Raw genomic sequence first — 57,671 nt, forward strand, 5'->3', positions numbered from 1 at the left:
ATGGCTAAGGCTAAGTTTGAACGTAATAAGCCACACGTAAACGTGGGTACAATTGGTCACGTCGACCATGGTAAAACAACTTTAACTGCTGCAATTGCAACAATTTGTGCAAAAACTTACGGCGGTGAAGCTAAAGACTACGCAGCAATCGATTCTGCACCAGAAGAAAAAGCACGTGGTATTACAATTAATACTTCACACGTAGAATACGATTCTCCTATTCGTCACTACGCTCACGTAGACTGCCCAGGTCACGCCGATTATGTTAAAAACATGATCACTGGTGCTGCTCAGATGGACGGTGCGATCCTTGTATGTGCTGCGACTGATGGTCCAATGCCACAAACTCGTGAACACATCCTTCTTTCTCGCCAAGTAGGTGTACCTTATATTCTTGTATTCCTTAACAAGTGTGACCTTGTTGATGATGAAGAATTACTTGAATTAGTAGAAATGGAAGTTCGTGAACTTCTTTCTACTTATGACTTCCCAGGTGATGACACACCTATCATCCGTGGTTCAGCGCTTGCTGCACTTAATGGTGATGCTGGTCAATATGGCGAATCAGCTGTACTTTCACTTGTTGAAGCGCTTGATTCTTATATTCCAGAACCAGAACGTGCTATCGATAAAGCATTCTTGATGCCAATCGAAGATGTATTCTCTATTTCTGGTCGTGGTACAGTGGTAACAGGTCGTGTAGAATCTGGTATCGTTAAAGTCGGCGAAGAAGTTGAAATCGTTGGTATCAAAGATACAGTTAAAACAACTGTAACTGGCGTAGAAATGTTCCGTAAACTTCTTGACGAAGGTCGTGCGGGCGAGAACTGTGGTGTTCTTTTACGTGGTACTAAGCGTGAAGACGTACAACGTGGTCAAGTACTTGCTAAACCAGGTACAATCAAGCCGCACACTAAATTCGACGCAGAAGTATATGTACTTTCTAAAGAAGAAGGTGGTCGTCATACTCCGTTCCTTAATTTACGTGGTACTAAGCGTGAAGACGTACAACGTGGTCAAGTACTTGCTAAACCAGGTACAATCAAGCCGCACACTAAATTCGACGCAGAAGTATATGTACTTTCTAAAGAAGAAGGTGGTCGTCATACTCCGTTCCTTAATGGTTACCGTCCACAGTTCTACTTCCGTACAACTGACGTAACTGGCGCAATCCAATTACAAGACGGCGTTGAAATGGTTATGCCAGGTGACAACGTTGAAATGTCAGTAGAACTAATTCACCCAATCGCAATGGATCCAGGTCTACGTTTTGCGATCCGTGAAGGTGGTCGTACAGTTGGTGCTGGTGTAGTTGCTAAAGTAACTGCATAACCGCTAATATGTTTGTTCTAACCGAGAGTTTAGGCTCTCGGTTTGTTTATAGGTCAGTAGTTCAATTGGTAGAGCGTCGGTCTCCAAAACCGAATGTTGGGGGTTCGAGTCCCTCCTGACCTGCCATTTTTTAAATAAAAAACTTGATGTCGGCTAAACTGGTCATATAATAAGTCGCGAAACCTACGACGAGTACAAAAATGTCGAATGATAAATCACGTGACGCAATGGGCGGCGCGGCAATTCCTCAAAGCAACAATTCTGCTGAAATGGTGAAGACAAGTTCTCCATTTGATTTTATTTTGTGGATCATAGCATTGGCTTTATTTGGCGGTGCGTTGATGACAAATCAATATCTTCCAGCGTATTGGGCACCTGCAAATAGTGTCTGGGTGCGTATTGGGGTAATTTTAGCTTGTATCATCGTAGCTTTAGGTTTATTATACGCCACCCATCAAGGCAAAGGCTTTGTTCGTTTGCTTAAAGACTCTCGTATCGAATTGCGTCGAGTTACATGGCCTACGAAACATGAAACAGTAACCACTTCATGGCAAGTTCTCCTCGTTGTTGTAGTTGCCGCAATTATTTTGTGGTGTTTTGACTATATCATCGGTTGGTTTATGAAGTTTATTATCGGGTAAGAGAGCTATGAAACGTTGGTACATTATTCATGCCTATTCAGGTTATGAAAAACAAGTGATGCGTTCACTTAATGATCGAATCCAGCGTAGCGCTGTTGCTGATAGTTTTGGTGAAGTCCTTGTTCCTACCGAAGAAGTGGTAGAGATGAAGGATGGTAAGAAACGTAAATCAGAGCGTAAATTCTTTCCTGGCTATGTGTTAGTCGAAATGGAAATGAATGATGAAACTTGGCACATTGTTAAAGAATGTCCAAAAGTATTAGGTTTCATCGGTGGTACAGCTGAAAAGCCAGCACCAATTACGCAAAAAGAAGCTGATGCGATTCTTGCACGTGTACACAATAAAGGTGAAGCACCTCGTCCTAAGACGATGTTTGAGCCGGGTGAAGAATTACTTGTTACTGACGGTCCATTCACAGACTTTAAAGGTGTGGTGGAAGAAGTTCAGTACGAAAAATCACGTTTAACGTTGACGATTAATGTATTTAATCGACCAACTCAAGTTGAATTGGAATTTCGCCAAGTCGAAAAAACAATTTAATTTGCACTGTTTGAAAGCGCCCGATTTGTTATGGATCGGGCATTGTTGTTGTAACGGTATCGTTACTTGAAATGTTGGGGAGCTCTAAAAGGCGTTTGTACCCAGAGGTAATTTGAAATGGCTAAGAAGATTGACGGCTATATCAAGCTGCAAGTTCCAGCTGGTAAAGCGAATCCATCTCCACCGATTGGTCCTGCACTAGGTCAACGTGGTGTTAACATCATGGCATTCTGTAAAGAATTCAATGCTGCTACACAAAAAGTTGAACAAGGTCTTCCAATTCCTGTAGTGATCACTGTGTACAACGATAAGTCGTTCACATTCATCATGAAAACTCCACCTGCTGCGATTCTTCTTAAGAAAGCTGCTGGTATCCAAAAGGGTTCTGCTGTACCAAACAAAACTAAAGTTGGTAAGTTGACTCGCGCTCAGTTAGAAGAAATTGCGACTACTAAAGAACCAGATTTAACTGGTGCTGATTTAGACGCACGTGTACGTACCATTGCTGGTTCTGCGCGTTCTATGGGCTTGGAAGTGGAGCTATAAGACATGGCAAAGTTAACTAAACGTCAAAAAGCCATTGCTGCAGCTATTGAAGCAAACAAAGTTTACACTTTGGAAGAAGCAGTACAAGTTCTTAGCAGCCTACCTGCTGCAAAATTCAAAGAATCTTTGGATGTTGCGGTAAACCTAGGTGTTGATCCTCGTAAATCTGACCAAGTTGTTCGTGGCGCGACTACACTTCCTGCAGGTACTGGTAAAACTGTACGTGTTGCTGTGTTTGCTCAAGGCGCTGCTGCTGAAGCTGCTAAAGCTGAAGGCGCGGACATCGTTGGTTTTGATGATCTTGCTGAAAGCATTCAAGCGGGTAACTTAGACTTCGACGTTGTGATTGCTGCTCCAGATGCAATGCGTGTTGTTGGTAAGTTAGGTACGATCCTTGGTCCACGTGGCTTAATGCCAAACCCTAAAGTGGGTACTGTAACTCCTGACGTAGCAACTGCAGTTAAAAATGCAAAAGCTGGTCAAGCACGTTACCGTGTAGACAAAGCGGGTATCATCCACGCTGCGATCGGTCAAGTAGGTTTCACTGCTGAAGCTGTTCGTTCAAACGTTGAAGCGCTTATCGCTGACCTTAAGAAAGCAAAACCTGCGACTTCTAAAGGTATCTACATCCAAAAGATCACTTTGAGCTCAACTATGGGTCCTGGTCTTGTTGTTGATGTACAAAACGTTTCTAAATAATTATTTTTCAATAATTATATTGCGATAAAAGAATTTTAAAGTCCTGAGTAAAATTTGAAGTGTTACTTCAAATTTTACGCAAGAAAGAGTGATGACTTCTATTGAGGTTGAGCTTTTCTTCTTGTGGATTGATAAAGCATTGCTTTGTTGATCATCAGGCGGACTTTGAATTGATAGATGTAAATTTATCAGCGTCAAAGACCTCAGGCGAGGGGAGTCTTCGGATTCGCTTCTTAAAATACCAGTCTGAGTAGACGCGGTGGTGTGATTGATTCCTCCTCCGCGTGTAAGTCAAGAGATTGATTTACGAATTGGGAGTGCAGTCCGTGGATTGCATAAATCACCGTTAGGAGGTTTTACAATGGCTCTTCTTATCGAAGACAAAAAACAGATCGTTGCGGAAGTAAATGAAGTTGCTTCTACCGCGTTTGCTGCTGTTGTTGCTGACTACCAAGGTTTAACAGTTGAACAATTGACTACACTTCGTGTTGAAGCTCGTAAGTTAGGTGTTAAGACACGTATCGTGCGTAACACTTTGGCTAAACGTGCTTTCGAAGGTACTCAATTTGATATCTTAGACGAAAACCTTGTTGGTCCAACTATTCTAGCTTTTTCAACTTCTGAAGATGACATGGGCGCAGCTGCTCGCTTGTTTGAAGAATTTGCTAAAACTAACAAAGCATTTGAACTTAAAGCTGCTGCATTTGACGGCAAACTTTATCAAGGTGCTGACGTTAGCGTTATCGCGAATCTTCCGAACCAAGAAAAAGCACTTACTATGCTTGCCAATGTTCTTCAAGCTCCTATTTCGAAATTGGGTCGCCTTATTACAGCGCTCAAAGAGAAAAACGAGTCAGAAGCTGCATAAGCTTAATAAATTTCACACACCATTCAATATCCATTTGGAGTTATTCTCATGGCTTTAACTAACGAAGAAATCTTAAACGCAGTTGCTGAAAAAACTGTTCTTGAACTTGTTGAACTTATCTCTGCTTTCGAAGAGAAATTCAACGTATCAGCTGCTGCTGTAGCTGTAGCTGCAGGTCCTGCTGTTGCTGCTGCTGAAGAGCAATCAGAATTCAATGTTGAATTGACTTCTTTCGGTGCTAACAAAGTTGCTGTAATTAAAGCAGTACGTGAAGTTACTGGTCTTGGCTTGAAAGAAGCTAAAGACTTAGTAGAAGGCGCTCCTTCAAATCTTAAAGAAGGCGTTTCTAAAGAAGAAGCTGAAGAACTTAAGAAAAAACTTGAAGAAACTGGTGCTACAGTTACTGTTAAGTAATTTCGCTAGGGGTCGAATTTTAATTTGACCCCAAAAATTGGCTGATGGCTCTTGGGTCATCAGCCTTTTTGCGTTACAATAATCGGCTCGATTTTAGATTGATTGGTAGAAAAACCATCAATTTTAAAAATAAATAAACACAATCAAACGCTTAGCAATATTTTTCCATTTTAAAAATATTGCTAAGCGTTTTGTACCACTGAAATTTGCAGCATTTGTATAAAAGTGGTGGTCATATCGACCTGCGTAATTCCTTCTAAGTTCGTTCTGCAGGCGGACTTAGTTTACTTTCCGAGGACTCCAGATGGCATACTCATATACCGAAAAGAAACGGATCCGTAAGAATTTTGGTAAATTGCCCCAAGTCATGCATGCTCCGTACCTGCTCTCGATTCAAGTCGACTCGTACAGAACATTCTTGCAAGATGGCAAAACACCAAAAAATCGCGAAGATATCGGTCTCCAAGCTGCATTTCGTTCAGTTTTTCCTATTGAAAGTTATTCGGGCAATGCTGCTTTAGAATTCGTTGAGTATAGTCTTGGTAAACCAGAGTTTGATGTTCGCGAATGTATTCTTCGTGGCTCAACCTTTGCGGCACCAATGCGCGTTAAAATTCGTTTGATCATCAAAGATCGTGAAACGAAATCTATTAAAGACGTACGTGAACAAGAAGTGTACATGGGTGAAATGCCACTCATGACTGAGAATGGTACCTTTGTCATCAATGGTACTGAGCGTGTAATCGTATCTCAATTACACCGTTCACCAGGCGTATTCTTTGACCATGATAAAGGTAAAACGCATTCAAGCGGTAAAGTGCTTTATTCAGCACGTATTATTCCTTATCGTGGTTCATGGTTAGATTTTGAGTTTGATGCTAAAGATTTAGTCTTTGTACGTATTGACCGTCGTCGTAAATTACTTGCGACTGTTGTGTTACGTGCATTGAGCTATAGCAATGAACAAATTCTGAATATGTTCTACGAAAAAGTACCTGTATATCTTGATATGGGTAGCTATCAGATTGACCTTGTGCCTGAACGTCTTCGTGGTGAAATGGCTCAATTTGATATCGTGGACAATGATGGTAAAGCCATTGTTGAACAAGGTAAACGTATTAATGCTCGCCATGTACGTCAAATGGAAGCTGCTGGTTTAACTAAACTTCCAGTTCCAGATGAATATTTGTATGAGCGTATTACTGCTGAAGATATCGTACTTAAAGACGGTGAAGTAATTACTGCTAACACTGTATTAAGTCATGAGATTTTGGTCAGAATTGCTGAAGGTGGTATTAAACAATTTAATATCCTGTTCACCAATGACATCGATCGTGGTTCTTTTGTTGCTGACACCTTACGTGCAGATACAACATCTGGTCGTGAAGAAGCACTTGTAGAAATCTACAAAGTGATGCGTCCAGGTGAGCCACCAACGAAAGAAGCGGCTGAAAACTTATTCAATAACTTATTCTTCTCTACAGAGCGTTATGATTTATCGCCTGTGGGTCGTATGAAGTTTAACCGTCGTTTGGGTCGTCCTTACGAAGTAGGTACAGATCAGAAGTCTCGTGAAGTAGAAGGTATTCTTTCTAACGATGACATCATTGATGTACTGAAAACACTGGTAGAAATTCGTAACGGTAAAGGTGAAGTCGACGATATCGATCACTTGGGTAACCGTCGCGTACGTTCTGTTGGTGAAATGACAGAAAACCAATTCCGTGTTGGTTTAGTTCGTGTTGAACGTGCTGTTAAAGAGCGTTTAAACCAAGCTGAAACAGATAACTTGTCTCCACAAGATTTGATCAATGCGAAACCAGTTGCTGCTGCAATCAAAGAATTCTTTGGTTCAAGCCAATTGTCACAGTTTATGGATCAAAACAACCCATTGTCAGAAATTACACACAAACGTCGTGTATCTGCGCTTGGGCCTGGTGGTTTGACACGTGAACGTGCGGGCTTTGAAGTACGTGACGTACATCAAACTCACTATGGTCGTGTATGTCCAATTGAAACACCTGAAGGACCAAACATTGGTTTGATCAACTCGCTTTCTGTTTATGCAAAAGCGAACAACTTCGGTTTCTTGGAAACACCATACCGTCGCGTTGTTGATGGTCGTGTAACAGATGATGTTGAATATTTATCTGCAATTGAAGAAGTAGGTACTGTTATTGCACAGGCCGATTCTGCATTGGATAAAGATGGACATTTAACAGAAGACTTCGTTTCAGTACGTCACCAAGGTGACTTCGTTCGTATGCCACCTGAAAAAGTGACGCATATGGATGTATCTGCTCAACAGGTTGTATCTGTCGCTGCATCACTTATTCCATTCCTTGAACACGATGATGCCAACCGTGCATTGATGGGTTCAAACATGCAACGTCAGGCTGTTCCTACATTGCTTGCTGATAAACCACTTGTGGGTACCGGCATGGAAGCAAACGTAGCGCACGACTCTGGTGTATGTGTGATCGCGAAACGTGGCGGACGCATTGAGTTTGTAGATGCATCACGTGTGGTTATTCGTGTCAACGAAGATGAAATGATCGCGGGTGAAGCAGGTGTAGATATCTACAACTTGATCAAATACACGCGTTCAAACCAAAACACATGTATTAACCAAAAAGTGCTTGTGAGCATGGGCGATAAAGTCGGCCGTGGTGACGTTCTTGCTGATGGTCCATCAACTGATGGTGGTGAATTAGCATTGGGTCAGAACATGCGTGTCGCGTTCATGACTTGGAACGGTTATAACTACGAAGACTCGATTTTATTATCTGAACGCGTGCTTCAAGAAGATCGTTTAACGTCAATTCATATTCAAGAATTATCATGTGTTGCACGTGATACGAAGTTAGGTGCGGAAGAAATCACTGCCGATATTCCTAACGTAGGTGAAGCAGCGTTATCTAAACTTGATGAATCAGGTATTGTTTATATCGGTGCTGAAGTTGCAGCGGGTGATATTCTTGTTGGTAAAGTGACACCTAAAGGTGAAACACAATTAACCCCTGAAGAAAAATTACTTCGTGCAATCTTTGGTGAGAAAGCGGCAGACGTTAAAGATTCATCTTTACGTGTTTCTTCAAGCGTTAAAGGTACAGTCATCGACGTTCAAGTGTTTACACGTGACGGTATCGAGAAAGATGAACGTGCTCAAGCGATTGAGAAAGCGCAACTTGATGCTTACCGTAAAGACTTGAAAGAAGAATTCAAAATCTTCGAAGAAGCTGCTCGTGAACGTATTATCCGTTTGTTAAAAGGCCAAGAGTCGAATGGCGGCGGTACGACCAAGCGCGGTGATAAGCTATCTGAAGATGTATTGTCTGGTTTAGAGCTTGTTGATCTTTTAGAAGTTCAACCAACAGATGAAGGTATCGCTGAACGCTTAACTCAAATTCAAGTGTTCTTGAAAGAGAAGAGCTACGAGATTGATGAGAAATTTGCTGAGAAAAAACGCAAACTTTCTACAGGTGATGAGCTTACAACAGGTGTATTGAAAGTTGTTAAAGTTTACTTAGCTGTAAAACGTCGTATTCAGCCTGGTGATAAAATGGCGGGTCGTCACGGTAACAAAGGTGTTGTATCAAACATCTTGCCTGTTGAAGACATGCCGCATGACATCCATGGTGTTCCAGTTGATGTCGTACTTAACCCATTGGGTGTACCATCACGTATGAACGTGGGTCAGATTCTTGAAACTCACTTAGGTATGGCTGCAAAAGGTCTTGGCGATAAGATCGACAAGATGATGAAAGAGCAACGTACCGTTCTTGAGCTTCGTGATTTCTTAGACAAGATTTATAACAAAGTTGGTGGCGAGCAAGAAGATCTTGATAGCTTAACTGATGAAGAAATCTTGGTGTTATCAGGTAACTTGCGTAAAGGTGTTCCTTTAGCTACGCCAGTATTTGATGGTGCAGAAGAAAGTCAGATCAAAGAGTTACTTGAGCTTGGTGGTATCTCACGTACAGGTCAAACAGTATTGTATGACGGACGTACAGGTGAGCGTTTTGACCGCCCAGTAACTGTTGGTTATATGTACATGCTCAAGTTGAACCATTTGGTTGATGACAAGATGCATGCACGTTCTACTGGTTCTTATTCACTTGTAACTCAACAACCGCTTGGTGGTAAAGCACAATTCGGTGGTCAGCGTTTCGGTGAGATGGAAGTCTGGGCACTAGAAGCTTATGGTGCTGCTTATACACTTCAAGAAATGCTTACTGTGAAGTCGGATGACGTTGAAGGTCGTACTCGCATCTATAAAAACATCGTAGATGGTAACCATTATATGGATCCGGGTATGCCTGAATCGTTTAACGTATTGACCAAAGAGATCCGTTCTTTAGGTATCAACATTGAACTGAAAAATGGTGACTAAACTTCACCATTGAATCTCCCTAAATCCCTCTTTATGAAAGAGGGACTTTCCCCCTTAGAAAAAGGGGGATCAAGGGGGATTAAAATTCAGTGAAAAAACAATATTTGTGACCCAGTCGTAGCCTGAAAAGCGCTTCGACACACGGAGAAAAAAATTGAAAGACTTGCTCGATATCATGCGCAAAAAGACGGATTCAGATGGTCACGCTCCAGTAGAGTTTGACCGTATCCGTATTGGTCTTGCGTCACCAGAAATGATTAAGTCATGGTCTCACGGTGAAGTTAAAAAGCCAGAAACCATTAACTATCGTACGTTTAAACCAGAACGTGATGGTTTATTCTGTGCCAAAATCTTTGGTCCAGTAAAAGATTACGAATGCTTGTGTGGTAAATACAAGCGTATGAAATATAAAGGCGTCATTTGTGAAAAATGTGGCGTTGAAGTAACAACTGCAAAAGTTCGTCGTGAGCGTATGGGTCACATCGAGCTTGCTTCTCCAGTTGCGCATATTTGGTTCTTGAAATCATTACCAAGCCGTATCGGTTTATTACTTGATATGACTTTACGTGATATCGAACGTGTATTGTACTTCGAATCTTATGTGGTTACTGATCCTGGCATGACGCCAATGGAAAAGTACCAACTTCTTAACGATGAAGAATACTTCACTGCGTTAGAAGAACATGGTGACGAATTCAGCGCGAAAATGGGTGCAGAAGCAGTTCAAGATTTGTTGAAAGACATCGATCTTGAAGCTGAAATTTCTCGTTTACGTGAAGAAATTCCGAACACAACTTCAGAAACGAAGCTTAAAAAAGCCTCTAAACGTTTGAAGTTGATGGAAGCGTTCAAAGAGTCGAACAACAAGCCAGAATGGATGGTGATGAATGTACTTCCAGTACTTCCACCTGATCTTCGTCCGTTGGTACCGCTTGAAGGTGGTCGTTTTGCGACTTCTGACTTGAACGATCTTTATCGTCGTGTGATCAACCGTAACAACCGTTTAAAACGTCTTCTTGACCTTGCTGCACCAGACATTATCGTACGTAACGAAAAACGTATGTTACAAGAGTCTGTAGATGCGTTATTGGACAATGGTCGTCGTGGTCGTGCAATTACCGGTTCGAACAAACGTCCGCTTAAATCTTTGGCAGATATGATCAAAGGTAAGCAAGGCCGTTTCCGTCAAAACTTACTTGGTAAGCGTGTTGACTACTCTGGTCGTTCGGTAATTACTGTAGGTCCAACTTTACGTTTACACCAGTGTGGTCTTCCGAAGAAAATGGCACTTGAATTATTCAAGCCGTTTATCTTTGCTAAGCTACAAGCTTCTGGCCAAGCAACAACCATTAAAGCTGCGAAGAAAATGGTTGAGCGTGAAACTCCTGAAGTTTGGGACGTTCTTGCATCTGTAATTCGTCAACATCCAGTGATGTTGAACCGTGCGCCAACACTTCACCGTTTAGGTCTTCAAGCATTTGAACCTATTCTAATTGAAGGTAAAGCGATCCGTTTACACCCACTCGTTTGTGCTGCGTTTAACGCCGACTTCGATGGTGACCAAATGGCGGTTCACGTTCCATTAACACTTGAAGCTCAATTAGAAGCTCGTGCGTTAATGATGTCGACCAACAACATCTTGTCACCTGCCAACGGTGAGCCGATCATCGTACCTTCTCAGGACGTTGTCTTGGGCTTGTATTACATCACACGTGATGCAATCAATGCCAAAGGTGAAGGCATGGTGTTTGCGGATACTCACGAAGTAAACCGTGCACTTGCAACAGGTCAAGTTGACTTACATGCGCGTGTAAAAGCACGTGTACACCAAACAGTGATTGATGAAAACGGTAACCGTGAGCATCAAACTATTGTTGTAGATACGACACCTGGTCGTTGCTTACTTTGGGAAGTTGTTCCTGAAGGTATGGATTTCCAACAAATCAACGTTGAGATGACTAAAAAGAACATCTCTAAGTTGATTAACTCTTGCTACCGTAAATTAGGTTTGAAAGATACTGTTATCTTTGCTGACCAATTGATGTACTTGGGCTTCCGCCAAGCAACACGTTCTGGTGTTTCTGTGGGTATGGAAGACATGTTGATTCCGCCACAAAAACAAGCAATTATCGAAAAAGCAGAAGTTGAAGTTCGTGAAATTGAACAACAATTCGAGCAAGGCTTCGTAACTGCGGGTGAGCGTTACAACAAAGTTGTCGATATTTGGGCGCGTACTAACGACCAAGTTGCCAAAGCGATGATGGACAACTTGTCATTCACGACTGTTAAAAACAAACAGGGTGAAGACGAGAAGCAAAAATCATTCAACAGTATCTACATGATGTCTGACTCTGGTGCCCGTGGTTCGGCAGCTCAGATTCGTCAGCTTGCAGGTATGCGTGGTTTGATGGCGAAACCAGATGGTTCGATCATTGAAACACCGATTAAAGCAAACTTCCGTGAAGGTTTGACAGTACTTCAGTACTTCATTTCAACACATGGTGCGCGTAAAGGTTTGGCCGATACAGCACTTAAAACAGCAAACTCTGGTTACTTGACACGTCGTCTAGTCGACGTTGCGCAAGACTTGGTTATTACTGAGCCAGATTGTGGTACGCTTGAAGGTCTTGTAATGACTCCGTTCATTCAAGGTGGCGATGTCATTGAGCCATTAAGTGTACGTGTATTAGGACGTGTAACTGCTGAAGACGTGAAAAAAGCGGGTTCAGATGAAGTTGTGCTTCCACGTAACACATTGATTGACGAGAAAATCGCGGCGTATCTTGAAGATGCGGGTGTCGATGAAGTTAAAGTACGTTCAGTTGTAAACTGTGCTTCGACTTTCGGTGTATGTGCTAAATGTTATGGTCGTGACTTGGCGCGTGGTCACTTGGTGAATCCAGGTGAATCTGTCGGTGTTATGGCTGCGCAATCAATTGGTGAACCTGGTACACAGTTAACCATGCGTACATTCCACGTAGGTGGTGCTGCAAGCCGAACGTCTGCTGCAAATAGCGTACAAGTACGTAACAAAGGTACAGTTCGTTTCCATAACGTTAAAACTGTTCAACATGCCAAAGGTCACTTGGTGTCTGTTTCACGTTCAGGTGAAATCGGTATCGCTGATGATTTAGGTCGCGAACGTGAGCGTTATAAACTTCCATACGGTGCGTCTATCTTGATTAAAGATGGTCAACCTGTAGAAGGCGGTGGTATTGTTGCAACTTGGGATCCGCATACACATCCATTGGTTACAGAAGTTGCTGGTAAAGCTCGCTTCAGCCAAATTTCGGATGGCGTAACTGCAACATCGAAAACTGATGATGCAACAGGTATGACCACTGTTGAAATTTTACCTGTAACAGCACGTCCTGCTTCTGGTAAAGATTTGCGTCCTGCAATCGTGTTGGATACAACCGATGGCGGCGAACAGTTCTACTTCTTGCCACAAAACACGATCGTGACTGTTCGTGATGGCGAGACGATCGGTGTTGGTGACGTTATTGGTCGTGTACCACAAGAAACTTCACGTACTCGTGATATTACCGGTGGTCTACCGCGTGTAGCTGACTTGTTCGAAGCACGTAAGCCGAAAGAACATGCAATTCTTGCTGAAATCTCAGGTGTTGTAAGCTTTGGTAAAGAAACCAAAGGTAAGAACCGTTTAGTGATTACACCAGATGATGGCTCTGAAATTTATGAAGAGTTGATTCCAAAATGGCGTACCATTAACGTGTTTGAAGGTGAGCATGTGAACCGTGGTGAAACCATTTCTGATGGTCCACAAAACCCACATGACATCTTGCGTTTGAAAGGTGAAGTTGCATTAACCAACTACATCGTGAACGAAGTTCAAGACGTTTACCGCTTACAAGGTGTAAAAATCAACGATAAGCATATCGAAGTAATCGTTCGTCAAATGTTGCGTAAAGTTGACATTACCGACGGTGGCGATACAAGCTTTATCAAAGGCGAACAAGTGGATTACATCCGCGTTGTGGGTGAAAACCAAGCGGTATTGGCTCAGAACAAGTTCCCTGCGAAGTATGAACGTCAATTGATGGGTATTACCAAAGCATCGCTTTCTACTGACTCGTTCATCTCTGCTGCATCGTTCCAGGAAACAACCCGTGTGTTAACTGAAGCGGCTGTAACAGGTAAAGAAGATGATTTACGTGGTTTGAAAGAAAACGTTGTTGTAGGTCGTTTGATTCCAGCAGGTACTGGTCTTGCATACCACTTAGAACGTCGTCGTCAAGAAGCAGAAGCTGCAGAGCATGAGCTTGTAAATGACTTCTCTGAGGTTGATCAAGCATTCTCTCAAGCTTTAAACGAAGATTCTTTCTAAGTTAAACAGCTTTTGAAATGAAGAAGACGCCTTAGGGCGTCTTTTTTTATATACTGAGTAGATCTCAGTCACAAACATTAAAAATGGCAGTTAAAATTAGAAATATATGGATAGTTTTACTGGCAGTCATGTTCGTTCCCGTCTGCTTGTTGATGTTTTTACCAGCTCAGCCAGAAATGAATTGGCAGCACGATGTATTTCAATTCATCACAGAAAAATTAAAGATTCAAACGGGAAGGTTTGGTCCCTTGGCTTTTTATACCGTATCGGTGACTGCATATTTTTCGCTATTGAGCAGCATTTGGGCCGTTTTTTTATTTTGCATGATTTGGCAAGAAGGGCGTCAAACTATACCTCAAACAACGCTCCAGGCAGCGCAGTTTAAGTTGTGGGATGCGGTGCTTGTAGTTGTATGTATTCTTGGGTTTATCTGGTTTAGTTTTTCGATGATGCAATGGCATTTCGCGAAACAAGATATGACCATAGGTTTAGGTCGAAATGGCTATTTATTCCAATCCTTGTATCACTATCAACTTGGCGTTGTCTTTGCTGAACTCTTTTTTATGCTTTTCTTGGTATTCAGCCAGCTGGCAATCTTGATGCTTGTTTATGCAAGTTATCGTTTTCTCAAAGAGAAATTTAAATAAGAAAAATTAAGATTCAATATGAGTTATTTAATGATTACCCCGTTGTTTTTAAATATTTAACTAGGAAATGGTTGCTCAAAAATAGGCTTTTTTCATAACGCCTTTTTAAAACGATAAATCAACATGAAATTTCCCTCATCCTAGCCTTCTCCCAAAGCGAGAAGGGACTTCAATACCAATATAATTCACTCAACATGATCATCTTTTACTTTATGAAAGCGACCTAATAATTTCTTATTAACATGAATGTTATTTAAATTCGATTGTGCATCTTTGATAATCAAAGACTACAAATGGCAACATGAAAATTTAATTTAATCCATAAATTAGTGTTTTCATAAAATCAGTCGTAATCAATTGCATTTGTAAGTTCAGATAGAAAGGATGAATAACATGAAAAAAATAGTAATGACTATGATGTGTGTGAGTTTACCTATTGTGATGCTTACAGGTTGTGAAAACATGTCAGCAAACGATAAGCGTATTGCTTCAGCGGCCCTTGGTGGTGCTGTTGGTGGCGGTGTAGGTAATCATGCAGGTAATGGCGTTGGTGCTGCTGTTGGTGCAGGCGGTGGTGCTGCTGTAGGAAGCAAAGCCAACAATGGTTCAAATCGCAATGCAACCTATAGTGGTATCGGTGCGGGTATTGGCTCAGTCCTTGGTAAAGGTGTTCTTGGCGGTGATGCCGGTGCTGCAATTGGTGGCGCGATCGGTGGTGGTGCTGGTGCTGCTATTGAGCAAAATAAGTAAGCGTCTAAACCCAAGACTCAATAAAAATAAGCGCAACGTATTAGCATTGCTGATTACGTGATGCGCTTATTTTTTATCCCTATTCATATCTAAGCTTAAAAGATCTGACCACTTCAGTACTCTTGTTGCATCTATTGATATTTCGTTTTAGTAAGACTGATTTTAATCTTATTTAGCGTTTTAAGGGGTGTGGGTTTTTACGACGGATATATACGGTTTTTTGTACCTCAGCAATTCTTAAGCCAGAATCATCAAAAATATTCACGGTATAGTTACGATAGACTGGACTATAGTTTTCAGCTAAATCTTTGACATGTTCGATTTCAATCGCATCTAAACGAATATCTGCATAAACCGTACTACGTCCAGGGGAAAGGAAATTGATGCTTGCGGTTTTATCCCAAACCATATATTTCGGACCCAGATGATGCATTAAAAGAAGCATATAAAATGGATCAACCATTGAATACAAACTACCGCCAAAGTGCACACCAACAATATTTTGATTGCTGTGTGTCAGTGGCATTTTGACCCGAACATGATAGTTTTTTAGATCAATTTTTTCGATTTCAATCCCTGCACCTTTATATGGAGAAAAATGATTCAACATAAATTTGGAAACAAATGGGATTGTCTGTAGTTTTTTGATTAGCGCATTCATGGTCAATTCTAGTTATCGATTTTTAAACCATAATAAAGAACTGAATGGAATGTGGCATTGATCCAAATGCCCTCTACTACGAAATCACAGCCAATGGTAAAACAATAAAAGGTGACTCAATGCAAGTGCAAACTTATTGGATATCCACACAAGATAAGCAAAAACTTTATGCAAAAACATGGGGTAATGCTGAAAACCCTGCATTGGTTTTGGTCCATGGCTATCCTGATAATCAGGAAGTTTGGGAACCTATTATTGAACAATTGATCTCAAAATTTTACATCATTACTTATGATGTACGTGGGGCAGGGCAGTCTTCTGTACCGAAACGAATTCGTGATTATGCTTTAGCACGCTTATCTTTGGATTTAGAGTGCGTGGTAAATGAGCTACTGCCCAATCGTAATTTTCATCTTGCAGCGCATGATTGGGGCTCGATTCAGTCGTGGGAATCTGTGACTGAACCTAAATTTAAAAACCGTATTTTGTCTTATACCACCATGTCTGGACCTTGTTTAGATCATGCTGCTTTTTGGATGCGTGAACAGTTTTTACATGAAAAGCCTAAATTTTTTAAGCAGTTATTTAAATCTTGGTATATCGTCGCATTCCAGTTACCATTTCTTGCACCGACCGTTTGGCATTTCTTTAGCCCACAACGCTGGGGCGCAATTTTAACGCAACTTGAGAAAAAGAAAGGCTTACCGTTAAACCAAAATATTGCAAAAGATGGTGAACATGGTATCGGGCTATACCGTGCTAACTTTCTTCCACGTTTAACTCGACCACGTGATCGTTATGCAGTATGTCCTGTACAGGCGGTTGTACTGTTAAGAGATAAATTTGTAAGCCCAGAATTGATTGATGAAGTGCCTAAATGGGCAACAGATTTTGAACGTGTAGAAGTTGATGCAAACCATTGGGCAGTACTTAGCCAACCACAAGAGATTGCACAATATATTCAAACATTTGCACTCAAAAATAGTGAGAGTTGATTCGCTTAAAGTGATGTGAGCTCTTATAAAAATAGGCTATGTTTTCACATGGCCTATTCATTTTATGACCAGTCCGACTAAATTACAGCTTCATTGTAGTGAATCTGATAAAATATCGGCTTTCAAATTTTCGTAAATTTCTCCATGAATGCTGTCGTTATTGCGATTGCCGTGATGTTTATCTTGTCACTGGCACGAGTTTCTGTTGTTTTAACATTGGTTATTTCAGCAATTATAGGTGGGTTGGTTGCAGGTTTAAGTCTGTCAGATACAGTTACAGCATTTAATGCGGGCTTAGGTGATGGTGCAGAAGTTGCCTTGGCATATGCGGTATTAGGCGCTTTCGCTTTGGCACTTTCAAAGTCAGGCTTGCCTGATTTATTGGCCTATAAACTGATAGGCTTACTCGGTATGGAAGCCACGCAGAAACAAGCAACCAAAGTAAAATTCTTATTATTGGGTATTTTACTGATTGCCGCGATTTGTTCACAAAACTTAATTCCTGTGCATATCGCGTTTATTCCTGTGCTTGTTCCACCGTTATTAAAAGTGATGAATCACTTGAAACTCGACCGTCGTGCCGCAGCATGTGTACTGACCTTAGGTTTAGTCGGCACATATATCTTCTTGCCTGTAGGCTTTGGTGCAATTTTTCTTGAACAAATTCTGATGGGGAATATCAACAAAATTGGCGCTGCTTATCATCTGCATGTTGAAAGAAGCATGATGCCTATGGGTATGGCTATTCCTGTATTGGGTATGGTGATTGGTACTTTATTTGCCGTTTTTGTCAGTTATCGTAAACCGCGTATTTATGTTGATCGTAATGTTGCACCAATTACCACGATTGATTTAGATAAACCACTTCGTGCGGTAAATGTTGAGGTATTAAAAGCTGATGGCATTGCTTTAGAGCAAGAAGCCAAGCAAGAAGCTCCTGTGATTGCCAAGAAAACTATTCTTATGGCATTGCTGGCAATCATTTTAACCCTGATCTCTCAATTGTATTCAGGCTCAATGATTCTTGGCGGATTGGTTGGATTCTCTGTTCTCTCTGCCGCAGGGATTTTTAAATGGCAAGAAGCGGATGATGTTTTTGTACAAGGGATGCGTATGATGGCATTGGTCGGTTTTATCATGATCTCTGCTGCGGGTTTTGCATCGGTGATGACCCATACTGGGGATATTAATCAGTTGGTCAACGGTGTTGTACATTTGATTGGTGACAATAAAGCACTAGCTGCTTTCTTGATGTTATTTATTGGTTTATTTGTAACGATTGGAATTGGTTCATCATTTTCAAGTGTGCCTGTGCTTGCAGTCATTTATGTTCCTTTATGTGTACAATTCGGCTTCTCTCCACTTGCAACTGTTGCCTTAATTGGTACTGCGGCAGCACTAGGAGATGCGGGTTCACCAGCTTCAGATTCGACCTTGGGACCTACGGCTGGTTTGGGCGTAGATGGGCAACATGATCATATTTGGGATACGGTTGTTCCAACATTTATCCATTTTAATATTCCATTATTGGTGTTTGGTTGGATTGCTGCGATGGTTTTATAAGTCGGTACTGATCAGACATAAGGAGATTCATTAAATGATTGATGAATCTCCTTTTTTTATGGTTATTTGGTCTAAAATAACTTGTATTTGCAGGAAATTTACTATAAATATTGAAAAAATAAAATAATAGCTGTGATTTGATTTATTTAAAATAACTAACCAATAGATAATATTATCTTGATTAAAATACTTGGTTTTAATTAAATAATCTTGATTAATTAAGTTGGATTTAAAAACCAACTATATTGATATGATTAAAATAAATTTACTTATATAACAATTGTTTGAAAATATATAATAATTTTTGATTTAAATAAATGTTGCAATATTATTAATACCTATGTTTAATGTTTATTAATAACAACGCTGGGGTATTTATAATGTTAAAGCAAACTGCTCTTATTGCATTAATGGCAATTTCTTCTGCTTCATTTGCAGATTGGCAAGTCAAAGTTGGTGGTTCGGTGATTGCACCAACACAAGACACCAAAGTTGCTGGTGTTGGTACTGTGAAAGCAGACCATGAATATGCTTTTACGCCTTCTGTAGAATATATCTTTGGTGAAACACCTTTCTCTGCGGAAGTTTTATTGGCGACACCAATTAGCCACGATGTGAAATTAGATGGTGAAAAAGCAGTTAACCTTAAACACTTACCACCAACTGTAACGTTTAAATATAACTTTAAAAACTCTACACGTTTTACACCGTATATTGGTGTGGGTGGTACAGCATTCCTTGCATGGGATGAGGAATCATCTGGGGCATTGGCGGGCACTAAGGTTAAAGTTAAAGATGATTTTGGTTTTGCTGGCCAAATCGGTTTTAACTTCCAACCTGCTGATGCAAAAAACTGGGGTGTTTTCTTTGATGCCCGTTATGCGCAATTAAGTCCAGAAGTGACTGTTAAAGCGGGTAATACCACTGCTGCAAAATTTGATTTAGATATTGATCCAGTTATCTATACTTTGGGTTATAGCTATAGATTCTAAGTTCGCTTTAGAATCATAAAAAACTCGGTAAATTTACCGAGTTTTTTTATTTTTACAGAGCCTTATATATTGAAACAAGAAGCAATAGAAAATCGTTATTTTTAGCTATATAAGCGCTGATTAAATCCATTTAATCTATCAGAACATCAATAAGACTTTGACATGATATGAAAAATTTAATTTTTATAATATTTGTAGGGTTAAGTAGCAGCACTATAGCCAATGCTGCAAGTTTTAATTGTGAGCATGCTCAAACCAAAAGCGAACATGCCATTTGTGAGCATCGCAGTTTAAACGATGCAGATGTCAAAATGGCGACCACCTATACCATTATCCGTAAACTCGTTCCGATGGGAACACGGGGTGTGATACAGGATCAGCAAGTGAAATGGTTACAACTGCGCAATCAATGTCAGGACAATCTACGCTGTTTAACCGATGCGTATCAGATGCGTCAGCAAAAACTAGAGATTTATATGAATCGAGTTTATCAACAAGGCCCATTTTAAAAAAAATTAAATTTGCCTATTGAAATATGCTTAAACCACTCCATTTCTAATGCATTCAATAAAAAAGCGTTATGAATTTACGGAGTGATTTTATGAGTGAACAGAACGTACAACACAGTTCAAAAAAGCATAGCTTTCAAGCAGAAGTGGCTCAGCTTTTACATTTAGTGACGCATTCACTTTATTCTAACCCTGAAATTTTCCTACGCGAGCTGATTTCAAATGCTTCAGATGCATGTGATAAGTTACGTTTTGAAGGAATTAACCATCCTGAATATTATGAGAATGATCCAGACTTACATGTTCGTGTAAGCTTAGATAAAGATGCCAAAACAATCACCATCTCAGACAATGGTATTGGTTTAAGCCAACAAGAAGCAATTGATAACTTAGGGACGATTGCTAAATCGGGCACCAAAGACTTTATGTCAAAGTTATCTGGTGATCAAAAAGCAGATGCGCAATTGATTGGTCAGTTTGGTGTAGGTTTTTATTCTGGTTTTATCGTTGCTGATAAAATTACCGTTGAATCTCGTCGGGCAGGTTTAGATGCATCAGAAGGTGTACGTTGGATCAGTGGCGGTACGGGTGACTTTGAAGTTGAACAAATTGAGAAGGCTTCACGTGGAACGTCGATTATTTTGCATTTGCGTGATGATGCGCTGGATTATTTAGAATCTTATAAAGTTAAACAAATTATCAATAAATACTCTGACCATATCAGCTTACCTATCGAAATGCAGAAGGAAGTTTGGCAGGAAGAAGAAGCTGCTGAAGGTGAAGAGAAAAAACCAGGTCATTATGTTAAAACAGATGAATGGGAAGCGATTAACTCAGCAAGTGCTTTGTGGACACGTAGCAAAGGCGAAATTACTGAAGAGCAGTATGTAGAATTCTATAAGAATTTAACTCATGACTTTGATGCACCATTGGCTTGGGCACATAACCGAGTTGAAGGCAGTACTGAATATACCCAATTGCTTTATATTCCAAGTAAAGCACCAAGTAATATTTTCACACGTGAAGCTAAAGCAGGCATTAAACTTTATGTAAAACGTGTATTTATTATGGATGATGCAGACAATCTGATTCCAAATTATCTACGTTTTGTACAAGGTGTGGTGGATAGTGCTGATCTGCCGCTTAACGTAAGCCGTGAGATTTTACAAGAAAGCCGTGATGTGAAAACCATCCGTGAAGGAAATGCACGTCGTGTATTGACAACATTGGATGCTTTAGCAAAATCAGAAGATCAAGCTGACCAAGACAAATTTAAAACCTTCTATGCTGAATTTGGTTCAGTAATCAAGGAAGGTTTAGGTGAAGACTTTGGTAATCGTGAACGTATTCTAAAACTTTTACGCTTCTCTACTTCGAACAATGATGAAGTATCAACATCATTGGAAGCGTATAAAGCACGCATGAAAGAAGGGCAAAAAGCCATCTATTATGTGACCGCCGATAGCTTAGCGGCTGCGAAAAACTCACCACAACTCGAATTGTTCCGTAAAAAAGACATTGAAGTTTTGCTTATGGCAGACCGTGTTGATGAATGGGCGATGGAGTTTGTGCATGACTTTGATGGCACACCTATGCAAAATGTCGCAAAGGGTGCAGTTGATCTTGGTGATTTACAAGATGCGGAAGAGAAAAAAGCACTTGAAGCTGCCGCAGAACAGTTTAAACCTGTGGTTGAAAAACTCTCTGATTCATTAAAAGCTAAGACCAAAGAAGTACGCGTGACAACGCGTTTGGTGGACTCACCAGCATGTCTAGTAACCAGCGATGGTGAGCTTTCGCCGCAATTGATTCGTATGTTAAAACAAGCGGGTCAGGCTGTACCTGAATCTAAACCAATTCTGGAAATTAACCCAGAACATCCTTTAGTGAAAAAATTGGAAGGTTCAGCCCAGTTTGATGATTTAGCCAATGTAATCTTTGATCAGGCTGTAATTGCTGAGGGTGGTTTACCTGATGATCCTGCGGAATATGTAAAACGTATTAACAATTTATTGCTTAAATAAGTCGTCATTTGTTTTCACAGAGCCTATCTTAAAGATAGGCTTTTTTATCAATAAGATTAAATGAATAAATTTAAAAGAATTCAATGTATAGGCTGTTCTGTATTGCTCAGTTTAGCTACAACAGTAGTGATGGCATATGAACTGCCACCTGTTGAAAAGCGCAATGCAAATACCACAGATCTTTCAGTACATAACGCCATGTTCTTACGACAAAACACACAGGCTGCTGTGATTGGTATATTGAAAAAAAATGGTCAGAAGTATGAACTTGCAGCTAGCGATGGGAAAGGGGGAATGGCGTTACCGATAGCAGTACATCCAAGTCTTAAAATAGACGATGCTTTAGTTGATAAAGAAGTTAGGGCGATTGGGCGAATGACTTACGAAACAATGTATATGCCAAATTCTAGCGACTTTGGTCCCGCTTATAGTTTTACTTTTGAATTGTTTTCAATTGCCTCATTGAATTAAAAGGATGTGGCAGGCGTTTTATCAACATCAGTGGATAAGTCGAAACTTATCCACAGTTCAGCTTAAAGATTCATCTGATGTTTAAAATAACGCTTCTAAACGGACCAAAGCACTTGGGAAATGGCTACGATCTTCACGACGATCATTAAAATAATTTAAATCGCCTTGTACGTAAAACCATTCACGCCAAACAGGTTGTCGCCAAGACACGAAAGGCCCCCAACTGTTGAGCTTAAGGTCATTATTATTATAATAACCACCAGTATAGATACCGTAGTTAAAGCGATTGTTTTTAAAGAACTGATGTTGACGATAAGTACGGTTATCCCAAGTTAAATCATCGTCTTGTTCATCTGCATACGTCACATAGAATTGGTTAGAAATAAAGGGCTGATTGGGGCGAGCATGGGTTAGCTCTAAGTTGGTTCTCAAGTAGTTTTCACTGTCGATGCCATAGCGATAAATTTGTTCCGCGTGAAAAGTAAAATCATTCCCCAGTTTCCAATCCTTTTGGGCCTTTAAACGTGCATAAATATCATCGCCTGAACGAATACCAAGGTCTGCATCTAAGTCAAAAGGTAAGCGTTTAGAAAGCTGTGACCAACGTAAAGCAATCGAGCTGTTATCATCACGGATTTGTTTACCATCCACGCGTTTATCTGGATCGCCATCAGCATGATTATTATTGATCGCGATATTATTGGAAATTTCATCATCTAATGAATCATCACCAAACACCACACTTAAACGGTTTTCAAGTGTGGGTAATTTTACTTTTCCTCGAATACGAGGATTGACATCATAACCATCATGTTTGTTCCATTGATTATCAACAATGATCCGCAACGTTGCTGATGCTGGATGTGCTGGATCAGTTTTTCCAAACCAGTTGTCCATTTTATTGGCTGTACGATCTGCCCAATTGCTAATCTTTTTCTGCTTTTTGTCGGCCCAAGTTTGATCTTCTGTTGCATCTGTTGGAGGAACAATAACCTGATTAGATTGTTCTGGGAAAATGGTCGGTGTTGAGTCAACAATTTTTGGTATATAGTTGAGCAAGCCCATCTCATTTTCTTTGGTGGTGGCTAAAGAAGGTTGCTGATCAACTTTCCCCGTTTTAGCATTCGCTTCAAGACTGCTATTTACTTCTGCAAATGCAGCGTTCCCAAAAAAACCGCCTAATATTAAGACATAAGGTAGTTTTGAGAAGATTGATATTTTATTCATATGCCCACTTCTTAAACTTTGAGTCATTCAGTTTTTAATTTTCAGTATAACTATGCCTTAAAAAAACACTGAATTTCAATGAAATCGCTATTTTAAGTACAAAAAACATAAATTTATTTAAAATGAAGCGTATTCTATTAGCGATATCGCGAATCAAAGCATGACTTAAGCTGTTTTTGAATAGATAAGTGCTTTTATTATACAAAGCTCAATTGTAGTAAAGCTTTTAAGCTAAAAATTCTTTGAAGACAAAATCTACACTTATCCAAGAATAGATCAGCAATTTTGAATAACTGCCATGCTGGTTTGAAAACGAGAATGAAGAAAAACTATACGCCGTTGTGGATAACTTTAATTTTATCCTCAAGGCTGATTTTATTATGGGATTAACAAAAACACCTCCAAAAATGGAGGTGTTGTGTCTTAAAAATAAGAAAATTAAAAAAAGAAACTACAGCGCATGAATTTCGTGGGAACGAAAAATATTTACAGATCTTAGTCTAAGAAAAAGGTGATGAATAGTTCCTTTTCTGCAACGCTGTATTGCAAAAATGGCACGTAAAATTTTAAAAAATGGCCCATTAAAAATAAGGCATAGAAATCATTCAATATATTTTTATGATCTATTTACGTTGGTTTTTTAGCCATTTTCTTAAATATTATGATAGTGATTGAACAATGAAGAAATTCCTTCAAGGAATTTCTTCATTGTCTGAGTTTATTTGTTGGGAACTTCACAAGACTCATCAGCACAAACAGGGCCATCCTGTTGTTCGATTTCAGCATCATTTGCAGTTTCAAGGGCTTTTTCTAATACTTGTACAAAGACTTCACGTGGTTGAGCACCCGCTAAAGCCACACGTTGATCAAAGACAAAGAATGGTACACCTGTTACTTTTAATTGTTCATGAGCAACTTGTTCATCGAATTTTACAAAGTCAGCATATTCTTCAGAGTCTAGAACATCATCAACTTCTATTGGATTTAAACCAATACGAGATGCGACATCTTCAATTGTTTCACGCTCACCAATTGGTAAACCTTGGGTCATATAGCTATAGAAAAAAGCTTCTTCTGCTTCTGAGCCTAAACCCTTACTTTGTGCAAGGTGAATGATACGATGGGCATTAAAGGTATTTCCTGAGTTGGCATTTTCCCAGTTAAATTGAATGCCTTCTTCTTTCGCCATTGCTGCAATATTACGTTGCATATCTTCAACTTCAGGGATGCTACGTCCATATTTTTGCGCAAGACGTTCAGAGTTTGATACTTCTTGACGCGTAGGTGCTTCAGGATCAAGTTCAAAACTGTGCCAATGGACTTCAAGCTCAATACCTGCTTGTTCAGCAGCAGCTTCTAAACGTTTTTTACCGATATAGCAAAAAGGACAAACCACATCTGACCAAATATCTACGCGCATGGGAAATCTCTAACAATCTAATTCTGGATTATGATGGGGTTTGTTTGCATAAATTTAAAGTGAAACTTTTAAGTGATGCCCATTTTAAGCTTATTCAGCAAAGGTTATTTATTGTTATTTTGCATAATTAATATACAAAAAAGAGTCGCTTAGGATATTCTAAGTAATCTATAAGGATGTTCGGAGCTTGGTATGCGTCGACTTTTGATTGTTTTCGGTATCATTTTTCTGGCTGTTATTGGATTTTTCTACTATGACCATACTTCAGTAAAGAATGAAGAAGCCAATCGCCAAGCATTTGATTTGGTGATGACTGAAAAAATGCGGCAACTTTCTGAACAAGCTCAAGACCGCTCTAAACCAGTAAATATTGATATTCATGATAATCGGCTCAAAGGTGATTACAAAACCTTGTCCGAATTTTTACTCAAATATTGGGCCAAGAATATTGATACACGAAACACTTATTTAAATCAGCTCGCAGCGGCCAAATGGGATCATTTTTTAGATGTAAATCGTTTGGATGCTGACCGTAAACAGAACTATGTCGAAACAACACAGATGTTGGTGACTGTACGACAAGCGATGCAGCAATATCAGCAAAAAAATAGACAAAATAAAATTGAGGCTTTAAACGAATTAAAAAAAATAGATTTGCGCAAGGACCTCAAAAAACCATTACAGGATAAGCTCGAACAGAATGCTGAACTTGACCCTGAAAATACCTTAATCTTAAATGAGCTACAAATTTTAGGTAAAGCTGAAACCATGTTTGATCTGTTAAAAAAATATGAGTGGCAGAAGCAAGGCAATCAAATTTTGTTTAAGGAAGATGCTCAAGTGAAACAGTTTAACCAGTTGTTTCAGGATGTACTGAAATTGAATAGCCAAATCAATCAGAAAAAAGAGCAAAATGCGGAAGTATTAGAAGAAGCCTTGTAAATTTTAGAAGTAAATAAATGAAAAATATAAAAGTATCGCTGTTTTTTGCAATATCTATACTGCTATTGCTGGGTGGAATTGGCTATGTCTACCAGACGCCAATTCTCGTTCAGCAGGATTGTAAAAGCGTTGCTTTATATCGTTATCATTTTGGTATTTATCAAATTGACCGAGACTCCATTCTGGATGTCGATACTGATAAAAAGGTTTATGGATGGAAGCATTTTTTAGGCTTAGCCCCTATTTTATGTGCTGAACAAATTGAGTATGACCAATGTGTCGTGGAGGAAAAGCGAGCGGCTTTAAATGCTGAGCAAGAAAAACAGCAATGGAGCCTTGTGCGGGACAATTTATATATCAATCCTCAACGGGAATTGGCGTTAAAGTTTCCTTATGCAAATCGTTGTAGCATATTTCTATCTGAACATGTTTTGCCCAGCAAAAGCCTGTCGATTATGGGTGAGCGTTTTTATCGACATTTGGGTTTTGGTGGTGAAGATGGGCCTTCTTTGAATGACACTATAGATTTAGCGAGCTTTAAGCAGTTAAACCCTTCTAATTTGTATAAAGATAAACGGCATGTTTATCGTTACTTTAGCATGCTGGATGGGGGCAGTTTTTCTGTTTTAGAGGGTGCAGATGCCAGTAGTTTTGAACTGCTCGGAGATTGCTATGCAAAAGACAAACATCATATTTATGAAGAACGTTTTGGCAAACTTGAGGATGCAGATTATGCAAGTTTTAAAACCAAATCTGATGCGGGATGTGTTGCACAGGATAAAAATGGCTATTGGTTTTGGAATGATCGAAAAGCTTGGAAAGATATGAATAGTGAAGAAAAAGAGCGGGTCAAAGCGCTTCAATGAGGTTGATCTCGATTAGCGCTTGGTTTCTTCAACTTTTCCTTGCACTAAAAAAGATGTTAATAGGCTTTGAGATTTTTTGAGTTTGACTAATTTTTCTGAAATATGTTCTAACTCCATTTCTAATGTCTCTTTGGCAACTGGGCATAAGGTAAGTTTTTCCTCAGCCAAATCGAAACATGGCAATAATAATTTAATGTCTTTTAAATGCATGCCGGCATCATTGAGAACTTTAATTTTTTGAATATCCTCGATGTTTGCTTGATTATAATCTCGATAGTGATTCGCTGTTCGTTGCGGACGAATTAATCCTAGCTCTTCGTAATAACGGAGCATACGCGGGCTGACTTGAGTTATCTCAGCAACTTTAGCAAGATTCATAATAGACCTCTTATAAACTGAAATGGATCAGTTGGAAAAAATTTATCGGTGGCTCTATTCAAGCTGTTGAATGAGTAAAACCCATTCAATCTTTATTTTAGAATTTTAACAGTATTTACCGTTTATCTGAGCTTTAGTGAATCTCGCTATAATTTGTTATAGCCTATTTAATAGACAATATTAAATGTATTGAATCATTTTATTGAATGTATAGGATGATTTATTTTTTAGGTGAAATGTATGAACTTTATCAAAGTTTCGATACTTGCAACGGCTCTTTCTGTTTGGTTACCCACTGTACAGGCAGAAGAAGTTGCCTCATTGCCTACCATTAAAGTGATGGCGGATTCTGAACTGCGTCAAGAAGCTGTAGGTGTTGTTCCTTATCAAGAAGATAAGGATGTACGTAAAGTGTTACAGCATCAGATCATTAAAAAAGAGAATGAGATCCAAAATTATGTGATAGGCGATAATTTTGCTGTGCTTGATATGCAGCCCAAAGCCTCTGAACCGAATATAAATCAAATTTCTTCACCATTACTCAGAGAGTACGTTTTGGCTGTGGCTGCTGGTTTACAGTCCTCTGATCCTACATCAGGTTTGTTTACCATGATGGAACCACTTTCGATGGGGATGAATCGTGAGAAAGCCTTAGAGGCTGTGCGTAATGGAACGTTTAAACTGAATATTGATACAGATCGTTTGAATTTTCTGTTAGGTGACAAGTGGCAAAGTGCTCTGCCTAAGTGATTCGTTATTTAAAATTTTCATTATTTTATTAAGCCAATCTGTTGATTGGTTTTTTTGTATCTTGTGTTCTGTCCTAAAAGTTAAACTTAGTGAATGCAATGCAAATAATAGCGAGAACAATTCAACGACCACAGTTACAGCTTGGTTTCTAAATTGTCTGCAGCAGATCAAGTGAGTAAAAGTAAAATGATCTATAAAAATCTCAAAATGAATATAGTCTTTTAGGGAAAGTTGGATCACTTTTAATAAAAATCCCCGCATTAAGCGGGGATTTTATATCTTGGTATTTAATTAAGAATTAAACACGTTCGATAATTGTCGCGATACCTTGACCAAGACCAATACACATTGTTGCCAGACCGATTTGAGTATCTTGTTGTTCCATCACGTTCAACAATGTCGTGGTGATACGCGCACCAGAACAACCCAATGGGTGACCCAATGCAATCGCACCGCCGTTTAAGTTGATCTTGTCTTGCTTGTCATAGATGTTCAAGCCTTTCATTACAGAAAGACCTTGAGCAGCAAATGCTTCGTTTAACTCGATGGTTTGGATGTCTTCCATCGTTAAGCCAGCACGTTTAAGCGCTTTCTGTGTTGCAGGAACAGGACCATAACCCATGATCGCAGCATCACAACCTGCAATCGCCATTGAGCGAATCACAGCACGTGGCTTAAGACCTAAAGCTTGAGCACGTTCAGCAGACATCAACAACATTGCTGATGCACCATCAGACAATGCAGAAGAAGTCGCAGCAGTTACAGTACCACCTTTAGGGTCAAATACAGGACGTAACGCTTTGAATGCTTCAAGGTTTGCATCTGGACGAATGACTTCGTCGATGTCGCAAAGGATTTTGAAGCCATTGGCATCATGACCTTCAACACCCACGATTTCGTTTTTGAAACGACCTTCCTGAGTTGCAGCCCAAGCGCGACGATGAGATTCAACACCAAACGCATCTTGTTCGTCACGACTAATGCCGTTCATACGACCTAACATTTCAGCAGTTAAGCCCATCATGTTAGAGGCTTTCGCATAATGCTTAGATGCTTCTGGGTTAAGGTCGATGCCGTGCATCATACCAACGTGACCCATGTGCTCTACACCACCGATGATGAATACATCACCTTGGTTGGTTGCAATTTGCGCCGCAGCAGTATGGATTGACTGCATAGAAGAACCACAGAGGCGGTTTACAGTTTGACCACCAACAGTCTTAGGTAAGTCAGCCAATAACACGATGTTACGGCCAATGTTCATACCTTGTTCTAGGGTTTGGTTAACACAACCCCAGATCAAATCTTCAACTTCATTGACATCAAACTGGTTACGAGCAACTAAAGCACGAACCAATTCAGCAGATAAGCTGTCAGCACGTACATTGCGGAACATACCGTTTTTGGTTTTACCCATTGCAGAACGTACGCCATCAACGATGACAACGTCACGTGGATTTAAAGTAGCCATTCACGTTGCTCCTTAACCGTAGAATTTTTTGTTGTTTGCAGCCATGTCACGCAACATTTGTGGCGCTTCATAAGCCTTACCTAAGTGTGCATATTTGTCGCAAAGCGCAACATATTCAGCAACACCTGTTTGGTCGATGTAACGCGCTGGACCACCACGGAATGGAGGGAAACCTACACCCATGATCATTGCCATATCTGCTTCAGAAGCAGTAGAAACAATGTTGTCCTCTAAGCAACGAACAGTCTCGTTACAGAACGCGAGCATCATACGGTCAATAATTTCTTGAGCATCAAACTCGTGCTTTTCAGTTGTTGCCATCGTTGCAACAAGCTCATACGCAGTTGGATCAATAGATTTCGCTTTCTTACCTTTACGATCAAGCTCGTATTTGTAGAAACCGATGTCATTTTTTTGACCAAGGCGTTTGTTTTCGTACATGATTTCGATCGCGCCTTTATAGTCAGGCTTCATGCGGTCTGGGAAACCTTCAGCCATAACTTCAGCACCATGCACACCAGTGTCGATACCCACAACGTCGATCAAATAAGCAGGTCCCATAGGCCAGCCGAATTTTTCCATGACTTTGTCAACTTGTTGGAAGTCTGCGCCATCTTTAAGCAGAAGGTCAAACGCACCAAAGTAAGGGAACAATACACGGTTTACAAGGAAGCCAGGGCAGTCGTTTACAACGATTGGTGTTTTACCCATTTTCTGAGCAAGAACAACAGTTGTCGCAATTGCTTCTTCAGATGTTTTCTCACCACGGATCACTTCAACCAAAGGCATCATGTGAACTGGGTTAAAGAAGTGCATACCCACGAAGTTTTCAGGACGAGTCAATGCATTTGCAAGACGCGTGATTGAAATCGTAGAGGTATTTGAAGCAATGATCGTATTTTCACGAACTTTTGCTTCTGTATCACGTAACACAGCTTCCTTGATTTTAGGATTCTCTGTGACTGCTTCAATCACGATGTCAACTTCTTTAAACTCGTCATAGCTTAAAGTAGGACGGATACGTGCAAGTGTTTCACCCATTTTTGCAGGTGTCATCTTTTTACGTTCAACTTGTTTAGTCAACAAACCATTCGCTTCAGACATACCCAAAGCAAGCTGTGGGTTACCGATGTCCTTCATGATGATTGGTGTGCCTTTGCTTGCCGCTTGGTAAGCAATACCGCCACCCATAATACCCGCACCTAAAACAGCTGCTTGGTTAACAGGGTGAGCACCTTTCTCATGTTTTTTAGAGGCTTTTTTCACAACTTGGTCATTGATGAATAAACCGATCAATGCACCTGCTTGTGGTGTAATCGCAGCTTTAGCAAATGCTTCAGCTTCAATTTTTAACGCTTCATCACGTTTTTGGCTTACACCAGCTTGAAGTGAATCAAGAAGAAGTTTTGGTGCAGGGTATTGAGCAGGATTTGCTTTCGCAAGGACTACACCTTTAGATGAGTTAAATGCCATCATTTGTTCAAGCATGTCTAATTTAACAGGCTCTAATTTTTCTTGACGTTTTGCTTTCCAATCTAAACGACCAGAGATTGCTTGTTTAACAAGATCAATCGCCGCTTCTTGGAGTTTGTCAGCCGCAACAACTGCATCTACAGCACCGTCTTTCAGCGCAGCATCTGGACGTTTGTTTGCTGAAGTCGCGATCCACTCAACCGCATTGTCAATACCAATCAAACGGCTTAGACGAACAGTACCACCGAAACCAGGAATGATACCCAGTTTAACTTCTGGTAAGCCCACTGTTGCAGCATTTGACATTACGCGGTAGTCACATACCAAACACATTTCAAAACCGCCGCCCAATGCAATACCATTGATCGCAGCAACTTTAGGAATCTCTAGATCTTCAAAAGCGTTAAAAATCTCGTGAACAGGCATTGCCCATTCTACAATTGCACTTTCACCTTGCTTAAAATTTTCACCAAACTCAGTGATGTCTGCACCAACGATAAATGTTGATTTACCAGAGGTAACGATGAGACCTTTCACTTCACTGTTATTTTTTACAGCTTCAATAGCAGCTTTAAAGTCTTCAATCGTTGCACGGTTGAATTTGTTAACCGACTCACCTTGTAAGTCAAAGCGGAATTCTGCAATTCCGTCCGAAAGCAATTGGACGGTAATGGCATTGCCAGCGTGGATCATGCCCTGATCTCCTTTTTTGGAGGACTTCTTAAGTTGATGTTTTGAAGTGTGTATGCAATTCCCGCACACATTTCGACTTCACTAATCTTACGATAACTATATCTAAAAATAACCTAACAAGTTGTATCAAGCCGTGACGCAAGGGTCATCAATTTTTTTTGAGTAGAAGATTAAATTAAGCTTTTAAATTTTAAGATTTTTATAGGTTTTTTGCATAAATATTTGAAATTTATTTATTTAATGTAAATTCCTTTGTGCATTTCTTTACAAAAATGAATAAGAATAGCCATCCATAGTGATTCATTTTTTTTGTCATTTAGGTCAATTGGTGTGAAATTTAATTATTTGTTTAGAAAATCTTTATAATCTATTGAATGTTTTGTATTATATATGTAATATTTGGTTGGTATTTAATCACAAAAAGAACCTGTTATGACTACACAAAACAAAAAACTCGCATTTACAGCTATTTTTTTATCACTCTCTTTGATTGGATGCGGAGGAGGTGGTGACTCTTCATCAGATAATTCCAATACTTCAACAACACAAGACAGTTTGGATAATGGAACACGCTATTACTTTGTTGACTATGAATTAGATGATGGCTCTGATAATTTGACTATGGAATATTTTGAAATATTCAATAAACAATTTAAGAATTCTGAAGCTAACAAGTTTCTAGGTGAATATATATTAACAGCCAACAAATTGTATACTCCGCGTGAAATTGCTGTGAATACAGTAGTATTGAATTCTATGACCTCATGGACCTCAACCTTAATTGGTAATGTTAAAACTGATCTTAAATTAGAAAAAGTTGATATTTCAGGAAAAAATATTTTTGATACGGTTTTACCAGGCTATCGTAGTTTAGGTTTCGATAGTGAAAATAGTTATTCTGAAGCACGAAAATTGTTGGCTTCGTACGGTAATGATCGTTTTCCACAGGGGAGTAACTGCTATCGTTTTACCTCTCGAAAGAACAACCAAGACTATTTTAGCTTTAAGACAGATAATGAATTTAATCAGACATTTGAAGATTTTAAAGAAACAAGTTCGGACTATGTTGATTTTTTAAATCAACAACTTAAACCATTGGGCGTAACCTATCGTTATTCAAGCGGCAGTTGGCAGAATATTCCGTGGACGACTGTTTATGAAACTGATACTGGTGCAGCTAATGATGATTATGTTGCAGTTAAATATCAGAATAAAACATATTTAGCTGATTACGATAGTGAAATTGAATGGACGAATGCCAAAGAAATAAGACAATGGGAGAAATTGCTCGGACTAGCCACAACAGATAAACAAACAAGAACAGCAAAGTTAAATATTGAACAACTCAAGAAAGGGTGTGCTGTATATAATTCGAAAGCTGCATCAACTTTGGCTTCTCTAAGACTGATTGATTGGAATAATTAAGAAAATAGCTGAGAAGTCTGTCAATAAAACTTTAACCAAATTTGTAGGCACTTCTACAAATTTGGTTTATTTATAATAATAATCAATAAAAACATATAATTAGGTCGTTGTGGCTTTTTGATTTATAGATTTGTTATAATTTGTAGAAACATTCTCCCTTTTTGAGATTTAAAACTCTATCAGCACATGTTGCTTGATTAACCTGATTAATGAAAAGAGTGCTGTATGATTAAATGGATCATATTGGCGATTTTTGTGATTTCTGCTTTGTATATCCAAAATCGCGGTAAAGTGCGACATTCGTTTTATCGTCAATTTTTTGACCATTCAACGATACTCGCACCAATTAACTTTCTCATGTACATGTTTTCAAACGTGCCGAATCAGCCGTATATCGACACACAACATTTTAAAGATTTAAAGGTGTTAGATGAAAACTGGGAAATGATTCGTGAAGAGGCACAAGCGTTATATGCCAAAGGTGGAATTAAGGCTTCAAGTACATATGATGACTTAGGATTTAATTCATTTTTTAAAACAGGTTGGAAACGGTTTTACCTAAAATGGTATGACTCAGCACATCCTTCAGCAGCAGAACTTTGCCCAAAAACAACTGAATTGCTGAAAACTTTGCCAAGTATCAAGGCAGCAATGTTTACAGAGCTTGCACCTGATAGTCGATTAGTGCGCCATCGTGATCCTTATGCAGGTTCATTGCGTTATCACTTGGGGCTCATTACGCCAAATGATGATCGTTGCTTTATTGATGTAGATGGTCAACGTTATTCATGGCGAGATGGTGAAAGCGTGGTTTTTGATGAAACCTATATTCATTATGCTGAAAATACCACGGACCAAAATCGTATTATCTTCTTTGCTGATGTAGAACGCCCACTAAAAACAAGATTTATGCAGCGCTTTAATCACTGGTTCGGTAAAAAAGTGATGACTGCTGCCAGTTCTCCAAATGAAGTAGGGGATCAAACAGGCGGGTTAAACAAAGTTTTTGGTTATGTGTATCAAATCCGCATTAAAGCCAAAGCCTTGAAAAAAACCAATCGTCAGTTGTATTACTTTTTGAAGTGGTTCTTGATGTTAGGGATTTTCTTCCTGATTTTTATTCGACCATATATGTCACAGATTATCGCATTTTTCGAAAAGATGATTTGATTTAAAGCGCCCGTCAGGGCGTTTTTTTTAATAACAAATTTTGACTTGAGTTTAACGCTCGATTTTTTTAATTTACTTTCATAATTTATAAAAGCGCTGGAAAACACAAAATGTTTAAAAATTTAGCCTCAGAAATGATGGGTATGAGTGATATTGGGACAATTATTGAGCCGCATGATTTCAATAAAACAGATATTGATGATTATATTTTTCATGAAGATAACGAGAAAATTTTCTTTGTCATCAAAAGCAAAACAGATGAATATTGCTTTACCAATGTGGCTTTTATGCACCTAGACGGTAAAAGTGCGATCAGTAAAAAACGTATGCTGTATCGCTACTTATATAAGCACAACCCAATTAAAAATGTACTTTTAGAAACTGCTGGTACCGTGGATTTAGATGCTGAAATCAAGTTCCAGTTAGGCGAACAACACTTCTCTATCGATATTGATAAAAAGCAAATTGAGAAAATTCGCGATCTCTATAAAGCATTATTTACCATTGGTGAAACCTGCAAAGAGATCAATCGTAAACGTAATGTGCTATTACAAAGCACTGACAATGTGCAGAAAATGTTTAACTTACGAGAGCTTAGTGAACAGGCAATTTTAAATTTACCTGAAATCATCAATCAGACTGCGCAACAAGTTGAAGATTATGCCAACCAGCGCATTCGACAGATTGAGAATTATGATTTTTCTGAAATTTTTGATCGCTATTTAAAAAATTGATGCTTAGACATTTAGTCAAAAATTAAAACGCTCGAAAGAGCGTTTTTTATTATGTAAATTGATGATTTTATAGTCATATTTAACTCAAAATTCAGATAGAATAATATTTTGTATGGGAAAACTTTGAAGAGCGTGATGCAAAAATTTCATACTAAAATTGATTGGTGGATTTTAGGCTTTTTAATCGCAATGACAGGTCTACTGATTCAATTACTTTATACCATGTATGCAAAAGGCACTATGGTTGAATATCCTGAGCATACAGCGGTGTATATTTTAACTATTGCTGTGATTTGGTGGCCAGTTTTCAATACACGCTATATCATTGAAAATGAAGCATTGATTATTCATAGTCTATTTTTAAAATGGCATATCCCATTGGCAAATATTCAAAACATCAGTAAAACCAATAATTCGATTTCATCACCTGCCTTATCTCTAGATCGTTTGAAAATCGAATATATGAAAGATGGAAAAATCAAACAGGTCTTGGTTTCTCCAAGAGATCAACAGGCCTTCCGTCAGGCAGTAGAAGTCGCTCGTACTCAGATTTAAATAAATAGAGAATAGCGATCGTTTGTGATAAATCTTTTAGAATCATCATAAGACGTGAATTATACGGGTATTGAAAGTGCCTTCTCGTTTTGGAAGAAGATTGAGATGAGAGGGCTTTTATGTTTTATGGTTTTAAAATATTTATAAAAGCAGCCTAAAGTATAAGGCTTAACGAAGACGAGAATCTCGTAAAATTTACTTTAATAATCAACTAAGTGAAAATAAAAAACAGTGAAAATTTAAGCGATTTACACTTGTGATTTCATGAAATATTGGTTAATAATGATTCAAAACAAATAGTATAGTGAATCTATATAATGAAAAAAACAATATTTTTTGTAATCAATGCTTTAATTTTAACAGCTTGTGGTGGTGGATCGGATGATTCATCTGTTTATCAACCACCCGCTAAAATATATGCTATAGATACTTTTAGTGGTGAATACGATCTTACATCATTATTAGTTTTCTCAGCAGTTTATACAAATTATAAAATATATAACTTTGATTCAAATAAGGATTTTTTTGTAAAATATAGTGATAGACCTGTTTTTAAAACAGAAGCATTACGAAATTTTGTTACACAAGAGAATATTTCTACAATTGTGCCTCCTCAAATGGAAAGCTATCAGTTTTTAATAGGGGAAAAAGTCAATTTTGATGAAGAAACTCTACGATATACGGCTAGTAATTATATTGCATTTAAACCGTTAGTCTTGTCTTGGAAATATAAGAAAATTGATGTTTCAGGTCAACTCATTGAAAGTGATAAAAATAATCCAATGCATATGATTAGAAAGAGCCCAAATGCTGAAGTGTTTGCAGCAATTCTGGGGGTAGGTTATGGTACATCTAATCTATTTCCTGAAGGATCAATCTGTTGGCAAAAGCAAACAGCCCAAAGTAGTCAAGAATATATTGAGTTTTACCCAGAAAAGATTATTCGCCATGTGAGAGAGGATTCTGAAATCCAAAGGTCTGGTCTGTGGAACAAAGTAAGTTGGGTCGAGTTTAAAATAGATATTAATGAGCCTGAAAGAGCAAATGTAAAACTCATTATTGACGATAAGATTTATTGGGGATTTTATCACCCGCTAAATGAAACATTTATAATTGAACCTAATCAATTGAGTTGTGATTATATGAACGAAACCGCTTTTAAAGCAGCGATGTTCAAACCTGATGTGCTATCAGAGTTAAGAAAGATAGAATTATGGGAGACTTGGGCTACGATATATTTAGACGACTAGTTTATAACTAAAATATTCTTATTGAAGCGTAATTTTATGAAAATGAGTGGCTCATAAAGGCAGTAGAAACTAATAATATTTAAAAATTGAATCACTCATAGACTTGAAAAATGGATGATCTAACTACATCATCCATTTATAGTCCAAAGTTAAAAGTCTACTGTGAACGAAAACGCACGTGAAAATATCGAAAAGATTCTAGCCAATATGACGACTTTACCTGGTGTGTATAAAATGCTGGGAAAAGAGGGTGAATTATTATATGTCGGAAAAGCCAAAAATCTAAAAAATCGCGTACTGAGTTATTTTGTCAAAACGATTGAACATCCGAAAACACTGGCTTTGGTTGCACGTATTTATAATATTGAAACTCTTGTCGTCCGTTCTGAAACAGAAGCTTTATTACTCGAACAGAATCTAATAAAACTGCATCGCCCACCGTATAACATTATGTTGCGTGATGATAAATCCTATGTCTATATTTTTGTCTCCGCAGATAAACCTTATCCACGTATTGCTTCAGGACGAGGCAAAGGCAAACATCAAGTGGGTAAATTTTTTGGCCCCTATCCAAGTGCTTATAATGCAAGAGATACACTTTTAGTTCTACAAAAATTATTTAATGTCCGCCAATGTGAAAACAGCTATTTTTCACAGCGTAAACGTCCTTGTCTGCAATATCAGATCAAGCGTTGTACTGCGCCTTGTGTGGGGCTGATTTCACCCGAAGCTTATAATGAAGACGTACAAAACTCAATTCGTTTTCTAAATGGTGATACCAAAGAACTGAATCAGGAATTGATTCAAAAAATGGAACAAGCGGCAGAAAATCTAGAATTTGAGAAAGCGGTATTTTACCGTGACCGCATGGCCTTACTGCGTGATGTCCAAGCACAGCAAGCTATTTATAAAGTCAAAGGTGAAGCTGATATTCTCGCCATTGCCTATCAAGCGGGTGTGACCTGTGTACAGATCATGCATGTGCGTAATGGGAAAATGCTGGGTGGGAAAAGTTATTTTCCAGATATGTTAGATGATGATTTGGGGCAAATGTTGTCTGATTTTATCGCCAATTTTTATTTTCAGGTCGCAGATGAAGTTCCTGCCGAACTGATTGTCAATGTGAATGTGACAGACCGAAAAGAACTGGAAGAGGCTTTACATCAACAGTTTGAAAAGAAAATTAATATTAAACACAATGTTCGTGAAACTCGTGCTGAATGGCTTGAGTTGGCTGAGATGAATGTTCAGCATGCCATCAAAGGAAAATTAGCCAATCATTTAGAATTAAATGAGCGTTTTCATCAACTGGAACAAGTCTGTGGACGACCTGTTGATCGTATTGAATGCTTTGATATCTCCCATACTATGGGCGAAGCGACCATTGCATCATGTGTTGTTTTTGATGCAGGTGGCGCACGTAAACGCGATTATCGCCAATTTGCGATTGAAGATATTACTGGCGGTGATGATTATGCCGCAATGCGCCAAGCCTTAACACGCCGTTATAAAAAAGCCATGTTACCCGATTTATTATTGATTGATGGGGGTAAAGGGCAACTTCATATGGCGATGGAAGTTATGCAAGAGCTTGGTTTAGATGCATTTATGGTGGGTGTTTCCAAAGGTGAAGGGCGTAAACCCGGTTTAGAAACACTGCATTTTACCGACGGCACGAAGATTCAGCTTCCTGAAGACCATAAGGCACTGCATTTGATTCAGCAAGTTCGTGATGAAGCACATCGTTTTGCAATCACCAAGCATCGCGCTAAGCGAGATAAACGTCGTGGAGGTTCGGTACTTGAGGCTATTCCAGGGTTGGGCCCAAAACGTCGGCGTGACTTACTGACTCATTTTGGTGGGATTCAAGGTGTACTTAAAGCCTCTGAACATGATTTAAAAAATGTTCCCGGCTTAGGCGATGTTATGGCACGAATGATTTATAAAGTGTTGCATGAATAACGCCGTTATTTTAGAAATAAAGCGGAATAGGATTAATTTAGTAGTTGCTTAATTTCTGGTTACGAAAAATTCTGCACCTGAATTAAGTATATTAATTAGCATATTTCTATCAAATTCTTTATTTGCTACTGCACTAACCATCCCAAGACTTAGTTGTAAATCGGGTTGTAATATTACAGCGTCACTTTTTTGTTTAGTCAGCTCAACATCCAATTTTTTTAAACCATTGAGAATATTGGCTAATTTTCTGCTTATAAACTGATGCTGCACTTTCGTTTGAGGAAGTGTAGCATTTTGCAGTGGAATATAAGTTTCCACATTTATTAGTATAATATTTTTTTCATGAATTATTTCATAACCATCCTTATTTTTAGGGCTGACTAATAAATCACTATAGATGTATATATTTTCACAATAATGTTCTAGCTTATCAGGATCTAAAATATATGTTTGGTTTTCAATTGAAATTTTCATGAATTCTATTTTGCTTTACTTGGTTAGTAAGCGACAGTGAAACGTTGACATGCAAATTTTTTCTGTTCCATTTCATCAATTAATGCAATTGCTAAATCTTCAGCAGAAATTGTGCCTGGCTGATTTTCATTCATTAATGGTGAATCAGTACCTAAACGATATGTTCCAGTCCGAACCCCAGGATTTGCTGGCGAAAATCCAATTGGAGGGCTGATCATTGTCCAATCCAATTGCGTTTCTTTTTTCAACTCGTCAAGTAGAATTCGGGGACCATTTGCTCCCTCGAAATATTCTTTTGGGAATTCTGGAGTGTCAATTATTTGTACACCTGGTGCAACATAAAGACTACCCGCACCTCCAACGATCAAAATGCGTTTAACTTTGGCTCTTTTTACTGCATTTAGAATGGAGCGTGAGCCTTTTAGATAATCCTCACAAATATTAGGATTAGCCCAACCTGGATTAAATGCACTCACAACTATATCCACATCTTCTAAAACAGATACTAATGAATCCTCATGCATTACATCTATTTGGATAATCTCTAAATTATCTCCTGCTTTTATCGAACTTGGGTCAAGAACAAGTGCTTTTACTTGATATTTACGATCAAGCAATTCGGTAAATAAAGCTGATCCTACATATCCAGTTGCACCAATTAGAGCTATTTTCATTTCAGATTACTCAATATTAAAATTACTTCTTAATTAAAATAGTATTTGAAACTCATAAGCGAAAATAGTAGTGTTTTTGATCTACCACCTTGAAGCTGTAGTTTAAAATGGATCATTACAAACGGATGGTTATTTTCACCAAAGTTGTTGAGCAAGGCTCAATGAGTGCAGCAGGGCGGCTATTGGATATGTCACCTTCAGCTATAAGTCAGCAAATTCGCTATTTAGAAAATCATAGTGGTATCACTTTATTACACCGCTCGACTCGAAAATTGACTCTAACGGACGTTGGTAAACGCTATTATTACTATTGTCAGCAGTTATGTCAGGCTGCAGATAATGCTCAGGCAGTATTGGAATCTGAAATAGAGGAACCCTTTGGTGAGCTTCGTATAGCAGCTCCTGTTGGGTTGGCCACTTATTTGGTCAGCAGTTTGGGAGAATGGAGTCAAGAATTCCAACACTTAAGTATAAATCTACAGGTTCATGATGACCATATTGATTTAATTGAACAAAGAGTTGATTTAGCTATACGGATAGGGGAGATGCCAGATTCTTCTTATGTCGCACATAAAATTGGAACAATGCGAATGGGGTTGTATGTAACTCCGAGATGGATAGAAGAAAATGGTATGCCTAGTCACCCAACTGATTTAAAAAATTGTGAATGGTTACACGTGCAATTCAATAGTACAGGATTGAGACAATTACATTTCTTTAATGAATATGAGTATTTGAATTTTACAGTGGAAATGAAACCGAAGTTTGTAATTAATAATATTTTACTTCTTCGGAAAATGTGTGAACAGGGGTATGGAATTTGTACTCTAAGTGAGTTTGAAGTAGAGCAATCAGTCAAGGAGCAAAGGTTGATCCGTATATTACCACAGTGGCATTTAGGAGAAACCAATATTTGGGCAGTGACAACACATAGGAAAGCACAATCAGCGAAGGTAATTCAGGTAATTGAACATATAAAAAAACAATTGATATTGAAATAGTGCTGCTCTGAATCTTAATAAGATTGTTCACAACTTTATGAGCAAAGATAATGCTTGCATAGTTGATCAAGCAATTCGTAATAGTAAAAAGCACGTTTTAGTATTTCTGGTAATGCACGATCATGTCGCCCTATTTTGAATATAAAGTAGAGCATAAATAAACGGTTATTGTTGCCAAGAGATGCTGCTTTTGGAAATATTCAAGTGCTGTAGGATTGCCTTTTTCTGCAATTAGATAGTCTATCTAAAACCAAAAAAAGATTGATTGTATATATAATACAATGTGTTAAAACCTTATTCTTATTGTTGTAGACGTGCGTCAACTGGTTTGGAATCTGAATGATCGCTATTGATCCTAAATCGCATTTGCAAAAACAACCATTGACGCATGAGTCACTGATCATTTTCATCTCACGTTAAATATGAAACAGTACAACAAAGATTGGAAAATTGGACGGATCATGTCATTAGAATCGCTATTTCAGCAGATTGAACAAGAAGAGTGGATTGATATTCCTCAAGGGTGGTTGCAGGGGCGCACCATCTTTGGTGGTCTTGTTGCAGGTATGTTGGTTTATAAAGCAATTGCAACTATTCATGATCCAGTTAAAAAGTTGTTAAGTTGTAGTGTCACTTTTGTTGGGCCTGTTGAAGAAACGCCAGTGAAATTGACTGCTGAAATTCTGAGACAGGGTAAGTCAGTTACCACAATTGAAGTCAGACTGTGGCAAAATGAAGCTGTGCAGAGTATTTTAATTGCAAGTTTTGGTAGCCAACGCGATTCTAAAATTCAAGTGTCTTTAGAGCCTCAAGCCCCTGATTTTCCGCCACTTGACCAGATTAATATTGTCCCTAAATATTTACCTTTTCCTGAGTGTGTAAAAAATTTCCAACTGGCATGGACTGAAGGGAATTATCCAATGTCAGGCAGTAAGCAGCCTGACTTCTCAGGTTGGTGTCGTTTTGACCCTGAGATACATGCCAATCGAGCAATGAATGTCTCAGATATCATGACCTTAATGGACGTTTGGCCTCCGGGTGTATTGCCAATGTTTAAACTGCCTGCGCCTGCAAGTACACTGACTTGGCAAGTAACGTTTATCCATCCTTTACAAAATCAGTTGAATGATTGGTTTAAGTATAAAGTGATTACAGACTTTGCTGAGCATGGATATGCAACAGAACATGCCTATCTTTGGGATGAACAAAATCGACTCATTGCGATTGCAAGACAGACGGTTACGGTATTTACCTAGTCGACAGTTTCATGTGAATCGTTTAAAGTACTAACGAAATAGAGCTTTACTCTAAATTATTATTTACCTTCATTCGGGTAAGTAGGGGACTCACTGGCGGTGTCTATGACTACAGGTCGTATCCTGAATATTCCAAATATCTTGACGCTTGCTCGAATCGCGTTAATTCCTGTTTTTTTAATTATTGCCTATTGGCCACCTGCAATTGGAGTGGCTGGACATACCGGTGGTATGACGCGTCATATTATCTTGACTGCAATTTTTGTTGTTGCAGCAGTCACAGATTGGTTTGATGGTTATCTGGCACGAACATTAAATCAAACCTCAGCTTTTGGACGTTTTTTAGATCCAGTTGCAGATAAATTAATGGTGGCAGCAGCATTGATTGTTTTAGTGCAATGGCAACCATCAATCACTATGGCATTTGCCGCAATTGTGATTATTTCACGTGAAATTACTGTTTCAGCACTACGTGAATGGATGGCTGAATTAGGTGCACGTACCAATGTGGCAGTCTCTACGGTGGGTAAATATAAAACAGCCTTTCAGATGATTGCAATCACGGTGTTTTTACTGAATTGGCAGCCGCTTGAAATACTGGCTTATGCCTTGTTATATACCGCGGTCATCTTGACACTCTGGTCGATGTTTATTTATTTAAAAGCAGCATGGCCTTATTTAAAACAGCCTTAATCTGCGCAATTGAATGCAATATACAGATCAAAGCCTTTCTCTCGTGAAAGGCTTTTTTTGTGCTTGAAAGTCAGTACAATGTAAAGATTGATGAACACAGATACAAATCGTTAAACATCATCTTGAGCTATATTGAAAATCAATCAAATTACAAGAAACACTGTAACTGGAATATTGAGAAACACGCCATTGCAGGTAAAATTAAGGAATACACATGGCAGCATTGCTTTATTTATCGAATCAAAATTTGTATTTATTGGATGGGAATAAAAGTATTACGGTTCCTTGCCAAGCCATTGACTTATATAAAAAGAATTTAGTTGAGATTCAACAACGTAAAGATTGGAAAACCAAAGGTACGGGCGCACAGTTCATGGGAGCATTGTCACAAAATGATGAGGTGGATTTAAACCATATTTTCCCCACAGATGTTGCTCTCACTGCTGATCATAAAATGATTTATACCGCTTGTTTGCAAGAAGGCACTTCGATCAATATCAAATCATTGACAGATTTACAAGAAACCGAAGGCTTAGTATTACGAAAGAATGATTTTGTGGTGCAGGACATGGCTTATGATGAATCTAAGAAGCGTTTAGCACTCTCCGTTCACACACAGGGCTATGAACGACATATTTGTATTCTGCCTTTAGACGCCAATCGAACACAGTATTTGACCGAAGGGGATTGTCAGGATTCAAATCCATGTTTTGATCCGCGAGATACCATGCAGTTATATTATGACTCATGTGGTTTAGCTTATGGTGAACACCGTATTGCCTATAGTCCCAAAGAAATTTTTCATTTGGATATGGGAACAGGCGATTTGCAAACAATCGCTTCAAATCCAAAATATGATTTCTTTAAACCAAAAATGGATGGGCAGGGCAATTTGTATTTTATTAAACGCCCGTATTCCCGTGATGGCGCTCATCAATCCCCGTTAACAACGTTTAAAGATATTATTTTTGCACCTTTTAAAATTATTCGTGCGATTGTGGGGTGGTTGGATTTCTTTACTCAACGCTATACGGGTGAATCGTTAAAAACAACGTCTGGAAATAATCCAGCCAAATCGCAACAAAAGTCAGAAGAAGAGTTATTTGTTGAAGGTAATTTGATTAAGGCTCAGCAAAATTTAGAACGTAATCAGAAGGCGGGCGAAAAATATCCAGGGATGATTCCAAATTCTTGGGAGTTGATCAAGATGACAGCTTCTGGTGAGATGATTGTATTAAAAAAAGGCGTGATGAGTTTTGCTTTAAAAGACAATTCTATTTTTTATTCCAATGGAAAATATTTGGTTGAAATTGATCAAAATAACAATGAGACCTTGCGGGTTGAAGCCAAGCTAATTTCAAAAATTATCTGTTGAGGTCTTGTGTTTCCACACTACATTTAAAATAAACCAAAGCTTAAATGAGACTTTGGTTTATTTGCGAACTTGTTTTGAGAAGGAGACAAAGTATCAGGCTTAATTAGTTTTTGATAATCGTCAAAGAGGTATGTTCAAAGCGCGATTTTAACTTGTCTGTATATGTCAGAGAGAATGTCCCTTTTTCAGATTCCCGAGAAAGAAATACTGAAAGTGACTGAAAATCTACACGGCTAATCAGTAAATCTTGTATAGAAACAGTCCATTTTTCACCTGAATGTAGTCGCGCAATTTGGTTTGAAATGTGGTTAAGAAGATCCATTTTATTCATCCTGATGCAAGTGATTGGAAATTTTTATCTTGAAAATAAAAACTCACTGAGTTGATCACTTAAAATATTTTTAACCTGTACACATAAGCGTTAAAGCCATCCGAGATGACTATCATGTGACATTAATATTGCATTTTCGTGACAAGTAAACGTGGACATCTGATTAAAATAAATAAACTTTATTTTTTCTCTGCAGAAAAATTCGAATTTGCCAAAATATATTCAATCTCTTCTTTTGCAGCAGTTTGTAGTTTGCTACGTAAAGCATTTAGGCTCTGTTCGATGAGCGTTTCTGCTTCTAACTCAAGACGTAGACGAACACTTTCCAACTCTGAAGTCATTTGTGCATCTGTGATGCGGAATTGCCCATTGGCATAATCTATTGCTGGATAATCAGGATTTTTAGTGTATTTTTCACTATATTCTGAAATTTCAATATCAATTTGTTGACGTAAATCTTGTAAGGTCAATTGTTGATGTTCAAACTGCTGAATTTCATCTTGTTGCAGTGCTAAATTATAGGCGTGCTGTAATGCTCGTTTTTCCGCTAAAGATTTTTCAAGTGCCAATTGTCTACGGATACGTGCTTCTTCAATCAGCTGGGCTTTTAGCTCAGCATAAGCGTGTTCAACTTGGAGTTGCGCCACTTGCATTTGGCGTTGGTCGTTACTTAGCCAGTTCTGTACATTTGTTTTAGGGCTGAGAAGGTCACAGATGCGGTTGAGGTCATCTACAAAAGTTTGGCGTACGCCTTCAGGCGTCTCTAACCAGCGCTTTTTAAAATCTTGACCGACATTTAATGTCACCACGCATCTCCTTGATATAAAATGAGAATAAAGAATTAAAGTTTAAATGTTTGAGGCGAAACACCCATTCGTCGATAGGCTTTATATTTCTCTCGACCAATTTGTTTTGCTGATTCAGCATTTTCAATAATTTCTATAATGTGACTAAATTGTGTCACTTGTTCAAGTGCTTGATTGTTAAAATTAAACACAATCCAGTCTAAAGACTCAGGTAATCTTGAAGAAATACAGATCGGTGCATCAATTTGATCAATTCCATGCGCAATAAAACTGGTCGGATCAAAACTCCATAAACGTTCATCCAGTTGTTGCTGCATTTCTATATCAGGGCAATGCAACCAAACTTTGGCTGCATTTCGTAAAATTTTACGACATAAACGACAGGCACTTTCGACCTGCCGTTCAGGGCTTTTTTCAAACAAATAAAAGCTAATTTTAGCCATTCTTTTGTACACGGTTGGCAATTAACTGCATCAACAATGGTACTGGGCGGCCTGTTGCACCTTTATTTGCACCAGAATTCCACGCTGTACCCGCGATATCTAAGTGTGCCCAACGATAGTCACGGGTAAAGCGTTGTAAGAAACAGGCTGCTGTAACTGCACCAGCTTTTGGACCACCAATATTGGCAATATCAGCAAATGGCGAATCAAGTTGTTCTTGATAATCGTCATATACGGGCATACGCCATACACGGTCAAATGCAGTGTGTCCTGCTGCTGTAATTTCTTCTGCAAGTTCATCATCTGGTGTAAATAAACCTGAAACCACTGAACCTAAAGCCACCACACAAGCACCCGTCAGTGTTGCAATATCAATCACCAATGCAGGATTAAAGCGCTTAATATAGGTTAAGGTATCACAAAGGACTAAACGGCCTTCGGCATCGGTATTCAGGATTTCAACCGTTTGACCACTCATGGTGGTTACAATATCCCCAGGGCGAGTTGCATGGCCAGAAGGCATGTTTTCAGCAGCGGCAATTGCACCGACTACATGAATCGGGAGTTTTGCTTCACAAAGTGCACGAATCGTACCCAGCACAGATGCTGAACCACACATATCAAATTTCATTTCATCCATGCCTAAGCCTGGTTTTAATGAAATACCACCTGTATCAAAAGTCACACCTTTACCGACAAGCACGATCGGTGCTTGATCAGGATTGGCTTTATACTCAAGGGTAATCACTCGTCCCGGACGGTCAGAACCTTTACTTACTGCAAGGAAAGCATGCATACCTAGATCAGCAAGTTGTTGTTCTTCAAGTACCGTTACTTGTAAAAGCTCAGGGAATTCAGCTGCTAAAGCACGTGCTTGTTCTGCTAAATATTCAGGGAAGCAAATATTAGGAGGGCAGTTGCCTAAGTCACGAGCAAAGTTTTGCCCTTTTTGAACAGCCTCAATAAGCGTGATCTGCTCTGCACTCAGACTTGATTGCGTTGCAATAAATTCAATATTTTCTAAAGTAAATTCATTCTTCTTCGATTTGAATTCATCATAAGCATACGCAGCTTGCGTCAAATTTAAAGCAAATAGATAATGTAACTCAGACGGCAAAGCCGAAATATCAATGCTGATTTTTTGGAATTTTTTTTGTGAAGCTTTGATAATGGTTTGTGCGATTTTTGCTAATTTCGCGGCTTTAATTTCGGAGGCTTTATCTATGCCGACTAAAGTACATTGCGTAACTTGAGTTAGCTTTCCGATAAGTGGTAGAGTTTCGTTTAAACTTGCTTTGAATTGAGTGTCTTCAATTATGCTACTCAAGTCATTGATTTTATATGTTTCTTGAGCTTGCTTAGCGTTTTCAGAATCCACCAGAATAAATAACGACTGGCTAGATGTAGACGCTGAAAATGACGTATTGATCGTAAGTTTCATGTGTTGTCTTTGTGCCTTTTGTACATTTCAAATCATTAAACCATTGAACCACTTCAAATGGTAGAATTTCAATCTAGTTTTATAATTTTAACTTCGGGTAAACTAGCGCTACATCACGATATTACCCTTATTTGGAAGATTAATTTGATTATTCGACGTTACCTTGTCAAACAAGTCGTTTCGACCTCTCTTGTGGTTGTCACATTATTGACAGTCATTATGATGGGTGGGCAATTGATTAAACGATTTGGTCAAGCTGCTATGGGGCGTGTAGATCCGAGTATTCTATTGAGTATTATCGGTTTTCGTTTACCTGAGTTTTTGACTTTAATTCTTCCTTTAGGTTTCTTTATTGGGTTGATGTTGGTTTTTGGTCGTTTGTATGTCGATCATGAAATGGCGGTACTGAACGGGAGTGGTATTAGCCGTATTCAAGTCGCCAGATTATTGATTCCACTGACCGTTATTTACTTGTGTGTACAAAGTGTCTTAATGATCTGGATGTCTCCATGGGGAATCCGTCAATATGAGCAACTGATCTCTACACAAGCGGTACGAACAGGCTTTGATTTAGTTCGGCCACGTGAGTTTATTTCTTCGGGGGCTTATACGATTTATGCAGGCTCTTTATCTGAAGATCGTAAAAATCTAAAAGATATTTTCTTTTATCAACGTGCTGAAAAAGAAGGCAAACCTGATGTCATGATTTTGGCAAAGGAAGCAACACGGATTGAAATTGCCAATGAAACTGCCAGTGTTGTCGATTTAGTTCAAGGCCGTCGTTATGAAATTTATCCTGGAACACCCAAATATAGTCAAACTGAATTCCAATCATATCGTTTGCGTTTAGAAAATAATAAAGAAGCCAAGTTTGAAAGTGATGAAGTCGAGGGGCTATCTTTTGGCAAATTGCTTGAAAATAGAAATGACCCCGTTGTGGCAAGTGAATTGGGATGGCGTTTATTTGTTCCATTTTCTATTATTGTCGCCTTAATGCTGGCAACAGCACTATGTGAAGTCAGCCCTAGACAAGGTCGCTATCTCAAACTTTTCCCTGCATTATTGATTTTTGCCAGTTTAATTGTGGCACTTATGGCAATACGAACTCGTATCAGTAAGGATGAGGTGGGTGTTTGGGCATATCCTGCAGTGTTATTATTCTATGCTGTTGCTGCCGCTCTATTTTCAAGAAAACAGAAATTAGCACCTAAGATTAAAAAGCAAATACAGCGAGTAAAATCATAATGTTAGCACGTAGAATTGTCGCAAAACATGTGACGAAAACCACCTTGCTCGCCATGTTAGGTGCGACCGCAGTCCTTGCCAGCTTACAGATTTTATTCACCTATTTGGGTGAGTTAAGTGATCTAAAACAAGGTTATACCGCTTGGAATGCACTGCAATATGTTTTATGGGGTGCACCTCGTTATTTGTATGAGATTCTTCCAATTGCTGCCTTGATCGGCGCTGTATTAGGTTTAGGCTCAATGGCTTCCAACAGTGAACTGATTGTGATGCGAGCAGCGGGTATTAGCCTATGGCGTATTGTTGGTTGGGTGATGCGTTCTGCAATGCTTTTGGTGGTGCTTTCATTTTTATTGACGCAATTTGTGATTCCTTATACCAACGAGCAAGCGAAAAGTGTTAAAAGCCATCGTAGTGTCGCGGCGCTTGGGGAAGTTAAAGGCTATTGGACACGTGAAGGGCAACGCTTTATTTATATTGATTATGCCAACTCGCAAGGGACGCTAAAACAAGTTCAAGTTGTCGATTTTGACGAAAATTATCGAATGAAATCATTGCTAAATTCGGAAGAAGGGCAGTTTTTCAAAGAGGGTCAATGGAATTTAAAAAACAGTGCCCAAGTCAATTTATTGGACAACGGTCAAGCTCAAGTTGTCAATAAAAACCAACAGGATTTAGCACTCGCATTGCAACCGAAATACGTGCATATGGTGACCATCAATCCTGAGGACTTAGCCCCTACGCAGTTGTTGAGTTTTATGCAATATATGCATGAATATAGCCAAGTACCGAAGACATATCTGTTAGCTTTCTGGAAAAATATTGGTTCACCATTTGCGTTACTTGCATTGGTGTTGATTGCCTGTTCATTTATTTTTGGGCCTTTGCGTCAACAATCGATGGGTTTTCGTTTAGTCATCGCATTATTTGTTGGTTTGGGCTTCTATTACATACAAGACTTCTTGGGTTATGCAAGTTTGGTCTACGCGCCATCGCCAGCTTGGTTTGTATTTTTGCCAATTGTATTGATGTTTGGTATCGGCAGTTATTTGTTGTATAGGGCAAGATAATCTGATGAATCAATCGCTTAGTTCAGTGGAATTTTAACTAGATTAGAAATTTAGATGATGGCAACCCGTTTTTGCCATAGTCATAGCATAGAGTCTGCCGTAAAAAAACGGTAAGATGTAACGATTAATTTGTAAACAGTAAAGAGTGTAAATCATGACGGATGCAACTGCTGGCAAAATCCCTCACGTTCTAGTGATTATGGATGGTGTGGGTCATCGTGAAGCGGTCGAAGATAATGCGTTTTTAGCAGCAAAAACGCCAAATCTAACCATGATGCAAGAAAAGCATCCGCATAGTTTAATTTCAGGTTCAGGTGAAGATGTGGGTTTGCCAGATGGGCAAATGGGTAACTCAGAAGTGGGGCATATGAACTTGGGTGCAGGTCGTGTGCTGTATCAAGATTTTACCCGTATCACCAAAGACATTCGTACCGGCGATTTTTTCGAGCATGAAGTTCTGATTGATGCAGTAGAAAAAGCCAAAGCGGCAAATGGTGCATTACACATCATGGGGCTGTTGTCAGAGGGTGGTGTCCACTCCCATCAAGATCATATTATTGCGATGTGTGAGCTTGCCTTGAAACGTGGGGCAAAAGTCTATTTACATGCGTTCTTAGATGGTCGTGATACGCCACCACGCAGTGCAAAACCTTCTTTAGAAAAACTCGATGCTGTATTTGCACAATATCCAAATCAAGGGCGTATTGCCACCATGATTGGACGTTACTTTGCCATGGATCGTGATAATCGTTGGGATCGTGTGGAACAAGCTTACCGCCTGATGACTGAAGGAGAAGCTTTACGTGTTGTTGATTCAGCAGTTGAAGGCTTAGAGCAAGCTTATTCAGCCAATGAAAATGATGAATTTGTTAAAGCAACCCGTATTGGTGAAATCGCAAAAATCCAAGATGGCGACAGTGTGGTCTTTATGAATTTCCGTGCTGATCGTGCACGTGAAATTACCAAAGCATTTGTAGAGCAAGACTTTGCAGGTTTTGAGCGTAAAGTGGTACTACATCTATCCAAATTTGTGATGTTAACGCGTTATCAAGCGACGATCGATGCACCAGTGGCATATATGCCAGAAGGTTTAAAAAATTCAATTGGTGAATACTTATCTTCTTTAGGCAAAACGCAGTTACGTATTGCAGAAACAGAAAAATATGCCCATGTGACTTTCTTCTTTAGTGGTGGCCGTGAAGATGAATATCCAGGTGAAAAACGGATTTTAATCCCATCACCGAAAGTGGCGACTTATGATCTACAGCCAGAAATGAGCGCGCCAGAAGTTACCGACAAGCTGGTTGATGCGATCAATTCAGGTGAGTTTGACCTTTTGGTGGTGAACTATGCCAATGGCGATATGGTGGGTCATACTGGCGTGTTTGATGCAGCTGTGAAAGCAGTTGAAGCGGTTGATACAAGCCTTGGTCGTTTATATGAAGCTGTAATGGCAAAGCATGGTCACATGCTGATTACCGCTGATCATGGTAATGTCGAGCAAATGCAGGATTATGTGAGTGGTCAAGTCCATACACAGCATACCACTGAACTTGTACCTTTCATTTATGTTGGACCAACCTCAGCGACGATTGCTGAAGGTGGAGTTTTAGCAGATGTTGCACCGACTATTTTAAGTTTAATGCATCTCCCTGTACCGACAGAAATGCAAGGCCGTAATTTAATTACATTGAAAGCATAAAATTATCTCTATTAAAAACTAGGTGCGTGAATGGCTCAAGCTTGGAAATATATTGCTGTATTAACAGGATTGTTGGCCTGTGGAAGCCATTCAGTTTGGGCAGCAGAAAATGCTGCCGCACTTGATTTTGATGGTGATGTCGAAGAAAGTATTGCCGAAGTGCCCATTGAATCGATTGAGCAATTTGTACAAATCTACGGCATCGTCAAAGACAACTATGTTCAGGAAAAACCAGATGATGTTCTGTTTTTACAGGCAATCAAAGGGCTGGTGGGTGGTTTAGATCGTTATTCACGTTATCTAAGTCCTGAAGAATATAAACAGTTGATGCAATACACGGAAAGTGACCTTGCGACTGCTGACTTTGAATTGGCTTTTGATAGTCATATTCATCAATGGAAAGTGAAGAATTTACGCGATAATTCAGATTCATTTAAACTCGGTTTAAAAAATGGCTTCACTATTTTTAAAATTGAAAATCAAGAACTTAAAAATTTAAATGCTCAGCAAGTCGAAGATTTATTACATGGCTCAATTGGTTCAACTTTTCAGTTGCAACTCAATGAAAAAAGCCCAGCCATCACAGTGGTCAGAAATCGAAAATTGGAAGTGGCAGATATAGAGCCGGTTATGTTGCATAATCAGGTTTTGGTTCTTAAAGTCAAAGTCTTTCAACAAGATACGGCCAATGAAATTAAACGTTTAATTGAAGAATATAGCACTCAAAAAGTAAAAGCCGTGCTATTCGATCTGCGCAATAACCCCGGTGGTTTACTCTCAGCGGCTGTTGAAACGGCTGATCTGTTTTTAACTCAGGGAACGATTGTTTCGACCAAAAGCCGTTCAGAAGGCAATCAACAATTCCAAGCCTTACCGGGTGATGAGTCGTCTAATACCAAATTAGGTATTTTGATTAATGGTCGTTCGGCATCTGCTGCAGAAGTCTTTACGGCTGCAATGAAAGAGCATCAACGTGCTTGGGTCATTGGAGAAAAAAGCTATGGCAAAGGCGTTGTACAGAAATTATTCCCATTGCCAAATGGCGCTGCATTACAAATGACGGTTTCGCATTATTATACGCCTAATGGCAATATGATTGACGGACAAGGCATTCGCCCTAATCTTGAATATCCATGGGCTTTGGATCAAAAAGAAGAAACCTATTTAAATAATGTTGCAGATCAACTATTAAAACATCGTGAGAGATAAAGTTGAATGCGAGAAGTGAATTTATAACACTGTAGCCGTTTTATGCTGCTATATCTGACATTCGGCAGTTAAATCATATTGTGGGCAAGGGGGCGTTCTACCCCCCTACCCAACGATGACATTTATGTCACTACGCTATATATAAAACCGTACAAAAAACAAAAACGCTTGAGTTGATATTATGATGAAGAATGGAGGCTACTTTTATTCATCATCATCGGTATCTAAACCAAACTTTTTCAAACGGTAGCGTAAAGAACGAAACGTCATGCCCAATTTCTTCGCAGCTAAAGTACGATTCCAATGGGTTTGATTTAACGCAGATAACAGCACCTCTTTTTCGACTTTTTCCAAATATTGCTCCAAACCTTCTTCTGGAATGTTTTGTGCTTTATTCGGCATGACGATAGGCAAGGCTTTACTTTGCATCAGATCATGCTGTTCGACTTTGTGGACACCACGATGTGGAGCTGGTTGTAGTTGTTGAATATCAATATAGTCTTCATCACTCATGGTAATGGCTTTTTCAATGATATTGCGTAATTCACGAACATTGCCTGAGTAATGTTGTTGCAAAAGAAAAGCTTTGGCTTGTTCAGTGAAAGACTTAGTTGAAATACGCCACTCTGTACAAATTTGCTGAAGAAAATGATTGGCTAAAATTAGAATATCACAATCACGTTCGCGCAATGGCGGGAGCACAATATCCATCACATGAATTCTAAAGAACAGATCATGGCGGAATTTGCCTTGTTCAACGAATGCTTCAATGTCTTGATGTGTTGCACTGATAATACGAAAATCAACTTCGATTTCGCTATCACTACCTAGAGGACGAATTTTCTTTTCTTGCAATGCCCGTAACAGTTTGGCTTGCATCGCCAATGACAGTTCTGCAATTTCATCTAAAAACAGGGTACCACCATTGGCAGCTTGAATAAGACCCTGTTTGTCTTGAGTTGCACCTGAAAAGCAGCCTTTTTTATGCCCAAATAGCTCACTCTCCATCAGCTCTTCAGAAATTGCACCACAATTAATCGCAACAAATGGGCTATCACTGCGGTTGCTGAGTAGATGGATGAGGTTGGCAACAACCTCTTTGCCTGTTCCAGATTCACCCGTGATAAATACGGGTGCTTGTGAACGAGCAATTTTTTTAATCGATTCTCTTAACTTACGAATCACCTGTGAATCACCGATGAGCATTGATTCCTCAAGCGGCGCATCGTTGATCGTTTCTCTTAACTGTGGTACATGCAAAGCTTTTTGTAAAAGTTGTTGCAGATGTAATTGGTTAATCGGTTTGCTGACAAAATCAAAAGCGCCTGCTTTCAGCGAGGCAATCGCAATTTCCATATTTCCATATGCAGTTAAGACTGCAATAGGCGTTTTAGGATAATGCTGCGATACATGTTTAACCAAATCTAAACCACTGCCATCAGGGAGGTTTAAATCGGTAATACAGGCATCATATTTATATTCACTAAAAAAATATTTGGCTTGTTGTAAATGGTGTGCCATATGCGTTTTGATGCCCATTCGAGAAAGGCTCATTTGCATTAACATACATAAATCTTGTTCATCATCTACAAGTAAAACCAATGGTTGTCGTGTAGTCATATCCCCAAAAACCTAATCTAATCCATGAGTGGGCATTCGATACGGAAGCACGCCCCTTGTTGTTTTTGCTCTACGTAAATTAGTTTCGCTTGATTTGCTTCGCATATCGTCTGCGATAGGTATAATCCTAAACCAGTTCCATTGATTTCGGTACTAAAAAATGGCTGAAATAATTGCGAAAGATCTTGTTTTGTGACGCCTTTCCCATAATCAATCACATCGATATATACGTGTGATTCATTTTTAAACGTTTGCACTAAAATGTGTTCAGCATTTTGATCATTATGACGTAATGCATTACGCACTAAATTGATTAAAACTTGTCGAAGATGAGAATCATCAAAATAAATCCAAACATCAGATTGGACCTCTAATTTGATTTTTTCCTGAGCATCCCCTAGATCATGGCGTAATAAGTCATCAACAAATTCTTGAAAATTAATTTTCGATGTATGGGTCTTTTTATTTTTTGCCATATCCAAGGTATCTTTAATAATATTATTGATACGGATGGTCTGCTTGGTAATCATTTGATTTAAAATGGTTTGTTGTTCTGGGTCACTGCTGATAAAGAGATCATTGGCCTGCGCAATAGCAGCAAGTGGGTTGCGAATTTCATGGGCAATACTGGCGGACAATTGACCAAGTGCGGCAAGTTTGAGTTGTTGTACCTTTTGATTAATTTTTTGTGCATCTTCGAGGACCAAAAGCGTGAGTGCTTGATGCGGAACAATCAATTTTTGTACGCGAATATCGACCGTATACGAGGACTGATGCGATTCAAATTGGAAGCGTTCTCCATCACGTAACATGGCATCTTTTAAGATTTCATATAAGTCCGGTTGAAAGCTGGATAAATGATATTGCTCATGTGCGTAAAGTGGTGAAATGCCTAGAAGTAAACAGGCAGCAGGGTTACTGACGATAATTTTGCACTTTTCATCGAGTACCAAATAACCGACTTCAATCTGTTCTAAAATATAGCGGTTAATGTTCTGTAACTTAAATAATTCAAGAGATTGATAGGTATTTAACGACTCTAAAACTTGGAAGCGATTAATTGCAATCTGCCCAATGCCATAGACCATAAAAAATAAAAAAGCCAATAAGGCACTGTTACTAATATTATTTAAATTTGAAAAATCGAAGAAGCTGCCTAAAAACTGTTGGTAAATAATCGCAATCACGGAAACCAGTGTTACGAATAGCGCTTTATTTTTACTCAGCAGAAAATTCGCGGTAAAAACGGCAATTACGAACAAAATACTGATGGCTAAATTTGGCCCATTGAGGGCAAATACCAAGGTACTTAGAAAGGGAATATCAACAATAAAAAAACCGATAAATTGCCGTCCAACCCCATGTGGATAGAACTTGAGCAGCATCATTTGTAATGCTGCGATTAGCGTAAATGCGGTTAGAGAATAAAAGTATAAGCTGGGATATTGGTAATGTACGGGCTGATGTTCAAGGGTAATCAGAAAAATAATGACTAAGCAAAAGGCAATAACCAATCTATACCCTGAATACAGTGTGCCTAGACGGTAAATTGTTTGATAAATGGGAACCGTTACCGTAGGCGACATAAATCGTACTCAAGATAAATTATTGTTTTAATCAATTTATGGCTTAATTAGACCATAACGTATCGCAAGGTGAGTGAGTTTTACATCACTATCAAGTCCTAATTTTTCAAAGATACGATAACGATAAGTATTGACTGTTTTTACACTGACAAAGAGTTTGTCAGAAATTTCTTGTGCACTGACACAATTTACCACCATCATGGCAACTTGCATTTCACGTTCTGACAGCGCGTCAAAAGGTGAGGTTTGTGTATCTGATAAATAAGAGCTTGCAAGTTGTTCGGCAATATCGGCACTAAAATACTTACCGCCTTGCATGACTTTTTTGATTGCACGAACCATTTCAGTGATCGGCGCGCCCTTGGTAATGTAACCACGAGCTCCAGCTTTCAATAATAGCGATGGATAGGGTTCTTCAGCCAAACCACTCACAGCGAGTACTTTGGTATCAGGTGCGGTTTGTAACAAACGACGGGTAGTTTCTACACCACCAATTCCAGGCATGTTGACATCCAATAAAACCACATTGGGATGTTGTTGCCTTACAATCGTAATTGCTTCTTCACCAGATTCTGCTTGTCCAATGACTTGAATATCGGTCTGATCTTCTAACATTCTGCAGATGCCGGTTCTTACTAATTCATGGTCATCTACCACTAAAACAGTAATCACTTACACCTCCTTAAATTTCTCAATATCGACATTTTTGTTACATAAAGCAAAAAAGACTTGCAAAGACATAACAAAATTGGCAATCCTATTCCTAATATCCATTCAATATTTACGCATAATACGGCGTGATTGAAATATTTGTTTTAATATAGTCACGTTTGAGTGTAAATGTAAGTCATATTTGAGGTAATTAGCAAGTTTGTGAATACCTCCTTGAGGTGAGTAAGTTATCGTGAAAAAACCAAAAAAAACGTTAATGCATGTGCTGAGTTTGTCAGTACTACTCAGTTTGAGTTCTACCGGTTTTGCTGAAATCATTATGAACTCATCGGGGGGGAGCGGACAAGCAACTGTAAATTGGTCTTCTTCAGATGCCAGCCAGTTACTCAATGGTGACTCTCTGGATGATGATGGCGAGGATATTTCTCCAAAAGGCTCAACCACTTTAACCACAACAATTCGTGCATCAAATGCTGCACCAACAACATTGACCAATAAGTCTGTACAGATTTATGACACCAATACCTATAACAGCCAACCATCGGTAAATGCACGTGCTGCATTGGTAATGGATGCAAAAACAGGTGAAGTCCTGTTTAGTAAAAATACCAATATGGCGTTGCCTATCGCATCAATTACCAAGTTGATGACAGCGGTGATTACCGCAGATGCCCGTCTAAATATGTCTGAAGACATCACCTTGCAACAAATCGATTTTGCAGGTGCTGGTGGTAAGAATTCAAGTTCAACTTTAAAAGTTGGCGATACCATGAATCGTGCTGAAATGTTACTTGTGGCATTGATGAAATCTGAAAATCCAGCTGCAGCAGCTTTAGCACGTACTTACCCAGGTGGTCGCCAAGCGTTTTTTGCTGCAATGAATTCAAAAGCACGACAATTGGGCATGAACTCAACCCATTATGTTGAATCTACTGGTTTAGATCCACGTAATGTTTCTTCTGCTCGAGATTTGGGGATTTTAGTCAGTGCTGCATCGCAATATGGCTTGATCCGTCAATTTTCAACAACAGCACACTATGACTTTAATTTAGGTTATCGCGTGTTGAAATCAAACAATACCAATGCCTTAGTACGTAATGGCGGCTGGAATATTAATATTTCTAAAACGGGTTATATCAATGAAGCAGGGCGTTGCGTGGTTATGCACACCACTGTAAATAGTCGTCCAGCTGTGGTGGTGTTATTAGGTGCAAGTTCTTCTCAGGCACGTACCAATGATGCAACTAATTTATTAAACTGGGTCAGTAATTTACCGAAACGTATCTAATCAGTTTTTCACGGCACTTAACCAGCCACATGACAAAAAGTTCTTCAATATGAAGGGCTTTTTTTATGCTTAAAT

50 protein-coding genes and 1 tRNA gene are annotated in these 57,671 nt (G+C 39.0%); 36 read left to right on the top strand and 15 right to left on the bottom strand.

Annotation, left to right across the window (positions count from 1 at the left end):
* The 12 genes from tuf (at position 1) to M2R48_RS01130 (ending at position 15,179) form a co-directional block, all read left to right on the top strand.
* Complete coding sequence (gene tuf, locus M2R48_RS01075; protein ID WP_262084831.1) at positions 1–1,332, top strand: elongation factor Tu; 1,332 nt, start codon at positions 1–3, stop codon at positions 1,330–1,332.
* Positions 1,333–1,382: 50 nt separating this feature from the next.
* Positions 1,383–1,458 (top strand) — tRNA-Trp (locus M2R48_RS01080).
* A gap of 74 nt (positions 1,459–1,532) precedes the next feature.
* A complete protein-coding gene (gene secE / locus M2R48_RS01085; RefSeq protein ID WP_004718489.1) occupies positions 1,533–1,973 on the top strand; it encodes a preprotein translocase subunit SecE in 441 nt (146 codons plus the stop codon).
* A gap of 7 nt (positions 1,974–1,980) precedes the next feature.
* The gene (nusG, locus tag M2R48_RS01090) at positions 1,981–2,514 is read left to right on the top strand and encodes a transcription termination/antitermination protein NusG (protein ID WP_004718486.1); all 534 of its coding nucleotides are present in this window, start codon (positions 1,981–1,983) and stop codon (positions 2,512–2,514) included.
* A 117-nt stretch (positions 2,515–2,631) separates the two neighbouring features.
* Positions 2,632–3,060 (top strand): 50S ribosomal protein L11, encoded by a 429-nt coding sequence (rplK, locus tag M2R48_RS01095; protein ID WP_004718484.1) that lies wholly within the window; start codon positions 2,632–2,634, stop codon positions 3,058–3,060.
* Between the two features lie 3 nt (positions 3,061–3,063).
* A complete protein-coding gene (rplA, locus tag M2R48_RS01100) occupies positions 3,064–3,759 on the top strand; it encodes a 50S ribosomal protein L1 (RefSeq protein ID WP_004718482.1) in 696 nt (231 codons plus the stop codon).
* A gap of 361 nt (positions 3,760–4,120) precedes the next feature.
* Positions 4,121–4,627, top strand: a complete 507-nt coding sequence (gene rplJ / locus M2R48_RS01105; RefSeq protein WP_004718479.1) for a 50S ribosomal protein L10 — start codon at positions 4,121–4,123, stop codon at positions 4,625–4,627.
* A 48-nt stretch (positions 4,628–4,675) separates the two neighbouring features.
* Positions 4,676–5,041 (top strand): 50S ribosomal protein L7/L12, encoded by a 366-nt coding sequence (gene rplL, locus M2R48_RS01110; RefSeq protein WP_004818508.1) that lies wholly within the window; start codon positions 4,676–4,678, stop codon positions 5,039–5,041.
* A 304-nt stretch (positions 5,042–5,345) separates the two neighbouring features.
* Positions 5,346–9,434, top strand: a complete 4,089-nt coding sequence (gene rpoB, locus M2R48_RS01115) for a DNA-directed RNA polymerase subunit beta (RefSeq protein WP_004718475.1) — start codon at positions 5,346–5,348, stop codon at positions 9,432–9,434.
* Between the two features lie 154 nt (positions 9,435–9,588).
* Positions 9,589–13,782: a DNA-directed RNA polymerase subunit beta' gene (gene rpoC, locus M2R48_RS01120; RefSeq protein ID WP_004718473.1), complete on the top strand. Its 4,194-nt coding sequence runs from the start codon at positions 9,589–9,591 to the stop codon at positions 13,780–13,782.
* An 83-nt stretch (positions 13,783–13,865) separates the two neighbouring features.
* Complete coding sequence (locus M2R48_RS01125) at positions 13,866–14,429, top strand: hypothetical protein (protein ID WP_262084832.1); 564 nt, start codon at positions 13,866–13,868, stop codon at positions 14,427–14,429.
* Between the two features lie 393 nt (positions 14,430–14,822).
* Entirely contained in the window at positions 14,823–15,179 is a 357-nt protein-coding gene (locus M2R48_RS01130; RefSeq protein WP_004718470.1) for a hypothetical protein, read from the top strand.
* 172 nt (positions 15,180–15,351) lie between these two features.
* On the opposite strand, the gene M2R48_RS01135 is transcribed toward M2R48_RS01130, so the two are convergent.
* Positions 15,352–15,840, bottom strand: coding sequence for a PaaI family thioesterase (locus M2R48_RS01135; RefSeq protein WP_004818511.1), 489 nt, complete (start codon positions 15,838–15,840; stop codon positions 15,352–15,354).
* Positions 15,841–15,959: 119 nt separating this feature from the next.
* On the opposite strand from M2R48_RS01135, the gene M2R48_RS01140 reads away from it, so the two are divergent.
* The 6 genes from M2R48_RS01140 (at position 15,960) to M2R48_RS01165 (ending at position 22,394) form a co-directional block, all read left to right on the top strand.
* Complete coding sequence (locus tag M2R48_RS01140; RefSeq protein WP_262087430.1) at positions 15,960–16,835, top strand: alpha/beta fold hydrolase; 876 nt, start codon at positions 15,960–15,962, stop codon at positions 16,833–16,835.
* A gap of 144 nt (positions 16,836–16,979) precedes the next feature.
* The gene (locus M2R48_RS01145; RefSeq protein ID WP_004818515.1) at positions 16,980–18,398 is read left to right on the top strand and encodes a Na+/H+ antiporter family protein; all 1,419 of its coding nucleotides are present in this window, start codon (positions 16,980–16,982) and stop codon (positions 18,396–18,398) included.
* A 380-nt stretch (positions 18,399–18,778) separates the two neighbouring features.
* Complete coding sequence (locus M2R48_RS01150) at positions 18,779–19,390, top strand: OmpW/AlkL family protein (RefSeq protein ID WP_034617314.1); 612 nt, start codon at positions 18,779–18,781, stop codon at positions 19,388–19,390.
* Between the two features lie 167 nt (positions 19,391–19,557).
* Entirely contained in the window at positions 19,558–19,899 is a 342-nt protein-coding gene (locus M2R48_RS01155; RefSeq protein WP_004818519.1) for a lysozyme inhibitor LprI family protein, read from the top strand.
* A gap of 92 nt (positions 19,900–19,991) precedes the next feature.
* Positions 19,992–21,923 carry a molecular chaperone HtpG gene (htpG, locus tag M2R48_RS01160; RefSeq protein ID WP_262084833.1) on the top strand — a complete coding sequence of 644 codons (1,932 nt, stop codon included), beginning with the start codon at positions 19,992–19,994 and terminating at the stop codon, positions 21,921–21,923.
* A gap of 129 nt (positions 21,924–22,052) precedes the next feature.
* Positions 22,053–22,394, top strand: coding sequence for a hypothetical protein (locus M2R48_RS01165; RefSeq protein ID WP_151802247.1), 342 nt, complete (start codon positions 22,053–22,055; stop codon positions 22,392–22,394).
* A gap of 81 nt (positions 22,395–22,475) precedes the next feature.
* Here the strand turns inward: M2R48_RS01165 and M2R48_RS01170 are convergent, their stop codons facing one another.
* A complete protein-coding gene (locus M2R48_RS01170) occupies positions 22,476–23,621 on the bottom strand; it encodes a hypothetical protein (protein ID WP_262084834.1) in 1,146 nt (381 codons plus the stop codon).
* Between the two features lie 718 nt (positions 23,622–24,339).
* Positions 24,340–25,041 carry a DsbA family protein gene (locus M2R48_RS01175; RefSeq protein ID WP_004818526.1) on the bottom strand — a complete coding sequence of 234 codons (702 nt, stop codon included), beginning with the start codon at positions 25,039–25,041 and terminating at the stop codon, positions 24,340–24,342.
* Positions 25,042–25,233: 192 nt separating this feature from the next.
* On the opposite strand from M2R48_RS01175, the gene M2R48_RS01180 reads away from it, so the two are divergent.
* Positions 25,234–25,983 carry a hypothetical protein gene (locus M2R48_RS01180; RefSeq protein ID WP_004818529.1) on the top strand — a complete coding sequence of 250 codons (750 nt, stop codon included), beginning with the start codon at positions 25,234–25,236 and terminating at the stop codon, positions 25,981–25,983.
* Positions 25,984–26,000: 17 nt separating this feature from the next.
* A complete protein-coding gene (locus M2R48_RS01185; protein ID WP_262084835.1) occupies positions 26,001–26,849 on the top strand; it encodes a DKNYY domain-containing protein in 849 nt (282 codons plus the stop codon).
* A gap of 12 nt (positions 26,850–26,861) precedes the next feature.
* Here the strand turns inward: M2R48_RS01185 and M2R48_RS01190 are convergent, their stop codons facing one another.
* On the bottom strand, positions 26,862–27,227 hold the full coding sequence (locus M2R48_RS01190) for a MerR family transcriptional regulator (protein ID WP_262084836.1): 366 nt from the start codon (positions 27,225–27,227) through the stop codon (positions 26,862–26,864).
* A 240-nt stretch (positions 27,228–27,467) separates the two neighbouring features.
* Between M2R48_RS01190 and M2R48_RS01195 the strand changes: the two genes are divergently transcribed.
* Entirely contained in the window at positions 27,468–27,977 is a 510-nt protein-coding gene (locus M2R48_RS01195) for a hypothetical protein (protein ID WP_262084837.1), read from the top strand.
* 298 nt (positions 27,978–28,275) lie between these two features.
* Here M2R48_RS01195 and fadA read toward each other — a convergent pair whose 3' ends face one another.
* Positions 28,276–29,448, bottom strand: coding sequence for an acetyl-CoA C-acyltransferase FadA (gene fadA / locus M2R48_RS01200; protein ID WP_004718442.1), 1,173 nt, complete (start codon positions 29,446–29,448; stop codon positions 28,276–28,278).
* A gap of 12 nt (positions 29,449–29,460) precedes the next feature.
* The gene (fadB, locus tag M2R48_RS01205) at positions 29,461–31,614 is read right to left on the bottom strand and encodes a fatty acid oxidation complex subunit alpha FadB (RefSeq protein ID WP_004818537.1); all 2,154 of its coding nucleotides are present in this window, start codon (positions 31,612–31,614) and stop codon (positions 29,461–29,463) included.
* Between the two features lie 432 nt (positions 31,615–32,046).
* Here fadB and M2R48_RS01210 point away from each other — a divergent pair, with 432 nt between their 5' ends.
* From M2R48_RS01210 to uvrC, 6 genes are all read left to right on the top strand, one after another.
* Positions 32,047–33,039 (top strand): hypothetical protein, encoded by a 993-nt coding sequence (locus tag M2R48_RS01210; RefSeq protein ID WP_262084838.1) that lies wholly within the window; start codon positions 32,047–32,049, stop codon positions 33,037–33,039.
* Positions 33,040–33,264: 225 nt separating this feature from the next.
* Positions 33,265–34,209: a lipid A hydroxylase LpxO gene (lpxO, locus tag M2R48_RS01215; protein ID WP_262084839.1), complete on the top strand. Its 945-nt coding sequence runs from the start codon at positions 33,265–33,267 to the stop codon at positions 34,207–34,209.
* A 110-nt stretch (positions 34,210–34,319) separates the two neighbouring features.
* Positions 34,320–34,943, top strand: coding sequence for a PH domain-containing protein (locus tag M2R48_RS01220; protein ID WP_004718435.1), 624 nt, complete (start codon positions 34,320–34,322; stop codon positions 34,941–34,943).
* Positions 34,944–35,078: 135 nt separating this feature from the next.
* Entirely contained in the window at positions 35,079–35,498 is a 420-nt protein-coding gene (locus M2R48_RS01225; protein WP_262084840.1) for a PH domain-containing protein, read from the top strand.
* A 317-nt stretch (positions 35,499–35,815) separates the two neighbouring features.
* Positions 35,816–36,748 (top strand): hypothetical protein, encoded by a 933-nt coding sequence (locus tag M2R48_RS01230; RefSeq protein WP_262084841.1) that lies wholly within the window; start codon positions 35,816–35,818, stop codon positions 36,746–36,748.
* Between the two features lie 162 nt (positions 36,749–36,910).
* Positions 36,911–38,710 (top strand): excinuclease ABC subunit UvrC, encoded by a 1,800-nt coding sequence (gene uvrC / locus M2R48_RS01235; protein WP_262084842.1) that lies wholly within the window; start codon positions 36,911–36,913, stop codon positions 38,708–38,710.
* Between the two features lie 48 nt (positions 38,711–38,758).
* Here the strand turns inward: uvrC and M2R48_RS01240 are convergent, their stop codons facing one another.
* Together M2R48_RS01240 and M2R48_RS01245 are read right to left on the bottom strand one after the other, a co-directional pair.
* Positions 38,759–39,184: a hypothetical protein gene (locus M2R48_RS01240; RefSeq protein ID WP_262084843.1), complete on the bottom strand. Its 426-nt coding sequence runs from the start codon at positions 39,182–39,184 to the stop codon at positions 38,759–38,761.
* A 23-nt stretch (positions 39,185–39,207) separates the two neighbouring features.
* Positions 39,208–39,858, bottom strand: a complete 651-nt coding sequence (locus tag M2R48_RS01245) for an NAD(P)-dependent oxidoreductase (protein WP_262084844.1) — start codon at positions 39,856–39,858, stop codon at positions 39,208–39,210.
* Between the two features lie 107 nt (positions 39,859–39,965).
* Between M2R48_RS01245 and M2R48_RS01250 the strand changes: the two genes are divergently transcribed.
* The 4 genes from M2R48_RS01250 (at position 39,966) to M2R48_RS01265 (ending at position 44,183) form a co-directional block, all read left to right on the top strand.
* Positions 39,966–40,859: a LysR family transcriptional regulator gene (locus tag M2R48_RS01250; protein WP_262084845.1), complete on the top strand. Its 894-nt coding sequence runs from the start codon at positions 39,966–39,968 to the stop codon at positions 40,857–40,859.
* Positions 40,860–41,320: 461 nt separating this feature from the next.
* Positions 41,321–42,115, top strand: coding sequence for a thioesterase family protein (locus M2R48_RS01255; protein ID WP_262084846.1), 795 nt, complete (start codon positions 41,321–41,323; stop codon positions 42,113–42,115).
* Between the two features lie 105 nt (positions 42,116–42,220).
* Positions 42,221–42,808 carry a CDP-diacylglycerol--glycerol-3-phosphate 3-phosphatidyltransferase gene (pgsA, locus tag M2R48_RS01260; RefSeq protein WP_004718416.1) on the top strand — a complete coding sequence of 196 codons (588 nt, stop codon included), beginning with the start codon at positions 42,221–42,223 and terminating at the stop codon, positions 42,806–42,808.
* A 214-nt stretch (positions 42,809–43,022) separates the two neighbouring features.
* Positions 43,023–44,183 (top strand): hypothetical protein, encoded by a 1,161-nt coding sequence (locus M2R48_RS01265; protein ID WP_262084847.1) that lies wholly within the window; start codon positions 43,023–43,025, stop codon positions 44,181–44,183.
* 103 nt (positions 44,184–44,286) lie between these two features.
* Here the strand turns inward: M2R48_RS01265 and M2R48_RS01270 are convergent, their stop codons facing one another.
* The 4 genes from M2R48_RS01270 to M2R48_RS01285 form a co-directional block, all read right to left on the bottom strand.
* Positions 44,287–44,505, bottom strand: a complete 219-nt coding sequence (locus tag M2R48_RS01270; protein WP_262084848.1) for a hypothetical protein — start codon at positions 44,503–44,505, stop codon at positions 44,287–44,289.
* A gap of 188 nt (positions 44,506–44,693) precedes the next feature.
* The gene (locus tag M2R48_RS01275; RefSeq protein ID WP_262084849.1) at positions 44,694–45,323 is read right to left on the bottom strand and encodes a hypothetical protein; all 630 of its coding nucleotides are present in this window, start codon (positions 45,321–45,323) and stop codon (positions 44,694–44,696) included.
* A 32-nt stretch (positions 45,324–45,355) separates the two neighbouring features.
* The gene (locus tag M2R48_RS01280) at positions 45,356–45,763 is read right to left on the bottom strand and encodes a DNA polymerase III subunit chi (protein ID WP_151956265.1); all 408 of its coding nucleotides are present in this window, start codon (positions 45,761–45,763) and stop codon (positions 45,356–45,358) included.
* Entirely contained in the window at positions 45,756–47,204 is a 1,449-nt protein-coding gene (locus M2R48_RS01285; protein ID WP_262084850.1) for a leucyl aminopeptidase, read from the bottom strand. Before M2R48_RS01285 ends, M2R48_RS01280 begins: the two co-directional genes overlap by 8 nt.
* Positions 47,205–47,348: 144 nt before the next feature.
* Here M2R48_RS01285 and lptF point away from each other — a divergent pair, with 144 nt between their 5' ends.
* The 4 genes from lptF to M2R48_RS01305 all read left to right on the top strand — a co-directional run bounded on the left by lptF (position 47,349) and on the right by M2R48_RS01305 (position 52,430).
* Positions 47,349–48,449, top strand: coding sequence for an LPS export ABC transporter permease LptF (gene lptF / locus M2R48_RS01290; RefSeq protein WP_035371793.1), 1,101 nt, complete (start codon positions 47,349–47,351; stop codon positions 48,447–48,449).
* Positions 48,449–49,519: an LPS export ABC transporter permease LptG gene (gene lptG / locus M2R48_RS01295; protein WP_234623360.1), complete on the top strand. Its 1,071-nt coding sequence runs from the start codon at positions 48,449–48,451 to the stop codon at positions 49,517–49,519. Before lptF ends, lptG begins: the two co-directional genes overlap by 1 nt.
* Positions 49,520–49,673: 154 nt before the next feature.
* Positions 49,674–51,221, top strand: coding sequence for a 2,3-bisphosphoglycerate-independent phosphoglycerate mutase (gene gpmI / locus M2R48_RS01300; RefSeq protein WP_262084851.1), 1,548 nt, complete (start codon positions 49,674–49,676; stop codon positions 51,219–51,221).
* 30 nt (positions 51,222–51,251) lie between these two features.
* Positions 51,252–52,430, top strand: coding sequence for a S41 family peptidase (locus M2R48_RS01305; RefSeq protein ID WP_262084852.1), 1,179 nt, complete (start codon positions 51,252–51,254; stop codon positions 52,428–52,430).
* Positions 52,431–52,634: 204 nt separating this feature from the next.
* On the opposite strand, the gene M2R48_RS01310 is transcribed toward M2R48_RS01305, so the two are convergent.
* The 3 genes from M2R48_RS01310 to M2R48_RS01320 are packed head-to-tail and all read right to left on the bottom strand — an operon-like array spanning position 52,635 to position 56,308.
* Positions 52,635–54,050, bottom strand: coding sequence for a sigma-54-dependent transcriptional regulator (locus M2R48_RS01310; protein ID WP_262084853.1), 1,416 nt, complete (start codon positions 54,048–54,050; stop codon positions 52,635–52,637).
* Positions 54,051–54,067: 17 nt separating this feature from the next.
* On the bottom strand, positions 54,068–55,636 hold the full coding sequence (locus tag M2R48_RS01315) for a sensor histidine kinase (protein WP_239046605.1): 1,569 nt from the start codon (positions 55,634–55,636) through the stop codon (positions 54,068–54,070).
* 36 nt (positions 55,637–55,672) lie between these two features.
* Positions 55,673–56,308: a response regulator gene (locus M2R48_RS01320; protein WP_004718392.1), complete on the bottom strand. Its 636-nt coding sequence runs from the start codon at positions 56,306–56,308 to the stop codon at positions 55,673–55,675.
* Positions 56,309–56,540: 232 nt separating this feature from the next.
* Between M2R48_RS01320 and pbpG the strand changes: the two genes are divergently transcribed.
* Complete coding sequence (pbpG, locus tag M2R48_RS01325; RefSeq protein ID WP_004718389.1) at positions 56,541–57,596, top strand: D-alanyl-D-alanine endopeptidase PBP7/8; 1,056 nt, start codon at positions 56,541–56,543, stop codon at positions 57,594–57,596.
* Positions 57,597–57,671 lie beyond the last annotated feature (75 nt).

The organism is Acinetobacter sp. I-MWF, from assembly GCF_025433935.1.
Lineage (GTDB): Bacteria > Pseudomonadota > Gammaproteobacteria > Pseudomonadales > Moraxellaceae > Acinetobacter > Acinetobacter guillouiae.

Excerpts from the sequence above, each read along its gene's own strand:
- tuf (WP_262084831.1), top strand. The coding sequence starts at position 1 with ATGGCTAAGGCTAAGTTTGAACGTAATAAGCCACACGTAAACGTGGGT.
- secE (WP_004718489.1), top strand. The coding sequence starts at position 1,533 with ATGTCGAATGATAAATCACGTGACGCAATGGGCGGCGCGGCAATTCCT.
- nusG (WP_004718486.1), top strand. The coding sequence starts at position 1,981 with ATGAAACGTTGGTACATTATTCATGCCTATTCAGGTTATGAAAAACAA.
- rplK (WP_004718484.1), top strand. The coding sequence starts at position 2,632 with ATGGCTAAGAAGATTGACGGCTATATCAAGCTGCAAGTTCCAGCTGGT.
- rplA (WP_004718482.1), top strand. The coding sequence starts at position 3,064 with ATGGCAAAGTTAACTAAACGTCAAAAAGCCATTGCTGCAGCTATTGAA.
- rplJ (WP_004718479.1), top strand. The coding sequence starts at position 4,121 with ATGGCTCTTCTTATCGAAGACAAAAAACAGATCGTTGCGGAAGTAAAT.
- rplL (WP_004818508.1), top strand. The coding sequence starts at position 4,676 with ATGGCTTTAACTAACGAAGAAATCTTAAACGCAGTTGCTGAAAAAACT.
- rpoB (WP_004718475.1), top strand. The coding sequence starts at position 5,346 with ATGGCATACTCATATACCGAAAAGAAACGGATCCGTAAGAATTTTGGT.
- M2R48_RS01125 (WP_262084832.1), top strand. The coding sequence starts at position 13,866 with ATGGCAGTTAAAATTAGAAATATATGGATAGTTTTACTGGCAGTCATG.
- M2R48_RS01130 (WP_004718470.1), top strand. The coding sequence starts at position 14,823 with ATGAAAAAAATAGTAATGACTATGATGTGTGTGAGTTTACCTATTGTG.
- M2R48_RS01135 (WP_004818511.1), bottom strand. The coding sequence starts at position 15,840 with ATGAATGCGCTAATCAAAAAACTACAGACAATCCCATTTGTTTCCAAA.
- M2R48_RS01140 (WP_262087430.1), top strand. The coding sequence starts at position 15,960 with ATGCAAGTGCAAACTTATTGGATATCCACACAAGATAAGCAAAAACTT.
- M2R48_RS01145 (WP_004818515.1), top strand. The coding sequence starts at position 16,980 with ATGAATGCTGTCGTTATTGCGATTGCCGTGATGTTTATCTTGTCACTG.
- M2R48_RS01150 (WP_034617314.1), top strand. The coding sequence starts at position 18,779 with ATGTTAAAGCAAACTGCTCTTATTGCATTAATGGCAATTTCTTCTGCT.
- M2R48_RS01155 (WP_004818519.1), top strand. The coding sequence starts at position 19,558 with ATGAAAAATTTAATTTTTATAATATTTGTAGGGTTAAGTAGCAGCACT.
- htpG (WP_262084833.1), top strand. The coding sequence starts at position 19,992 with ATGAGTGAACAGAACGTACAACACAGTTCAAAAAAGCATAGCTTTCAA.
- M2R48_RS01165 (WP_151802247.1), top strand. The coding sequence starts at position 22,053 with ATGGCATATGAACTGCCACCTGTTGAAAAGCGCAATGCAAATACCACA.
- M2R48_RS01170 (WP_262084834.1), bottom strand. The coding sequence starts at position 23,621 with ATGAATAAAATATCAATCTTCTCAAAACTACCTTATGTCTTAATATTA.
- M2R48_RS01175 (WP_004818526.1), bottom strand. The coding sequence starts at position 25,041 with ATGCGCGTAGATATTTGGTCAGATGTGGTTTGTCCTTTTTGCTATATC.
- M2R48_RS01180 (WP_004818529.1), top strand. The coding sequence starts at position 25,234 with ATGCGTCGACTTTTGATTGTTTTCGGTATCATTTTTCTGGCTGTTATT.
- M2R48_RS01185 (WP_262084835.1), top strand. The coding sequence starts at position 26,001 with ATGAAAAATATAAAAGTATCGCTGTTTTTTGCAATATCTATACTGCTA.
- M2R48_RS01190 (WP_262084836.1), bottom strand. The coding sequence starts at position 27,227 with ATGAATCTTGCTAAAGTTGCTGAGATAACTCAAGTCAGCCCGCGTATG.
- M2R48_RS01195 (WP_262084837.1), top strand. The coding sequence starts at position 27,468 with ATGAACTTTATCAAAGTTTCGATACTTGCAACGGCTCTTTCTGTTTGG.
- fadA (WP_004718442.1), bottom strand. The coding sequence starts at position 29,448 with ATGGCTACTTTAAATCCACGTGACGTTGTCATCGTTGATGGCGTACGT.
- fadB (WP_004818537.1), bottom strand. The coding sequence starts at position 31,614 with ATGATCCACGCTGGCAATGCCATTACCGTCCAATTGCTTTCGGACGGA.
- M2R48_RS01210 (WP_262084838.1), top strand. The coding sequence starts at position 32,047 with ATGACTACACAAAACAAAAAACTCGCATTTACAGCTATTTTTTTATCA.
- lpxO (WP_262084839.1), top strand. The coding sequence starts at position 33,265 with ATGATTAAATGGATCATATTGGCGATTTTTGTGATTTCTGCTTTGTAT.
- M2R48_RS01220 (WP_004718435.1), top strand. The coding sequence starts at position 34,320 with ATGTTTAAAAATTTAGCCTCAGAAATGATGGGTATGAGTGATATTGGG.
- M2R48_RS01225 (WP_262084840.1), top strand. The coding sequence starts at position 35,079 with ATGCAAAAATTTCATACTAAAATTGATTGGTGGATTTTAGGCTTTTTA.
- M2R48_RS01230 (WP_262084841.1), top strand. The coding sequence starts at position 35,816 with ATGAAAAAAACAATATTTTTTGTAATCAATGCTTTAATTTTAACAGCT.
- M2R48_RS01240 (WP_262084843.1), bottom strand. The coding sequence starts at position 39,184 with ATGAAAATTTCAATTGAAAACCAAACATATATTTTAGATCCTGATAAG.
- M2R48_RS01245 (WP_262084844.1), bottom strand. The coding sequence starts at position 39,858 with ATGAAAATAGCTCTAATTGGTGCAACTGGATATGTAGGATCAGCTTTA.
- M2R48_RS01250 (WP_262084845.1), top strand. The coding sequence starts at position 39,966 with ATGGATCATTACAAACGGATGGTTATTTTCACCAAAGTTGTTGAGCAA.
- M2R48_RS01255 (WP_262084846.1), top strand. The coding sequence starts at position 41,321 with ATGTCATTAGAATCGCTATTTCAGCAGATTGAACAAGAAGAGTGGATT.
- pgsA (WP_004718416.1), top strand. The coding sequence starts at position 42,221 with ATGACTACAGGTCGTATCCTGAATATTCCAAATATCTTGACGCTTGCT.
- M2R48_RS01265 (WP_262084847.1), top strand. The coding sequence starts at position 43,023 with ATGGCAGCATTGCTTTATTTATCGAATCAAAATTTGTATTTATTGGAT.
- M2R48_RS01270 (WP_262084848.1), bottom strand. The coding sequence starts at position 44,505 with ATGGATCTTCTTAACCACATTTCAAACCAAATTGCGCGACTACATTCA.
- M2R48_RS01280 (WP_151956265.1), bottom strand. The coding sequence starts at position 45,763 with ATGGCTAAAATTAGCTTTTATTTGTTTGAAAAAAGCCCTGAACGGCAG.
- M2R48_RS01285 (WP_262084850.1), bottom strand. The coding sequence starts at position 47,204 with ATGAAACTTACGATCAATACGTCATTTTCAGCGTCTACATCTAGCCAG.
- lptG (WP_234623360.1), top strand. The coding sequence starts at position 48,449 with ATGTTAGCACGTAGAATTGTCGCAAAACATGTGACGAAAACCACCTTG.
- gpmI (WP_262084851.1), top strand. The coding sequence starts at position 49,674 with ATGACGGATGCAACTGCTGGCAAAATCCCTCACGTTCTAGTGATTATG.
- M2R48_RS01305 (WP_262084852.1), top strand. The coding sequence starts at position 51,252 with ATGGCTCAAGCTTGGAAATATATTGCTGTATTAACAGGATTGTTGGCC.
- M2R48_RS01310 (WP_262084853.1), bottom strand. The coding sequence starts at position 54,050 with ATGACTACACGACAACCATTGGTTTTACTTGTAGATGATGAACAAGAT.
- M2R48_RS01315 (WP_239046605.1), bottom strand. The coding sequence starts at position 55,636 with ATGTCGCCTACGGTAACGGTTCCCATTTATCAAACAATTTACCGTCTA.